This is a genomic window from Tardiphaga sp. GW821-FHT12E02 (genome assembly GCF_058807155.1).
Genome location: NZ_JBXAQK010000001.1, coordinates 342629 through 385272 on the forward strand (window position 1 = coordinate 342629; position 42644 = coordinate 385272).

A 42644-nucleotide genomic window follows, 5' to 3' on the forward strand; every position below is an offset into this window, starting at 1 on the left:
ACGCCCTCGCCGTCGCTGAGGCCGTCGATCGCCGTGATCGTGATCCATTGCGACCCCGTTACGCCGATCCTCCTCCCCAAGAGGTCAGCGATGCGCATCATGTAGACGCCGATCGCGGACAGATCCCAGACGAGACGTCGCCCGACGTCGTCCTCGTTGCGCAGCGCATGCTGGAGAGTGTTGGGCATCCCCTCGAATGTCGGTCGGTTGCCCCTCATCGCTTGCCTCCCGCGCCGACGGGGGAATGCGATGCGGCGCCCACGCACGCGCCGCCTGCACGCCTCCGAGCGAGCTTCATTGAAAGGCGAAAGCTTCGGTCCGGACAGGGGATGCGCTCGGCCGTGGACGAACGACGTCCGGCACGCCTCTGGGGCGCCCCTATGATCATCATGGACATTGTTACTACCTGAATGACGAAAGAAGACGCGGCAGCGTCTGGCGAGTCGTTCAGACAGAAAGTTTTGGAGGTGGCGTATCCGGACACCCATGCCGCGAACGCGGAACGGCGACATCGGGAAGCTCGATCTTGGAAGGAGGCTGGATTCGCATCACGCGGCCATTCTCGGAAGCCAGGGCCGAAATGCACGACGCACCATGATCGCAGAGCGATAGGACGAACTTCACGTCCTTTCCGTCGGCAGAACTCGAATCCAGAACGACCGCAGCGCCTGACGTCGGGACGGAGTGAGCGCAAGCCGTATTGTGCGCGAAACCCGCGAAGAGATAAGCGAGCGCGACAAGCGGAAGCAACATACGGCGTAAACCGTATAATTTACTCATGTATCGCGCTTTTCGACGCTCACCGTGCATGCGACCCAGATAACAAATCGCTGGCCGAGCGCAAAGCCAAAAACGAATCCTTCGTCTATGGCGACCAAACACCGCATGTCGGAACGAAAATACCTTCGCAAACTTGGGATGGGTGATCACGACCTGTCCAGATGCCTCATGGACGCTCTCGTTCGCAGCGATTGCAACGTTCCGATGATACGGGAATGCGTGAGACCGTCAGAGCGGCGTATTCGACGTGCATACTTTCAATGTCCGAAATGCGTAGAGCGGCGGCGCGATAGCCGCTATTGCACAGGACCGATTACTTTACTTCGCGCTGATTGGGGGACACGCCGTGGTCGATTTCGTGGTAGCGGCGGTTGAACGCTTCGGTGTGTTTGGCATCTTCATGATGATGCTGCTCGAGAATCTGTTTCCGCCAATTCCGTCTGAAGTCGTTATGCCGCTCGCGGGTTTCGTCGCCTCGCGCGGTCAGCTCTCTCTGACGGCAGCAATCGTGGCCGGGGCGGCAGGATCATTGCTAGGCTCGTTCTTCTGGTACTTAGTCGGACGCGGGCTCGGCGACGAGCGACTGAAGCGCTTCGCCAGCAAGCACGGAAGATGGCTCACGCTAAGTCCGGCTGACGTCGATAGCGCAAGCCGGTGGTTCGCACGTCACGGCGCTGCGGCTCTCGTCCTCGGTCGCCTGGTGCCGGGAGTGCGGACCCTCATCTCGGTCCCCGCAGGAACCTTCCGGGTGTCGCCGCTCCGGTTTCTGCTGCTCTCCACGATCGGTTCGGCGGTCTGGACGGGTGCCCTCGCCTATGCCGGCTTCGTCTTCGGAGCCAACTACGGAAGGATCACCGGCATCGTAGAGCCGATCGGCACCGGCATCTTCATAATGGCGATCGCGATCTACCTATTTCGCGTCGCCACCTTCAAGGCGCAGGCCGACTGAGGTATCCCGCCGACCCCAGCCGATGTTGCAAATACACCATGACTAAATCGTATGATTTCATCCGAAAGCCCATGATCGCGATGTGCGTCGGCGACAGGTGTCCTGCCCCCCCCCCGCTTTTCGGCCAGCGAGCTGCACTCGAAACTCATTCGATCCAAAGCGCGACATGGATTCCCCCTCTGCAAAACTTGCGACACTTGCATTGAGAAGGAAGGTGTCCGCCCATCGCGGGTCGGACTCGACGCTCACGTCTTCCGATGTCGGGGCTGCGACCACCGACGCGAGGTACCTCGCGACACGCGGTTCTCGAGCGACGAGGACCGGTAGCGCCTCGTCCGACTCCGACGTGCCCCATCTCGGACTTCACCTAGCCTTTCTGTCGCTGGCTGTGGTGCGCGCAGCCTGAGCCTTGCAGTCCGCGCATTCGGAGCGCTGCACCTCGTAGCCGGTGCGCCACGGATGCGGCCCCGTCCGATAGACGAGCATCTCGCCTCCGCACTTCTTGCAGACGCCCGTCATCGCGTGCCCACCCGTCGCCAGTATCATGCTCGGTCCCGCCGCAGCGCGGCCGCGCACGGACGCCCTGCCCACATTGCCCCGGCCATCACCACGGCTCTCAAATCTCGATCTCCGCCCGCAAGACTTCGGCGAGCCGCGGCCGCTTGCGGCACAGATAGGTCGCGCGGCGCTGATTGTGACCGATGTTCCGCGCCATCCGTTCGCAGGTAAACCCGGCGCGATCGAGCACCAGGCGGATCTCGGCCTCTTCGTAGTTCGTCAGACCGAGCTCCTGCCTCAGTTTGCGATAGGGCGAGATGGCGGTCTTTGCCAGGCCAATCACCGCGGCTCCGAAGAATTGCTCCTTTCTTGCGAGGGTCAGGAGCGCGTAGGCATCGGACACGGCACCGCCTTCGGCGGAGACGATGTCGCCCAGCAACAGCTTGCCGGCCTCCTTCAGCAGGCGATCGAAGCTTGCCAAGGTCTTCCGCATGTCATCTGGAGTCAGGTACTGTGCGACGGAATGCATGACGACGACGTCGAACGAGCCATCCGGAAAGAGGTCGAGCTCGTTCGGGGCCACGACCATGATCTTCGGATGGTTCGGAAACCGGAGCTGAAGCTCCTCCCGCACCAAGGGTGCGGCATCGCAGAGGATGAGCTGGCCGGCTTTGTTCACCATTTCATCTACGGCGAAATTCCTGCCGCAGCCGAAATCGAGGACCGCACTGTCCTTCGGCAGGTACGCGATGATGTCGCCGGTGACGAGCTGATCGTGGACGATTTTGTGCCGTTTGTTCACGTAGATGTGGTGGTCGGTGTTCCAGAAGCCGACCCAGTCGAGCTTTTGCATGAGATTTCCTTTTGAGCGATCGCGTTGCCCGCCGCGGCGAGGTCGATATGATCCGAATGTCGAGATGGGCTCTGCTGTCGCCGCGGCGCGCATGTGCACGCGCTTTTCGGCGGCTCCCGAGAAGATCGGGACCGACAGCGTTCATGAATGGTGGGAACGCAGGGGCGACGGCCCCGGCACCACCCTCACGCGCGGAGAGGAGGTCTCGGAGGGCGCTCGAAGGAAACCATGTCGCCCTCTGACGCCGTCCTTCCGACCGACAACGTCGTAGAGAGCGACGGCACCGACGGCAGAACAAGGGGCGTCGGGGGCAGATCAGAAGCGACATGCGAATGATCGGCGGGATCGTGACGATCCGCCTGGCCGGCATCGTTCTGACCGTCGGTCATGACAACCTCGCGACCGCCGTCCGGACCGGGAGATAAATGGGACCGGGTCTCGCCCTGAACCGTCGTCATGCCATGGTGCGAGTGGCTCTCGCTCCCGATGGGAGGCCGCTGCAGACCAACGATCATCGCGAAGATGAGCGCGATGCGGAGAAATATCTGCAGAGATGGAAATGACATCGAGTGACGCATCGCCCCGTTGGCCGTCAGCGACAGATGCAGCAAAGGCGCGGCCAAATAGTGGCGCCATGTCGCATCGAAAGGCTTCCGGTCGCAAGGTGACGCCGCTGTCGCCGGGAGTGTCGACCGGCGCTGCCGTATCTCCTTTCGGAGGATCTGCGTCGCTTGGCGCGCAGCACTATTCGCGTTGCCGCCGCAGCCTCACGCCCGCGACGAATTCATCGTCGCCGAACAGAAAGTCGATGCCCTTTCCCTCTAGAAATTCTCGGATCGCCGTCTGGACGTCGCGGCGGCGCTGATCGGGCCGGCCCGGTGCGTCGGTCTCGATCTTGCTGATCGTACGGCGGGACACCTTCGGCGTCAGCGACTCGCCGAGCTCCGTCTGCGACAGGTCTAGCAAGCCCCGTGCGGCACGGATCATGGCCGCGGTTATGGGCGGTGGGGAGGATATCGGGGCATGAGGCATTCAAGCGTTCTAAGGGGGAAAATTAACGTTAGCAAGCCTTATCATTCCCATTATGAGAAGAATAATTGACTTCGGCGATGGCCGGTGGCATCTTGTTCCCGATGAAAGGGAAGCGAGATGACCTACAGCGAGTACATCCAGTCGAGCGCCTGGCGGACAAATGCGGCGCGGTTGCGCGAATTCGAGGCAGCCCGCTTCGAATGCCGTCTCTGCCCCGCGAAGGCCGCGGACGGCGCCGCCCTCGAATCCCATCACCGCACGTACGACCGCCTGGGGTGCGAGACCGACGGCGACCTCACCTCTCTGTGCTCGGAGTGCCATCGCGCGGTGACGTCGTTCCTTCGTGCCCGCCGCTACGCGCTGCTGCAGCCGCTGCGTGCCGACGTGAAGATCGTCCGCGTCGACGCGCCGCTGATCGACCCGACCCGCATGGAGATCGCGTGATGCATGCCGACAAGATCCGCCTGCGTCTGACCGGCACCCGCCCGCTCCTGATGCACTCCTCGCGATTGGCCGATCCGCTCGACCCGATCCGGGCGCGTCTGACGAAGATCACGTCCAAGCGCATCAAGACCGTCGCCGATCATCTGGAGATTTCGAAGATCGAATGGCACGGCGGTCTCTGGCTGTCCGAAGGTCGACCCTGCATTCCCGCCGAGGCACTGCTCAGCACGTTCAAGACGGCGGCCAGAGCTCGCAACAAGGGCCAGGAGGCATCCGCCGGCATCCAGATCGGTCGTCCCGCCATCTTGGAGTTCGACGGCCCGCGCGACCTCGACGAACTCGGCGCCGACGAACGCTTCGTGTTCAGGACGACCGTCAGGGTCGGACGCGCGCGGACCGTCCGGACGCGTGCCCGCTTCGACAACTGGGCTGTCGAATTCGACGTGATGTACCTGCCTACTCTGCTGAACCGCAGCGAGGTCGTCGACACTTTCATGACGGCGGGCTTCACGAAGGGCTTGGGCGATTGGAGGCCGACGTTCGGCACCTACCTCGCCGAGGAGCGCAAGGAATGAATTTCGCGGCTCGGCGGGGCGTGGCCCGGCGAGGCAGGGCACGGCCCGGCTTGGCGAGGCACGGGGAGCGCTTCTGAGGAGGCGCTCCCTTCCACCAACACTCTGAACCGAATCCGGTCCCGATGGACCACAACGCGCCCTTCGGCGCGAACGGAGAACTGTGTCATGCGTACAGACGACAAGAAGAAGCCGCGCCGCGATGACGGTCGCGCCCTCGAATTCGCGAAGCCGAAATCGATCGCCGCCTACTTGTTCGGCGAGACGTCGGCGGACTGGGAACACGCGCATCTGCTGTGGCGCTCCGTGCCGGCGCACCGCTTCCACCGGGACCACCGTGCCGCCGTCGCCGAGTGCATGCGCCGCACCTCGTCGACCATGGACGCCTGGCGGCTGGCGATCGCCGGCGACGCCGCCAGCGCCATCGGCCTGGCGCTGAGCATGGGCATCCCGCAGCAGATCACGATCCGCACCGACCTGACGATGACCGTCCTGCTGCACAACGCCCTCCGTGGCAGTGCCGGCGCCACGCTGGTGCTATCCAACCTGATCCGCCGTATGCCGCTCGACCGCGTGGACCGCCGCCGCTTCGCGACTTCGTGGCTCGCGCACAATTTCCGCGAGGCGTGGCCGGAGCTCGACGAGCGCATTCGCCTGATCAAGGTCGACACGACGCACCGTCACGCGGATGACGCGGAGGACAGGTCGTGAGGGTCCAGGTCATGTCCGATCTGCACGTCGAGTTCTACGGCACCGCGGCGATGCCCCGCACGGTCGATAGCGCCGACTTCGTGATCGTCGCCGGCGACACGTGCAAGGGCCTGGTCAAGGCCGTCGAGACGCTGCGCGACGCCTTCCCACGCGCCGAGGTGGTGACCGTCGCCGGCAACCACGAATACTACGGCTCCGAACTGTCCGCCGAACTCGAGGCAGGCCGCGTCCGCGCCGGTCAGTTGGGGGTGCACCTGTTGTCGGACGACGCCGTGACGATCGGCAGGACGCGCGTCGTGGGCGCCACGCTCTGGACCGACTACTGCCTGTTCGGCGCCGGACTGCGCGAGCCCGCGATGCACACCGCGCGGGACGGCATGAGGGATCACAAGTCGATCACCTGGCGCAAGGAGCCGTGGGCCCGGTTCAGACCCGAGGAGGCGGCTGCGCTGCATGCGAAGTCGCGGATCTTCTTGGAGACCGAGCTCGCGAAGAGCCACCCGGGCCCCGTCATCGTGGTGTCCCACCACGGCATGACGCTGGAGTCGGTTTCGCCGACGAACCAGCGCTCGCTGCTGAGCGCCGCCTATGCCTCGGAATTGCTGCCGCTTGTCGACCGTCACCGTCCCGCAGCCTGGGTTTCGGGGCACACCCATCACCCAATGCGGCTGCGGCGCAACGCGACCATGTTGCTCAGCAATCCGCGCGGATACCCGGGCGAGTGCAGTTCGTTCGACCCCGCCTTCGTCATGGAGATCGCAGATGACTAAGACGACGGACCGCCTCGCCATACTCCTCACGTTCCAGGTGCATCCGCCGTAGCGGGCCGGCGCCGACGACACCACCACGGCCACTGCCATCATGGAGAGACCGATGCCCCGACCCACGAAGCCCTCCGCCATAGCCCGGAATCCGCAGTTTCATCCGCCCTAGCGACCACGATCTTCGAGACAGGACGATACGCGTGACTAAGTACATCAATACGAAGAAGCGCCGCGGAAGCGGTGCACACGACGCCGATGCGACCCCTTCGGTATCGGCGGCAGGAGCCGTTCCGGCGTCCTACGACATGCCGGCTGCAATGGGGCCGCTCGAGGCCGAAACGCACCGCCTGGCCGTCGAGGCGGCGCGGACGTACCGTAAGGCCATGGCCGCGGCGCAGGCCCGCCGGATCGAGCAGCTCGATGCCACCGAGATCCCGACGGCGGTCAAAGGATTCGTCGGGCTGGCCGCGCTCCGGAAGCGACCGCGCGACGGTGACGACGACGATGACGTTCCGGTCGCCAACAAGAACGCTAAAGTGGAGGCGGTGACTGCCGTCGACATCGCGGCCCGCCTGATGCTCGCCCGGCAGATCGATCGCCACGAAGGACTCGCGAATGCGATCCGCTGCGCGACGCCCGTCGTCATCGTCGACGTGCCCGATCCGGCCATGCTGGAACGGCTCGCCCGGCTGTGGCAGGACGTCGTCCTTCCGGCCGCCGCGGTCTGCGCGAAGATCGGTGGAAGCGGCACGCTCCGCCACGGTCAGTACGATGCGGTCTCCGTCGTCACCAAGACCCCGACGAAGGTCAAGGACGTCGAAGAGACGCGGCGCGCGACGCTCGACGCGCTCGGCCTCGCCGTGCCGGTCATCGCCTTCTCGCCACGCGCTGAAAGTTATCTACCCGCCGAGCTGCTCCTCGCATGCACCGACCGGCTTGCGATTCCGCCGCTGGACGCACGCACCATCGTCAGGACGATCGAGATCGTGACGGGACGCACGTGCCGCGCAAGGCTCGACGACGTCACCGTGGCGCGGATGGGGCTCGACGAGATCGCCATCGCCGTGCGCTTCGACCGCGCGCCGGCCAACTGCATCGCCGGCCTGCGCCGCCTTGCGGACGCCAAGACCGTCAAGCGCGGCCCGCGCGACCTCACGCTGGACGAATTGCACGGAATGAACGACGCCGTGGCGTGGGCCCGTGCGGCGATCGTCGATCTGAATTTGTGGAGGCGTGGGGCCGTCGGGAGCTGGTCCGCAGTCTCGTCCAAAGTCCTGCTGAACGGCCCGCCCGGCACCGGAAAGACCACGTTCGCCGCGGTTTTCGCACGCGCCGCAGGGCTTCCGATCGTGACCGCCTCGCTCGCCGGCTGGCAGGCGCAAGGGCATCTGGGCGATCTTTTGAAGGCGATGCATGCCGATTTCCGGAAGGCGAGAGAGCTCGCAAACTCGTCTTCCGGCTGCGTGCTGTTCATCGACGAAATCGATGCCTTCGCCGACAGAAGCTCGATCCGACACGACCACGCGGACTACGTTATCCAGGTGGTCTCTGGCCTCCTCGAACTCACAGACGGTCTCGCCGGAAACGAGAATCTCTTTCTGGTCGCGGCCTGCAACGATGTCCGTCGCTGCGATCCCGCGCTGGTCCGCCCGGGACGGTTCAATCCGGTGATCGAGGTCAGTCTGCCGAACCTCGCGGATCTGGAGAAGATGTTCCGCGTGCGCCTCGGCGAGGATCTCGTCGGCGCCGACCTCCGCGAAGTCTGCGAACGGACGCTCGGCGGCTCGGGAGCCGAAGTGGAGCGCATCGTCAACGACGCCCGCCGTCTCGCCAGGCAGGATGGCGCCCGGTCGGTCGTCATGCAGGATCTTCTGAGGATCTTGAAAAGCGAGGACGCCCGGCCGCAGGCGCTCCGGCATCGCACGGCGATCCACGAAGCCGGACACATCGTCGTCGATGTTCTGTTCAACGGCGCCGCCGGGATCCACGCCACCATCTCGCCGTCGCGCGGGATCGGCGGGCGGGTCGTCCGCACGGAGATCAAGGAGTCGGCCGGCACCTACGAAGACTATTCGCGCCGCATCCAGATCCTGCTGGCCGGCAGGACGGCGGAGATCCTTCTCTGCGGAGATTGCGGCCACGGATCCGGTGGCGTCGCCGGCTCGGACTTGGAAACTGCCGCTGCGATGGCAGCAGCGATGGCCGGTTCGGTCGGGCTTTCCGGATCGCGGCCGCTGCTCTTTCTCGCGCCGCGGGAGCGCACCTGGGATCTGCTATCCTATCCCGAGGTCCGCCTCGCGGCGAACGACGAGCTCGTCAAGGCTTCGGATGCGTGCCTTGCGATCCTTCAGCGACATCGCTGCGCCCTCGAAGCTGTCGCGGAGGTGCTGCTGACGGAGGGGCGGATCGACGGCACCGCCGTCGCCCGCCTCATGGCGTCCGCCAACCCTCCGAAAGAGGACATCGACCGGCTCGGGAAGCGGATGCCGTGAAACATCGATCACATGCGCGTTTTGGCACCCGGACCACCCGCACGGGGCCTGGAAACGACAGGAGCGAAAACCATGGGCACTAAACCCAATCTGCGCCGCGTGGCGGAGCGGCCCGACCCGCAAGCCTGGGGAGAGGATGAAATTCTTACACTGCCTGAGGCCGCTTTGCTGTTTTGGCCTCGGGGGCCGCTTCGGGTCGCTTCACTCCGCACCGCCGCCCGGGACGGGAAGTTGGCGATCACCGTCATCGCCGGTAAAATGATGACAACGAAACGGGCCCTGAGAGGTTTGGCGGTCTGCACTCCAGCAGTTCGACGGTCGGCCCAATCCGGATCACTTTCGTCCTGCAACATCGTTGAACATCTCGTCAAGGCGACGGAAGAGCGGCATCGGTCGAACCCGGGCACCTAATCCGCCGCCCCTCCGCCTAGCCCACGACCGTGCCACGTGGTGTATGATGACGTTCCCGAATGTGGAGCGATCGCCATGGCGGCGCCGAGACCCCTGACATTTCTCAAGGCACTGATCGCGGAGGCCGAACTCCGTTTCGGCGGCCGCATCGAACCGTCGGCCCGCATTTTGGTCGGTCTGATCGACCAGGGGCCGCCCTTTGCCTGGATGACGTCGGGACCGACCAGCATCGTCTTCGTCGGTCAGGATCTCCTCGACGACGTAGATACTCTCACCTACCAGCTCGCGCACGAAGCGCTGCACTGCCTCGGAACCTGCCGCGCCACGTCCGCGCTGGAGGAGGGACTTGGCACCCTGTTCGGGCTCGACAACAGCATGCTGCCGAAGGTCCGATCCGAGACCGAACGCCATTGCCTCGACCCCGAACGCGCCGGATATCTGAAGGACGTCGAAGAGCTCCTCGCGATCGACCCCGACATCGTCCGGAATCTCCGGCGACCGCCACGCCCGTTCGAAGCGATCGAGGCCGCGGACCTGACCGCTTGCGGAGTGCCCGCGGATCTCGTCGGGAGACTCTGCCGCTCCACCGGAACATGATCACGCCCGAAGACCAGCGCCGGTCCCCGCGTCTCTCGGATGAAGGGCATTGGTTGCCCGGACGACGAACCCCGCGAGTACCGAGCACGACCGGCGACCCTAATCCCGGCAAGGGGCCCGGAGGCGAAAAAGGTCGGAACCGCCACCTCACGATAACAAGCGACCACGTACACCTAGATACCGGCAAAAATCGCCGGAGCCGCCACATTCATCGGATCGTAGCAGACCGGATCGGAAGCATCCGAAGTATTCGCGATAGCATCAATACTTGGCGTTGAAGCATTATTGGAGACTAATTCAACAATTCGCGTGGGCCCATAAAAAGCAGGGACTAAACCGGCAACCGGTTTTAAGCACCTGACGAATTTGGGCTTTCTTCGCACCGCGCCGCTCTGCCGCCGCAATCGCCAAATCCACGCTATCCCAATCAAATCGAGGCAAAACCGGTCGGACTACAATATCCTCGAAGCATTCGAGGGATGGCATTTACGTTTTCGACTTTCAGTTCTAATGTTCTGGGGTCGGAGAACTAATTATGGCAAAGTCCCCTCAGCTCGTCGGTGCGATCGCGAAAGTCGTCAGGAAGCCCGACGAGACGGTACGCGTCGCACTGCGCCGACTTCACGAAGCGGGTCTTATCGAAGTCACCGGGCGCGGTAGAGGCGGCAAGGACATGACCGCCCGCGACGCCGCCATGCTGCTGCTGGCGATGTCCACGGGGACCTTGCTAAAGGACACCCCCGCAACGATCCAAGAATACTGGAACCTGCCGCTGCGGCAGGTGGACAGCGCGGTACCGGAGGCACCCGGATCGACACCAGGCGGGCGCATCCCCGCCCTAGCCGCAAGGTACTTCGCCAAGCTTTTCACTAAGAAGCTCGCCCCCGTAGATACGCTGGGCACGGTGCTGACCACGATCATCGACCTGGCTGCCCAAGGAACGCTGTTTCCGATCGCCGAGCGATCGGACTTCGCCGTTCCACGCGATCCCGGCCGCTCGGGGCCCAGCCGGCCACCGCTCAGCCAGCTCCGGATCAGGATCTATGCTCCGCAGCGCGCCGCCTCGATAAACCTAGATATCAACATGCAATGGAGGTCCGAACACCATTTCGGTGTCTCAAGCGATGAAACGGGAGCACGCAATTACCGTCTTGCTGAAGCTGACTACCTTGAAATCAGGCAATTCTCCCATGCCGCGATTGCCATCATAGGCGAAAGTCTCCGTTAACCAACGATATTCAATGTCTTAAAGACACTTGAAAGCGCCCCGGGACTTCTTATTCAATGACTCCTAGTCACTGAATAGGTGCTCCTATGAACATTCCTCTCGGACCGATCACAACCGACACGCTCGATATCGTTGAAATTGTCATCAACAGATCCGGACTGCGGACCCTCGACAAGGCGGGAAAGCGTGCGCTCGCGGCGGCGCGCTCCGAGATCGCCGCCAACGAGCTGGTTGCTTCGGATGGCCTCCCGCCGAACCAGACTCGGCTGGCAAAAGACTGGAAATGGTTTCTCGAAGACGCGGCGGACCGCCTGAGCTCGGACGTGCTGGAGGATTATCGCCGGCGACTTCACACGATCCCGGCCAAGGAAGTGCTGGTCGGGGCTGCCCTGCTCGACGACCTCGGCCCGCGCCCTCCGGTGATCGCCTCTCAGAAAGCCCGCAACAATTGGAAGGCCAAGGCGCGCATGTATCTGCGCATCGGCCTCTTCTTTGGCCGTTTGTCGTTCGGTCAAATCTCGAAACGCGCCACGGCCGGCTACTTCAAGGCCTGCATCGCGATCTCAACGGCGGCCGCCGAGAACGGTCGCCGCGGTCTGAGCTACATGACCATCAGAAAGGATCTTGAACATCTCCAGCGCGCGCTCCGCGACTACGACCTTCACAACCACCTCGGTTTTCATCCTCATGTCGACGTTCCATCCGACAAGGTACGCCGCACCGCCTACCTGACGCGCCCGGAAGCCGCGCGGCTGCTCTGGTCGACCAGAGGCCGGATCTGGAACCGAGAGACGGGAGCCTGGGTCAAGACCGTCGCGACCGAAGGACGCGTCTGGGACAAGGAAAAAGGCGACTGGGCTCCCGCCGACGGCCGCGTCGTCAACCTCATCGACAAGAAGACCAAAAATCTCTCGAACGGCATGGGCCGCGCATTCCGGGTGGAAATCTACACGGGCTGGCGTAGCGAGAACATGTTCCGCTCGACCTGGAAGCGCCACCCCAAGCACGGCAGCATCGACGTCGCAGAGGGGATGGTGCACCGGACGGGTCACGCCCAGCCGCAAAATCTCAAGAACATGCATCCAAGCTCCAAACTGCTGAAGCGGCTGCTGCAGCACGCGCGGCGTTGGAAGAAGATGGACGACAGGGACGGCCACAGGTTCATCATCCGGAAACGGGACAACGAGCCCTACAAGAGCATCCATGAGCAGTTCGTGAAGCTCGTCGAAGCGGCCGGCCTGGACCACGAAATCCTGATCCACACCTTCCGCCATACGCTGGCGACGTGGTCGGCGATCATCGGCGTGGATATCCATTCCACAGCCAAGCTCATGGGCATGACCGTCGAGACGCTCGAGTGGGTCTATCAGCATTTCGCACCAGCCTCGGAGGACAATGCGATCGAGGTGTGGGACGACCCCGACCGGCGGGCGCGCCTGCGCAACCTCACGAAGGAGAAGGATCCGGAGGACTACCCCCTCTACAACGACCACATCCCGATGAAGCCGCAGCCGCGCAAGGTGAAGATCCTTCAGCGCGTGCAGCGCGCACGCGACAATGACATCGGCATGCCGCGATGACCGGTACAGCTACCGTGCTTTCGATCGCCCATCAGCGCATCATGCTCGATCCGTCGACCTACGACACCTGCCATACCAGAGAGTATTGGGTGCAGTGCGGGCGCGCCGCCATGGCCGCAGTGCGCCTATGCTGCAATCTCACGCCCGTAGAGATCGTGTATCTTCGGCGGGACCGATGGCTGCCCGAAGGTGACCCGATCGTCAGGATGCTCGACACCTTCGACGCTCGAGACCGCGAGATCCCGGTCATCGACGCTGCGCGGGTCGTGGTCGCGCGCTACATCGATGCCACGCCGGAGGAATTCAAAGCGTCACGCTACCTCTTCGTGACCCCCAAAAGCCTCCGTCTCGATCGGACCACCGTAATCTCAAGCCTCAACCGGGCCGCGCAGCGGGCGGGCATCTGCGACAACTTCATGGAGGCTTCCGCCTCCACCTTCGCCACCGCTGTCTACGCGGATCCAGTCGATGACGGAGCGGCTCTAGTCCTCACCGGCCGCAGCCTCGTTGACGCCGGAATCCTCGTTCGTCCTCCGATCGAGCGACTGCGAAGCTGCCTCGAAGAACATCATCCCTTGCGCGACATGAGGCGAATCTCATTCTTCGAGACGGAGCCGCAACTGCCGAAGTTGGCGATCAAGATCCGTTCCTGCACCAGTCCCCGAGAACTCGACGAAACCACTCGCCAATCCCTTCGTCGTCAGCATTTTCGCGAAGCAGCCAAGCTTTTCGACGACGGCCTAGTTACTCAGGTAGCCGTCGGAAATTTCTTCGGTCTGGGCCGGGTCCCCATCCACATGTGGTTCAGGCGATACCGTGAAAAGGGTTCGCACAGCCTCAACGGCCAACGGAAAGGCCGCTTGTGCCGCATCACGCCCGAGTGGCAAAGCAAGACGATGCGGCTCTATGCGAAGTTGTCGCCGATCAAGAGCCGGGCGAGCTTCTATCGGAGCCTCAAGAGCGAGTATGCCGACTTCCCTTACCGCATCTCGTCGGTGACGAAGTTCCTGAACGAGGCGGGCGAAAGATGCTCCGGAAAGGAAAGGCTGACCGAGAAATGGCGCAATACGATCGAGACCGAGTTCGCCAAGTTCGATCCACCACCAATGAAGTCAGCGTTCCTCACCCATCTGCAGGACCATTTCGACTTCCCCTATAACAGGAAGGCGCTGGAATCGTACCTCGATGCCGCAGGCTTGGCTCCGATCCACCGCCACCGCTGCGCAGGCGCCCGCCCCAACTGAGCCTTCTTGCGCCGCCAGTCCGCGGCCCCAGCGCTGAGGGCCGGACGCCATAAAGACTTCAGAGCAGCAGATCCGCCTGGCGCTTGACTAATACGGACGAAGGTTGGAGGAGGTCACCGCCAAACAGTGGGCGAAGACACTTCACCCATCATCGATCAAGGAGTCCCTCAAAACGCGCGCGTCGGAGGGCTGTCTTGCCATTCGCTTCGGGTCATGCGCGTTCTCGCCTCGAAATCGCTTGTCATCGCACGCGTTCGATCGAAGCTCAGCTTGATGATCGGCAGTCCGCTTGCACGGCGAATTACCGGATTCGGCCGGATGGCGAAGCCGAGCTGACGTTCGCAACCCGTCCCCGACCTCATCGCAAACCGCGATCTTCGAGCCGACAAGCGCCGCGCACAGCCGGGAGTAGCGGACGGTTACGTCCATCGCTCAATTCTCCGCATCGCGGCCCTCTGGACAACCCTATGCGGGCGACACCAAGGCTTTCAGATTGGAGAGTAGGTGCGCCTCGACCTCCGGCTCGGACTCCTGCCAGACGGCGGACAGCAGCGCGATCGCTTCCGTCGCATCCCAAGGTCGGGCGGCTTTGCCTTCAAGTTGCGCAAAGGGACCATCCGTCTCGGTAAGCACCCTGTCCTGCGGCATCTCCGAGACAAGCGCGCGCCCCTTTTCTCCCGCCAGCATGGCCGGGCCGACGCTGAACCAGCATCCCATAGCGACTGCCCTCTGGAGTTCGCGCCGGGTCCCGGAAAACCAATGGAGCACCGGTGTGCCGGCGTCCGGATGCCGCTCTAGTGCGTCAAGAACGTGTCCGGCGGCCCGTCTGCTATGAATGGAAAGGATTCGCCCCCCCGCGTTGGAGCAGGCGCTTAGTATCCGGTCGAACACCACTTGCTGATCGGGCCAGTGGGGCTTGAGTTCGGGGCCGCCATCCAGCCCTATCTCGCCCACGTAGCGTGTCCTGGAAAGCAGCTCGTCGAAGAGCGTCAGTTCACCCTTCCTTTCGTGGGCAAGCTGAGGATGGAGGCCGAGAGCGGTTCTGATGCGTGGGGCATTAGAGGCGAGTGCAGATGTCCCTTCGAATGCGGTAGGCGTCGTCGTCACCGAGAGCACGAACATCTCCCGCGACCGCACCTCCCGCACCGTCTCAACGGGATCGGGATACAGATCGAGATGGCAATGGAAGTCGATCATTTGACGCCCAGCGCCGCATGCAACGCTTGCAGTTCGACCAATCCGCGGGAGATCATGGCTTCGAGTCCTGCCCTGTCGGCAATGAAAGGAGAGCTGAGAGACGGCCCCAGCCAATCACTCAGGCCGTCACCGGCGGAGCGCCGGATGGCCATGGCGACGGACCGCACATCGTCGAAGCCGGCGTGCTCGGCGTCGTCACGACCGAGGTCCGTATACACGTAGTCAGTCGCATCGGGTACGCCCCAAGCGCGGAATGCGGCGCGACGGACATGGCACGGTACGCAACGGCCGCAATGCCGGTAATTGAAGCGCTGGAACCTCCCGCAACTCGTTGACCGCGCTGCCTGGGCGCGCAGCAGCGTTTGATCCGCGCATGACCGCAGCATCTCGCCCTTCGTCGAAGCCGCATACGGATTTCGTATCTTCACCCGAAGGCCGGCCGCGTCCAGCATTCGCTGCACGCTGCCGAGATAGTGGGGATGGGCGGTACGCGTGCTGAGGCTGCCTATCCGAGCTCCGGTGAGCGGCGGGTTGATCGCGATGAAGCCGTTCTCGCATAGGAAAAGATCGACCGTCCCGCCATCATGATAGGCGCCGAGCGACGTCGCGGCCATCACCCCGAAAGCTATGAAGATCAGTGATCTGGCTCGCTGGGACGCTTCCTCGACGCCGGGAGCGTGGGCGTTGTGGTTCAGTTGCAGATGGCCGAGGCCGCCGGCGATATGGGCCGCGAAATCGACCTGCTTCGCGGCGTCGCCGCGAACGGTCTGGCTCACGGCAAGGGGACGTCGCCCTGCGGCGGCCAGATCAATCGCGCCGACCAGACTGTCGAGACCACCCGAAAGCAGCATGACGCAATCCGCATCCGGACGCACGAACGGCTTCGGAGGGGCCGGCTGCATGCCCCCTCCGTGAAAGCCGAAACGCCATATGTCGGTGGTGAGGAAACTGACCGCCTTCGCGAGATCGTCGGCCTGGGCTTTCCAGAACGCCGGATCAGAGACCGCGATCTCAAGATCGAATTCCCGGGTCCACCCGTCCGGACTGCGTTCGCGCAGCCCTGCGTAGTCCGCCGTCACAACCGAAAGCGCGATCGATAGTAGATCCCAAGCTCGGGGTGCCGCCTCTAGCCGGCGACGTAGGAATTCGTGTTTTGCGGCGTCGCCGGCGCTGCCACGGTCGTTGCTCCCGGCCTGGCCAAACAGCACGACCCGTAGATCGTCGCCCGTCGTCGGCAGATCGACGTCCTCGGGAGCACAGACCAGCCTCATTCCGCGTAGCCCTCGAACACGATGCAGGTCTCTCTGACGGCTTCGCCGACGACGCGGTTGATCCTGTCCACCGTCAACCGCTTGCCTGCGTCCCGCAGCTTCCGGAATTCGGCTCCGACGATCTCCTTCACGTAGTCCCTGGCGTCCTTCAGCCGAGCGAGCGCGACGGTGGCGGTCGGCGATTTTTCGCTGATCGCCAGGCCGACGTCCAGTTCGAACCGCCGAAATACGTCCATTGCGGCGTACCGCTCGATGACGAAGTCCCTCTGATCGGGATCGAGATTCAAGAGGTCGGCTTCGGGATAGTGCGTGAGCAGTTCGGAAAGGGCGTCGCGGATGGCCGCGCGAGCCGCCTCCGCATCCTGCGTGCCGTCGGTGGGACGAACCGCCTCGACTACGGCATCCATGACCTCCCTTGCGGAGCGGCCGGCCAACAAGGCTGGATCGAGCGGACTTCCCGCCGCGGCAGGCTGGCCGGCGGCGACGTTCGACAGCGCATTGCCTAGCGACTGCGCCGTTGTCGCAGTCCCCCCGAGCCTGGCCGCAGCGGTCGCTGCGCCGGAATAGCCGCTGCGGACATAATGTCCGAGCGCTCTTTTCAGATCGTCCCTATTGCCGCTTCGGGCGAAGTCCCCGAGACTGCGCCGCGTGCCCCTGAAACGAGCTGCGGGTGCCACCGGCGGAGCCGCTGCGAGCGGGATAGGTGGAAGCGCTGGGGCCGACGGCGACGGCTGCTCCTCGCCGGGCGCCGGTGGCGGCGATGGGTCGGGAGCCCCCGGCTCGGCCGCCGGCGGCTCGGGTGGTGGCGCTGGCGGCGTCCAGGGTGGGACCATCGGCACGCCTGGCCCCGGCCCTCCGCTAGATTGCGACGTTCCCATTCTCAAACGTTCTCTTGATTGCGTTCTTGACGGGTCTCGACACTTCCAGACCGTCCCACTTTTCTAACACGCCGCGAGCCCAGGGCTGATCGGCGATTTTCGGCACGATGTTGGGTTTGACCTGCACGGCCGGCCGCTCGGCCAGGAAGGCCGCGAGACGACTGCCTTGAGGCGGATCCACTTCCGACAAGGCGAGGCAGGCCTCCAGTATGGGCGGCACGCCCCATTCCTGTTCCTGCCGCGCTTTCTCCAGCAGACGATCCATGATCACGGCCGTCTCGAGCCGCTGCACCTTCTGCAGCCGCGGCTTGAGGCGCGCCGCCATGTCTGGATTCTGCAGCAAAGCGGTCAACAATTCGGCAGCCTCGGACGACAGCCGATCCTCCGAAGTGACCAGTGCGACATGCTCGCGGCTCACGTACAACGCGCCCCTCAGATCGACGTCCGCAAGGGTCGGCGGCAACGTCAGCCATTCCAGGACGAACGGCGCGTTCCATGGAGCCGGCAGATCGAGATCCTTGCCCGCGTTCGCCGCTTCCTCCCACTCGCCGAGGAACGCCGGTTTCCCGGACTCGCTGGCACCAACGGCAGAGATCAACGAAGCGTAGGCTTTCGTGTCTCCGAGCCGTTCGAACAGCATGAGCTTGGCAAGGACTGCTTCGTCGACGCCGACGCCTTGGGCTGTCGAGATCGACATCCGGATGGACAGCGCATTCAGGAATCGTTTGATCAGCCGTGGGTTGCCGGCGATGCCGGATGCCGTCGTCATCAACGGGGCAAGGCGGTCGGCGGTGTCGAACTTGCCGATCAGTTCGCGCGGCATCGCGTCGTGAAGGGTCTGGACGAACGCCCTGTCGACGCGCCTGCCTTCCCACGTCCGGCGAAGCTGGTTGCAGATGCCGAGGCGGATCTTCTCCTGGACGGCGCCGTCGAGGCCGCTATTCTCCACGAACAGCAGCATCATGTACGCGCGCACTTCCTGCGTCCCGAGCGGCGGGACACGGATAGGCACCTGGATCAGCTTGTCGAAGTAGTTGGTGACCAGCAGGTCATCGTGGATGCCGTCGAAATGCTTGCGGACGGCATGCTTGATCATGTCGTTGTCGGCGGCGATGACGAAGGCCGTGTTCTTCAGGAACAGGAAAAGACGGATGGCTTCGAGGGTCGAGATCGTGGTCTCAGGAAGACAGCGGTCGAGATCGTCGATCAGGACCACCAACGTGATGCCCAATTCCTCGAGGATGTCCTCGAAGGAATCCCGGAGTGCCTGGATCTGCTTCGGCGGCGAGGCGTCGGGCTTCGGATCCAGAAGCCCGCCCGCAGCCCCCGCGACCCTGCCCGCCGCAGCTTCCGTGTCCTTGGCCAGTTCGCCGCTGAGGCCATCGTTCAGGGCCCGACGACCGAGACCGATCACATCGCCGAGCAGGCCCGCCGGCGGCAGGCCGAGCGCGAGGGAAATCGCCGGCACGGCGACCAGTTTGGCGGCGCGCAGCCAGTTGACGCGCTTGAGCAAGGCCTTCGTCTTGTCGACGGCAGTCGCGCGAGCGGCCGCCTCCTCCTCGAGTTTCGAAGCGATGACGTCCATCAACGCCGCCCGCGCGTCGTCGTAGCCCTGATACAGCCAGGCATTGAACTCAACGAAAACGAACTCGCGTTCTCCAGCGGCAAGCGGCCGCCCGGCCACGGACGCCCGGATGAGCTTGATCATCGACGACTTCCCGATACCCCACGACCCCGACACTCCGATCGATACCGGCCGCCCCCGCGCCTGTACGACGATCTCCGCCACGGTGTCCGCAACGCCTGAAAAATTCAGGAAGTCGCGCTCCGTCTCGTTGTCATGCCACATGGATAGCTCGACTTCCCCAACCCGCCGCCACAACCGATAGTGAACAGTTCCCATGTTTGCAATGGTCGAGCGAGGGGGTCCCGGCCGTCGCGCCCGATCCAGGCGCGGCAAGATCGCGCATGGTCGCATTGAAGACGCGGCCGACTGCTGCGCGCTATGATTTTCGTCAGATGCGAGGCCGCGAAAAAGCGGAATTCTCGTCGTCCTCGCCAGGCTCCGGATCAACCGCAGCCTTGAACGCAGCGATGGCATGCCGAAGCTTGAGCACGACCCGTCGTGCGGCCTCGACCGAAGGCCCGGCCTTCGACGCGTCGAAGTCGTCGTAGATGACTTTTCGAGCCCTATGGCACATCCTCAGAAGTTCGAGGACGTCCTTTTTGAGATCGGGGTCGAGGATCGCGGGCCTCGCGTTGGCACCGGACATCTGTCTGGAGACCCGTTCGACGAGGTCCCTGTGCGAGTGCTGCCCCTCGACCGGGCTCTTTTCCTTCAATAAGGAAAGTATCTTCTTCAAGGCGGACTCGAGCAGCGAATGCCCAGTCTCCATCCCATGGAGAAACGCATTGGACCTCTCCCATGCCGCGTCGAGGTCCGGGGAGTCGAAGCCTCCGCGGTCGAATGCGCGGACGGCGTTTCCGATCTGCTGAATGGCGTGGTCGATATCGGCATCGACATCCGTCCACCGCGGGTCGCTCATGACAGCGTCACCGCCTCATTCGAGATCCGGGCGAGAAACCGCTCGCTTGCCAGCGATCTCAAGTAATAGTCGACGGGCAGGTCGTGAGCCCGCGACAGGTCTTCGACGAGTTCGACGGCTTCGCCTTCGCGATCTGAGGGGAAATCGATGACGACGTCCAGATCGCTTTCGGACGACATGGCATCCACCGCGGCCGATCCGAACACAAGGAACCGGCCGCCGCTCGAAATCGCAAATGCCTTCAGTTGCGCGATGATCGCATCCGCAGCCGATCGTCGCCGCGCTGCTTCGCGGGCATCCCTCTCTGCTATGGTGACGACCTTATCCATGCGTTTCCGCCCGCAATATCGGGGCTTTGAGTGCATAAGACAACATCACGCGATCGCGCGCGGACTACCTGGGCGACGGTTGGCGTCTGGGGCGATCGGAACGCGAGGCTACGTGGCCGCGATCAGCGGGCGGTCCCGGATGTTGCGCCAACACTTCGCAGCCAGAACCCGCTGCGATCGGGCATACGCTTTTCCCATGGCGCGCGCAGCTTCGCGGTCGAAGACGCCACCGAGCCGATGCCGCTCACGCTGCCCTAAGTCGCGCCGGGGGAAGCGGACAAGAGATGTTCCGTGCGACCGTTTCAGGCGGGGATGCGCATGTACTTCGAGATCTTGTTCTCGGCATTATCGCGGATTGCGCGAACCCGTTCGGGTGTCATTCCACTCCATCCCTTCAGATGATATCTGGTCACCGCCGCGCGCCAAGAGGCAAACAGCGAGGGGTCCGTCGCAACGAGATCCCTGGGCGCGTCCTCCGTCGCGAGGCGCGCCACCTCTTCGAGAAGCTCCCAGTCGCGGTCCACCGCGACCTCCGCCATCCCGCCTTTCAGGAGGACGTCGAGAGCTTCCACATGCAAGGAACGGGCGCTGCGCGTCATGTCGGACTCCAAGTCGAATCAATCAGTCCTACCAGAACGATGTTTTCGCTCGCCGCTTCGCGTTGACTCGGATCCGGCAGATGCCCGATCGCTTCCCTGATGTCTTCGGTCTTCAATGCGCGTTCCTGCATCCACCAGACCGCATCTTCGACATCGCGAGGAGAACCTCTTACCAGCTTGGCCGCCACCAGCAGGTTGGGAGCGGGCATCACGACGCGGAGATTCCCGAATTCCCCCACGACCTCGACGTCGAATTCCTTCGGCAGGTTCACGACGCCCCTTCGGATCACCTGCACGTATATGGCGTCCGGGTCGACCTCCCCACGGGGGTCGAACAACATCCCGGCGTCCTCGCATGCTTTCCGGAAGGCGGTATCGTCGTATTTCGATTGGTCCCGCCAGACATCCATGTCCGGGGTCTGGCGCTCCGGCTGGCCCGAGGCGATACCGGGCGAGCTCCCGATGAGACAGATCGTCGTCGGTGTCGTCAACGACTTCCCGAGCACATCGAAGATCTCCAGCAGCTTTCTTCTGTCGAATGCCATCACTCTTTCCGATCGGACGCAGCTCCACGCCCTTGATATATAAGACGATATGGCAATCCGCCAAGAGAACGTCCTGGCTTCGGGTCTTCGCATCCGCAAACGGGCCATTCGGATATCCGCCCCAACTGGGACCAATCCTGACGGCGCGACCAAGGCACGCGTTCACACCGGCTTCTTCCGCCTGCGGATACGGCGCTTGTTCGCTTCGCCACGTCCGTCGCGGCGTTCGCCGGGCGCGACGTCGTATCTCGGATGCTTCAGGATCTCCGGAAGCATGACGTCGGGCGGGACTTCGCCGTACTCCTCGCCTTCCGTGCGGGGCGCGTGGCCCTGGATGGCGTCCAGGATCAGCCAGTCCATCTTCGCCTTACGGCCCGCCGTCTTGAAGCGGTGACGCCAGCCGTGATTCGGCGCGACCCGCGGATCCTTGATACCGAGGTTGCGGACCCACTCGGCCAGCTTGTTGCCGACCGACGTGTAGGTCGGGTTCTTCCGATCCGGATTGCGTTGGCGCGCGACCGAATAGAAGAGCGGCGTCTTGCCCTTCTTCTTCCGCGCGAAGGCGAGGAAGCCCTGATCGACCAGATGCGGATGGATCGGAACGACACGCTCGCGCAGCGTCTTGACCGTCCCGGCCTCGGGGGTGATGCGGATGCAGTCGATGCCGTCGACGTGCAGGACGTCGCTGGCCCGGAGCTGTGTGATCTCGTTGACGCGCGCACCCGTATAGGCGCAGATCCAGGGTACCCACCGGCGGGCCGCGGCATTTTCCTGCGTCATCAGCTTGCTCATCGGGGCCAGGGCGGCGGAAAGGATGACGGCCGCCTCCTTGTCCGTGAAGCCGCGCATGTTCGTTTCGTGCTTTTCGCTGACCGCGACCACGACTTCCGCCGCCGGATTGGTCTTCAACTTCTTCATGAGCTTGGCCCATCCGAAGAAGGCCTTTGCGGCCGCGATGTAGCCGTCCCTGACGGTGATCGGCGACAATTTGGTCGCCAGCAACGCGTCCCGCCAATCCAGCAGGTGCTGCTCGGTCACATGATTCATGTCCGTCGAACCGGCCCTTAGCATCAGAGCTGAGAAGTACGGACGCCACTTCTTCTTGGTCGATGCGGCGACCTTCTTGGCGTCGCAGAATTCCTGCCAGAGCGGTTCGAACGGTCGCTTGGGCTCTGTCAATTGCAACTCGGGATACTTGACCTGATCGGGGTCCGGCGTGTAGTCGCCCTCCGCGTGACGGAGCAGCACCCTGCTCGCATGCTCCTTGGCCTTGACGTACGCCTTGACGAAGGAATCGAACCTATCCCCGACGAGCTTCAGGCGCCGACGGGCCAGGAACTCGCGCGCCTCGTCGCCGAACGCGAAGCGCAGGTGCACGGCGGCCGGTTGGACGCTGATCAGCCGAGTCTTCTTCTTTTCCAGCGCCCGCAGCGTGTCTTCCCAAAGGACGGGACGGCCGGGTTCGTCGCGATGGTTGGCGACCATCTCGGCGTAGAACTCGCCGGCGAGCGCGTTGATCTGAAGGTGCGACAACTCCGACACCGGCTCACCCTCCAGGTTGGCGCGCCAAGTCCGCTCGAGTTTGAGGTTCTCCTCCTGGCACCTCAGCACCGCCTCGTCCCAGTCGGCGGTTCCGAGCGAGAATTTGATCTCCGACGGCATGCCGAACTTGCGGTATTTGGCCGGCACGCGCCGACGAAACCAGTAGTTCTTCGTGTGGTCTTTTTTGATGGGCTGAAGCATGTTGAGGCTCACGGTGTGACCACTCCTGTGTACCACCGGCCTTTTAGGAAATGCCTTATTCTATAGATAAAATTGGATTTTCAGGGGGCTGAACGGCTGTTTGGCGGAGAGGGGGGGATTCGAACCCCCGATGGGCTTGCACCCATGCCGCATTTCGAGTGCGGTACAATCAACCACTCTGCCACCTCTCCTTGGTGCCGAATTCCGGAGGTCGCCCGCCGGGTGGTTGGCGGTGTTCTAGGCGAGGATGCCGAAACAGACAAGCGCCGGATGAGGAAATTCCGCCTCCAGCCCACCCCCATGTGGCGAAATCAGCTCCGCGCAGGCCCGAGCCATCCAGCCCGGCAGCCGGCAGAGCGGGGATCACAGCGCAAAATCTGGTGTGCCGACCCAAAGCACGCCGCGTGCATCTGCCGATTCGCGCAAGAATCGCTGATGCCGGTCGCTTGCCGCCGACATCGCCCCACACACCGTCAGTCCCCTCGGTAAGTCCCCTCGCCCCCAAGCGAAGCAACGCTTCGGGCGGGGGGAGAGGGTTAGGGAGAGGGGGCGCCCACGTGACATCGGAGCGTGGGGCTGCCCCTCTCCCGCCGCGAGCACGCGGCGACCTCTCAGTCCTTGCCCTTTTTCGCCTTCTTGTCGTCCTTCTCGTCCTTGTCCTTCTTTCCCGTCTCTTTCTTGCGATTGGTGAAACGGGCATTGCCGAGGCCGGTGCCGATGGTCAGCACGCCCCAGCGCGCAAATTCCTGCATGAAGGGCACCTCGCTCAGCCCCTGCGCCACACCGTCATTGTGCATCAGGACAGCCGTGTCGTGATCGCCGATGGTGGGGATGCCTTCGGCGATCAGCGCCGGCAGGTTGAACTTGCTGCTTTCCCAATTGCCCGGCAGGTTCTGCGCACCCTTTTCGATGGTGCCGTCTTCGTTGATCACGCCGGGACACGAAATGCCGATGAAGGGGGCAAGCTTGAAGCCGTCCTTCTCGGCCGCCTTGATCAGATCCTTGAGCATCTTGATCAGCCGCTCCACCGCGCCTTCGCGGGTCGGCTCGTCCTCGGCGTGTTTCCACAGATCGGATTTCCAGACCTGAGCCTTGGAGAGATCCTTCGACTTCTTCCAGCCGGTCTCCACCACGCCGCAGCGGATATTGGAGCCGCCGATATCCACCGCAAGGATGCTGTCATAGCCCTCGAAAATCCAGGACGGCGCCAGATGCAGGCAGCCGATCAGGCCGGCTTCATCGGGGTGATACTGGATCGGGATCAGATCGACCTTGAGCCCTTCGGACTTCAGGATGATGTCGGTGCGCGCGATGGCGAGTTCGCCGACGCGGCTCTGGCGAAAGCCGCCGCCGACCACGATACATTCGGTGTCTTCCCACACCTTGTTCTTGAAGAAGCGCTGGATCACATAGGCGAATTCCTTCGCGAATTCCTCGATGGCGCCATGCACGAGAGCCGCCGCCTTGATGTCCTCGCCGACCAGGATCTCGTCGAGCTCGCTCTTGCCGATCTCCTTGACCGACTTCTTGCCGAGCGGATCCTCGCCGTTCTTCTTCAACGGCTTGCGCAGATCCTCGACGATCTTCTGAAACGCGCCCTTGCTGGCGCGATCGCCCAGAAAGCCGTCGCCGTCCTTGATCTCGATATTGAAAGTATCCACCTCGACCGAGGGCAGACGTTTTGCGCCGTGCACGCCGATGCCGATCGGCGTCGTTACTACTTCTTCAGCCATGTTGCCCCTGAAACGCGTGAACCGATCGACAACGCCGATGGAACCGAATGGTTGCATCGAGGGAACAGCGGCCCGCGAGTCAGGATTTGGCCTTGCCTGCGGCCTTGAGTTCGGCACGCATGCGCTGCAACTGCTGATCGGTGCGATGCCGCTCGATCGCCAGAGCGACGGTCAGCGTGATGGCGGCGATGGCTTCGAGATCGTGCGGCCGGGGCGAACGCGGCGCATCGTAATAGACCGCGAATGTGCCGCGGGTGACCTCGTCCATCCCCTTGATCGGCGTCGACCAGCAGGCGCACAGCCCGTGCGCCGCCGCGAGATCACGATAGTCCTTCCACAATGGATCGGTGGCGATATCCGCCACATAGACAGGCGTGCCACGATAAGCGGCGGTACCGCAGGAGCCGATGCCCTCCGCGACTCGTTCGCCGTCGATCGCCTTGTTATAGGCGCATGGCAGGCTGGGCGCCGCCAGATGCCGGAGATATCGGCCGTCCTCGCTGACTTCGAGAACGGAGGCCATCATGTGATGCCCCGACGACGCCTCGACGCTCAACAGCAGCTCCTGCATCACATCGGCGAGCGGACGGCCAGCCGCAAGCTGCATCAGGACATGGCGCTCACGCGCGATATGCTCGCGCAGCGACGGCCCGCCGCTGCGTCTCAGGATTTCGGTGCCGGGTAGATCGAGCTTCACAGTCATGTCGATGCCATCCAACCATCGCCAGCCGACCGGCGATCGACATCTTTGCTGCGTGCGCGATGTCGTCAAAACACAACGTGAGTTGAAAGTTCTTGTTCAGATTGAAGTGCGTGATGAATGTGCGCTAGACGACTCTTATTGACAAGCTCACAACCGGCACAAGTTTGGTAAGCGAACACCAAGTCTGCTGGTTATCGATCACACCCTCGCGATGTGGCCACAGCAATTGTGGCACATTGCGCCGTCGGCGACATCGCTCGCCACCGATCGCAACTATCAGATCTGCTGCAATAAGCTCCGAAAACGCGCCGAAGCTTGGCGATCAGAGCGTCGGCAGTGTCGATGCTCCGACTGCAGCCACCACCGCGCCCGACCGCACCAAGGCCAGTGCCTTCTCGATGTCCGCATGAAAATAGCGGTCATCGTCGAGATGCGCGATACCGTCGCGGATGCGTTTTCGCACGGCTTCGAGGGCGTGGCTGGAGGTCAGCGGCGCGTGGAAATCGCAGCCTTGCGCCGCAGCAAGCAGTTCGATGGCAATGACTGCCATCGCATTTTCCACCATCGGAGACAGACGTCTTGCGCCATGCGCGGCCATGGAGACGTGGTCTTCCTGGTTGGCCGATGTCGGAATCGAATCGACGCTGGCGGGATAAGCGCGCTGCTTGTTCTCGGACACCAATGCTGCCGCCGTGACCTGCGCGATCATGAAGCCGGAGTTAAGTCCCGGCCGCGGTGTGAGAAACGCCGGCACGCCGGACAGCACGGGATCGACCAGCATCGCGATGCGCCGCTCGGCGATGGAGCCGATTTCGCACACCGCGAGCGCGATCATGTCGGCCGCGAAGGCCACCGGTGCCGCATGAAAATTGCCGCCGGACATGGCGAGGTCCTCGTCGGCGAAGATCAGCGGATTGTCGGAGACGCCGTTGGCTTCGGTGAGCAGCGTGGCCGCTGCTTGCCTGAGTATATCGAGGGCAGCGCCCATCACCTGCGGCTGGCAGCGCAGGCAGTAGGGATCCTGCACCCGCACATCACCGAGGCGATGCGACTCGCGGATAGCACTTCCGACCATCAGGCCTTGTAGCGCCGACGCCACCGCAATCTGCCCATCATGCTTGCGCAGCTGATGGATGCGCGCATCGAACGGCGTATCGGAGCCGCGCGCGGCATCCGTGGACAGCGCGCCGCTGACAACTGCAGTCCTAAACAGCAATTCCGCCTCGAACAGACCGGCCAGCGCGCAAGCCGTCGAAAATTGCGTTCCATTGAGCAGCGCAAGGCCTTCCTTGGGGCCGAGTTCGATCGGCTTGAGGCCAACAGTCGCGAGCGCTTCCACGGCTGGCAAACGCTTGTTGCCGGCAAAGGCTTCGCCGACGCCGATCATCACCGATGTCATATGCGCAAGCGGCGCGAGATCGCCGGACGCACCGACCGAGCCCTGCGCCGGCACGACGGGGATGATGTCGTTTGCCAGCATCGCCTCAAGTAATTGAATCGTCCCCAGCCGCACGCCGGAAAACCCTTGCGCCAGCGACGCAATCTTCAACGCCATCATCAGGCGCGCGATGACCGGCGACATCGGCTCACCCACACCCGCACAATGCGACAGCACGATATTCTTCTGCAGAGCGACCAGATCCTCGGCGGCGATGCCGACGCTGGCGAGCTTTCCGAAGCCGGTATTGATGCCATAGACCGGCTCGCCCTTGGCCACGATCCGCGCCACCGCATCGGCGCTGGCCTGGATGCGCGGGTGATGCCTGGCATCCAGCTTCGGCACGGCGCCGCGATAGATCGCGCGCCAGTCGGCCAGGGACATCGCACCGGGTTCGAAATGGGTGGTCATGGCGGGCTCCTCATTTGTCTAGGCATATTAGACGCAACGCAGGCTGCCGTCACCCACCCCCGCTTGTCGTCACCCGGCTTGACCGGGTGACCCAGTACACACCGCACTGGCTGAGTTTACTGGATCGCCCGGTCGAGCCGGGCGATGACAGTGGGGTTACTTCGCACTGCTCTGCAGACTTTCCAGCAACAATTGTGCCGGCAGGCTAAGCCCCTTGTTGCGCACGGCGATGACGAATTGCCGCTGCGCCCAATCATTATTGAGTGGAACCACCTTGAGCCCCAGCGTCTGCTGGATCGCGGATGCCTCTTCCTGCGGCACGATGGCGACCGCAAGCTGCGCCGCGACGACGCGATAGGCGGCATCCACGGTGGAGACCTGAATGCGATACCGCATCTGCTTGCCGGCCGCGGCCGCCGCACTCCGCTGCGTCGCCTGCATGATGCTGCGGGCGACGATATCGACATGCTCGTAGTCGATGGTCTCTTCAAAAGAGACGGTGTCGCGCGATGCCAGCGGATGATCGGGATGCACGACGACAGCGAGACGATCGCGGTGATAGGGATGCACCGTCAACCCGCGCAAATCGACGGCATCCCAGCACACGCCGATATCGGCGCGGCCTTCTTCCACACCGCGCACCACTTCCCAGATCTCGCGCTCTTCCAGGCTGACGCGCACATCGCGATATTTTTTCGCGAAGGCACTCACATCCTCCGGCAACACCTGCGCCACCGCGGACTTCGAGGCGAACACCCGCACATGCCCCTGCACGCCATCGGCAAACGCGCCGAGTTCGGCCTGCATGCGGTCGAGCAGTTGCAAGCTCTCCCGCGCATAGCGCCACAGCACCTCGCCCGCCGCCGTCACCGTGACGCCGCGACGACCGCGTTCGAGCAATTGCACCCCGGCCTCGTCTTCCATCTGGCTGATGCGTTTCGAGACGGCGGAGGGAACGATGGCCTCGCGCTTGGCAGCCGCCGCAATGTTGCGCTCCTCGCAGACGGCGATGAACAAGCGAAGGGAAACGGGATCGAAGCTGCGCATAAAGACCTCTCAGCCGTCATTGCGAGGAGCCTCTTGGCGACGAAGCAATCCAGTCTTCGCTTTTGGCTTTCTGGATTGCTTCGCTGCGCTCGCAATGACGGCGAACAGCCATCTTATATGGGAACGCCTGCGATGAAAAATCACCATTTCAGAGATGGCTGCGTTTTAGCTAATGCCTAAAGCCATCCGCAAGTCTGCCGCCGTGTTGCCGCAAGAGAGCACGCGAAAACGAGGGAAAACCATGCGCATTGTCGAAGTCCGGGAGCGCACCGCTCCAATCGCCTCCCCCATCGCTAACGCCTTCATCGACTTCAGCAAAATGACGCTGAGCCTGGTCGCCGTGGTCACCGACGTGATCCGCGACGGCAAGCCCGTGATCGGCTACGGCTTCAATTCCAACGGCCGCTACGGCCAGGGCGGCCTGATCCGCGAACGTTTCGCGCCCCGTATCCTCGAAGCGAAGCCGGACGATCTCATTGATTCAACTGGCGAAAACATCGATCCCCACAAAGTGTGGGCGACCATGTTCACCAATGAGAAGCCCGGCGGCCACGGCGAACGTTCTGTCGCCATCGGCACCATCGACATGGCGGTCTGGGACGCCGTCGCCAAGATCGCGGGCAAGCCGCTTTTCCGTTTGCTGTCAGAGCGTTACGGCACCGTGGCGAACCCCAGAGTGTTCGTCTATGCGGCCGGTGGCTACTATTATCCGGGCAAAGGCCTTGATGGTTTAGCTAATGAAATGAAGGGTTATTTGGACCGCGGCTACAATGTCGTGAAAATGAAGATCGGCGGCGCGCCCCTGGCCGACGACCTCAAGCGCATCGAACATGTGCTGAAACTGCTGCCCTCGGGCTGCCAGCTCGCCGTCGACGCCAATGGTCGGTTCGATCTCACGACCGCCGTCGATTATGCCAAGGCGTTGAGGGAATACGATCTTTTCTGGTACGAGGAAGCCGGCGACCCGCTCGACTACGAGCTGCAGGAGAAGCTCGCCGAGCATTATCCGAAGCCCATGGCCACCGGCGAAAACCTGTTCTCCATGCAGGACGCCCGCAACCTGATCCGCTATGGCGGCATGCGCAAGGACCGCGACTGGCTGCAATTCGATTGCGCACTTAGCTATGGTCTTGTCGAATATCTTAGAACGTTGGAAATGCTGAAGAATTACGGCTGGTCCTGGACCCGCTGCATCCCCCATGGCGGCCACCAGATGTCGCTGAACATCGCAGCCGGCCTCGGATTGGGCGGCAATGAATCATATCCCGACCTGTTCCAGCCCTATGGCGGCTTCCCGGATGGCGTGAAAGTCGAGAACGGCCACATCGTGATGCCGGAACTGCCGGGCATCGGTTTCGAGGGCAAATCGGACCTGATCAAGGAAATGCGCAGCCTCGCTTCCTAAACCACGACTGCGAGCCAGACGCAGGCCAAATGCCTGTTTTTGGCTCGCTTTTCCTTGACTCCCCGTCTTCCCCCTCTATAAAGCACCCTTCGGCGCAAGCTTTGTCTCGCGCCGATTGTTTTTGCGTGGGGCCGCAACGTCGGCCAGAAAATGCAAAAGCTTCAAACCCTTATCGACTGAACAAGAAGCCGTCCCGGAGCGATCGGTTGTCGCTTGATCCGAGGACGGGATCGAACACGAAGGATTAGAACGATGTTCGCAGTCATCAAAACCGGCGGCCGGCAATACCGCGTCGTTCCGGATGATGTACTTGAGATTGGCAAGATCGCTGGCGATGCCGGCACGATCGTGCAGCTTGGTGAAGTGTTGATGCTCGGCGGTGATACGCCTGTGCTCGGCCTCCCGACCGTTTCCGGCGCAAGCGTTGCGGTTGAAATTCTCGACCACAAGCGCGGCCCGAAGGTCATCGCGTTCAAGAAGCGCCGCCGCAAGCACTCGAAGCGCAAGCGTGGCTACCGTGACGAGCTGACCCTGGTGCGCATCAGCGAGATCCTCGCCGATGGCAAGGCGCCGACGCTGGGCCCGCGCCCGAAGCGTGAAAAGGCAGCCCCGAAGGCCGCTCCGGCCGAAGCGGCCGAGTAAATAGAATCGCTGCAGCAGCGGAATTATCCGCTGCGCAAATTTGAATTTCCGTGAGACAATTCCCGCAAGGAATTGATCTTTGAATAGATCGAGATCGGAGACGAGCTATGGCTCATAAAAAAGCAGGCGGTTCATCGCGCAACGGCCGCGATTCAGCTGGCAAGCGTCTTGGCGTCAAGGCGTTCGGCGGCGAGCGCGTGATTCCCGGCAACATCATTGCGCGTCAGCGCGGCACCACCTGGCACCCCGGCCTTAATGTCGGCATGGGCACGGATCATACCCTGTTCGCCAAGGTCGAAGGCCGCGTGGAGTTTAAAGCCAAAGCCAACGGTCGCACCTTCGTGTCGGTACTCCCGATCACTCAGGCCGCGGCCGAATAAACGGTGGACACTCAAATGGAGTCCGCCGGGTCCTGTTGAACCGGCGGAGTGCCAGAATTGGGCTCCAGAGGGGAGGCGGGAAACCGGCCTCCCCTTTTCGTTTGGTGCGTCGCTTCGGGGCGCATTGCAGGAGCCCGAGATGTTGCAGGATATCCCGACACCCCAGCTGAGCGAGAGCAGAGCCGCTGTTCTGCAGACGCAACGCCTGACCTTGCGCAAGCCCGTGATGGCCGATGCCATCGCAGTGACCGAACTCGCCAACGACCGCCGCATCGCCGAGAATACCCGCCGGCTGCCGCATCCCTATTCGCAGGATGATGCCGAACAGTTTGTCGGCTCGCTGCAGGATGAAGCGGCCACCGACGCGGTGTTCCTGATCGAGCTCGATTATCGCCCGATCGGCATGGTCGGTGTCGACTGGCGCGAGCCGGATGCACCGGAACTCGGCTACTGGCTGGGCGTCGCACATTGGGGTCGCGGTTACGCGACCGAAGCGGTGCGTGCGGCGATCGACTACACATTCGAGGAGTTTGCCATCGATCAGCTGATCGCCGGCGCGCGCGTCGCCAACCCGGCCTCGCGTAACATCCTTGAGAAGTGCGGCTTCCAGTGGACCGGCGTGCAACTGCATCGCTTCGAGGCGATCGGATCGTCAACGCCGGTGGATTGCTTCAAGCTGACACGTGGCGTGTGGAGCTCGCTGAAGAACTGGGCGAGTTCGACGCGGAGATGACGGATCGTAGGATGGGTTGAGCGCAGCGAAAACCCATCACAACAGGCGCCGGAGCACGCGGTGATGGGTTATCGCTCCGGCGCTACCGCGCCTGCGCTCAACCCATCCTACGGCCCCGGCGTTTTAAACCACCGGCGGCACTTCGTCGGCGATCTTCCCCAAACTCTGCTCACGCAGGAAGATATAGAGCCCCGCGGCAATGATGATCGTGGCGCCAATCAGCGTCGCCGGCGCCGGCAGTTCATCGAAAATCAGATAGCCGAAGATCACCGCCCAGATGATCATCGTATATTGATACGGCACCACCACACTCGCCGGCGCCAGTTTCAATGAGCGGTTCACGCACATCAGCGCCGCGATCGACACCACGCCTGCCAGGAAAAACAGGCCGAGATCGCCGAAGCCCGGCGTCACCCAGCCGAATGTCGTCAACACCGCACCGAAAGTGAACGTCCCGATGAACTGCGTCGTTGCCAGCACCACATCCGGCGCCGAGCGCAGCGACCGCGTGATCAGCATCAGCGCCGCGAAGGACAAGCTGCCACCGAGCGCGATCAGCGCCGGCCAGGTCACCATCTGCGCCGACGGTTTTAGCGCGATGATCACGCCCACAAAGCCGACAAACACCGCGCTCCAGCGCCGCCAGCCGACGGATTCGCGCAAAAAGATCGCAGACCCCGCGGTGACGAAGATCGGACAGGCCAGATAATAGGTAATGACGTCAGCCAGCGGCAGATAGCCCGCCGCCCAGAAGAAAGCCGCGACCTCCAGCGTGGACAGCACCACGCGCAGCACCTGCAGGCCCGGCCGGTCCAGAGTGAGAAAATCGCCGCGATGCCGCCAGATCATCGGCGCCAGCAGCGTCAGCGCCGCGATGGCGCGGAGGAACATCAATTGCCCGACCGAATAGGTCGAAACCAGATATTTGCCGATGGCGTCGCCGCAGGAGAACATGGCGATGCCCGCCAGCATCAGGCCGATACCGGCTATCCGGGCGGCGCGATTGTCGGCGGCGGTCGAAATGGTCGCAAACATGCCCATATGCGCCTTTAAGAGCCCTCTCAGTCCCTCATCCTGAGGAGCCGTGCGAAGCGCGGCGTCTCGAAGGATGGCCGCAAACTCGGAGCCAAACAGCTCATGGTTCGAGACGGCGCGGAAGACGCGCCTCCTCACCATGAGGTTCGGAGTTTCGCGGGCGGCAGAGACAATAGTTAACGTTTCCCATTGTCCTTTAGGACGCGATTGAAACCGCAGCAAGGCAGCCATTCGTCGCCTTGCGGGCGCGATGAGTTGTTGCCGCAAACACCCCCCTGCGATACGGATACGCCATGAAATTCCTCGATGAAGCCAAGGTTTACATACGTTCCGGCGACGGCGGCAACGGCTGCGTGGCGTTCCGCCGCGAGAAGTATATTGAGTTCGGTGGCCCGTCCGGCGGCAATGGCGGCCGCGGCGGCGATGTCATCATCGAAGTCGTCGATGGCCTCAACACGCTGATCGATTATCGCTACCAGCAGCACTTCAAGGCGCCGCGCGGCGTCAATGGCATGGGCAAGGATCGCCACGGTGCCAATGGCAAGCCGATCACCCTGAAAGTGCCGGTCGGCACCCAGATCATCGACGAAGACAAAGAAACGCTGATCCACGACTTCACCAAGCTCGGCGAGACCTATGTGCTGGCCGAAGGCGGCAATGGCGGTTTCGGCAATGCGCATTTCAAGTCGTCCACCAATCGCGCCCCGCGCAACGCCAATCCCGGCCAGCCCGGCCAGGAGCGCTGGATCTGGCTGCGGCTGAAGCTGATTGCCGATGCCGGCCTGGTCGGCCTGCCCAATGCCGGCAAGTCGACGTTCCTCTCAAAAGTCTCGGCGGCACGGCCGAAGATCGCCGACTATCCCTTCACCACGCTGCATCCGCAGCTTGGTGTCGTCGGCGTCGATGCGCGCGAATTCGTGCTGGCCGATATTCCCGGCCTGATCGAGGGCGCCCATGAAGGCGCCGGCCTCGGCGATCGCTTTCTCGGCCATGTCGAGCGCTGCCGGGTGCTGCTGCATCTGATCGACGCCACCTGCGAACATGCGGGCAAAGCTTACAAGACCGTGCGCGGCGAGCTGGACGCCTATGAAGGCGACCTCGCCAACAAGGTCGAGATCGTGGCGCTCAACAAGATCGATGCGGTCGAACCGGACGAGCTGAAGAAGCAGAAGGAGCGCCTGAAGCGCGCGTCCAAGCAGACGCCTCTGCTGATCTCGGGTGCAACAGGCGATGGCGTGCCGGAAGCCCTGCGCGCGCTGGTCGAGGTGATTGGCGAAGCACCGGTGTCCGACAAGGCGAAGTCGGCCGCACAGTCCGCACCATGGGCGCCTGCAAGCAACTAACGTTTCGATGATGCACGACACCCGCAACGCGCGTGGACCTAACCTCTCCCCGTAAGAACGGGGCGAGGGAATACGAAGCGCCTCCGAGACACCACAGACACCATCGCCCAAGAAGCATCGCCATGTCGTCGCCTGATCTCAAAAACTTCCGCCGCATCGTCGTCAAGGTCGGCTCCTCGCTGCTGATCGACCATGCAGCGGGTGAAGTGCGGGCAGAGTGGCTGGCAGCACTGGCTGCCGATATCGCCAAGCTGCACGCCGATGGCCGCGACGTGCTCGTCGTGTCGTCGGGCTCGATCGCACTTGGCCGTCATCGCCTGAAGCTGCCGCGCGGTCCGCTGAAACTGGAAGAGAGCCAGGCTGCGGCAGCCGTCGGGCAGATCGCGCTTGCCCGCATCTGGTCCGAAGTACTCGGCCATCACGGCATCGGCGCCGGACAGATTCTCGTCACGCTGCAGGACACCGAGGAACGCCGTCGCTATCTCAATGCGCGCTCCACCATCGGCAAACTGCTGGAATGGCGTGCGGTGCCCGTGATCAACGAGAACGACACCGTCGCCACCAACGAGATCCGCTACGGCGATAATGACCGCCTTGCCGCCCGCGTTGCGACCATGACGTCAGCCGATCTGCTCGTGCTGCTGTCCGATATCGATGGGCTCTACACCGCACCACCCGGCGCCAATCCAGATGCGAAGCTGATCCCGGTGGTCGAGCACATCACTGCCGATATCGAGAGCATGGCGGGTGCCGCCGAATCCGAACTGTCGCGCGGCGGCATGTACACCAAGATCGAGGCCGGCAAGATCGCGACCACCGCCGGCACGCATATGATCATCGCCTCCGGCAAGATCGATCATCCGCTGCAGGCGATCGCCGATGGCGGCCGCTGCACGTGGTTTTTGACGCCCGCCAATCCCGTCACGGCGCGCAAGCGCTGGATTGCGGGATCGCTGGAGCCGAAGGGCACGCTGACCATCGACGCCGGCGCGGCCGCTGCATTGCGTGCGGGCAAGAGCCTGTTGCCGGCCGGCGTGATCCGCGTCGATGGACAGTTTTCACGCGGCGATGCGGTGATCGTGCGCGATCCCGATGCGCATGAAATCGGTCGCGGTCTCGTGGCCTATGACGCCGAGCATGCCGAGAAGATCAAGGGCCGCTCATCGCCGGATGCGATGAACATTCTCGGCATCACCGGCCGCATCGAGATGATCCATCGCGACGATCTCGTCATCGGCGGTAGCCGGAACTAACTCAGCCCCTCATGGTGAGGAGCGCGCCCTTGCGCGCGTCCCGAACCATGAGCTGGCTTGGCTCTCGCGCCCGTCGCCATCCTTCGAGACGCCGCTTCGCGGCTCCTCAGGATGAGGGATGGAGTGACGGAACTAGCTTTCGTTCCATTACTTCCCAACGCCGACGCATCGCGCAGCGCGAGTTCCCGCCATCATTGCGCCATGCCCACGGTCTTGTCTGCGCCCGCATTGATAATGACCATTTAACGAGGGAGATATTGCAATGAAACGCCTTTTGATCGTTCCGTTCCTGCTGCTCACCACGCCGGTTCTCGCGCAGCAGGGCAACACGGCAGCCAACCAGAATGCCTGTTCGCGCGACGCATCGCGTTTCTGCCGCGCCAAGATGAATGATGGCGACATGGTCGTGCTGAGCTGCCTGAAGGAAAATCGCAGCAAGCTTGGCAAGGCCTGCGCGAAAGTGCTGGCGGACAACGGACAGTGACGTTCTAACCTCTCCCCGCCTGCGGGGAGAGGTCGACTGTAGCGCGCGCAGCGCGTGGAAGTCGGGTGAGGGGGCTATCCACACGCTCCGAGTAAATGGAGAGCCCCCTCACCCGACCGCGCTTCGCGCGGCCACCCTCTCCCCGCAAGCGGGGCGAGGGAACTAACTGCTGCCCGCTGGCGTCGAGGCCGGCAGCACTTCCGTCGCGGCGCGATCCGGCGTCTCGTCCTTCCAGCGGACCGAGCCGAAAGGCCGCTCCAGCATGCGGCGGACGCGGACGGGATCGGGGCCGAGATGGAAGCCCGCCGCACGCAGATACAAAGCACGCTCCGACTGCGTCGTGCGATTGCGCTGGCGCAAGAAGTCCATCCATGTCGGGCAATGATAGCGCTCGGTCCACAATTCCGGATCGGCAATGTCGCGCGCGATCGACCAGCCATAGGCGCCATTGCGCTGCCTTGTGAGCTGCACCTCCTGCATGACGCCATGGAAGGCACGCGCCTGTTCCTGATCGACGCGGTATTCGATCTCCACCACCAGCGGCCCACTGCGCGCCGTGAGCTGCAACTGCACTTCGGGATCCTCAAGCCGCTCCGCATCCTCATCGCGGGCGCCGGTGGGCGGCATGCGCCACACCAGGCCGAACAGCGGCGAGGCGAACATCGCGATGCCCGAGACGATCAGCGCCCATTCGATCCCGACCACGTCGGTAAGGCGGCCCCAGCCCCAGCTGCCGATGGCGATGCCGCCGGCGATGGCCGCCTGGAACGCGGCGAGCGAACGCCCCGCGACCCAGCGCGGCGCCGACAGCTGCACGCCGATATTGAACAACGCGATCGCGGCCATCCAGACGGCGCCAGCGACGACCAATGATGCGGCGGTCAGCACCGGCTCGGTCGACATCGCCACGCCGATGATGGCCATGCCCATGATCAGCGTGCAGCCGCGGATCGCGGTTTCGCTGGCAAAATGCTTGCGGATATGGCCGATATTCAGCGCGCCGATAACGGCGCCCATGCCGAAGGCGCCAAGCATGATGCCGTATGTCTGCGCGCCGCCATGCAGCAGGTCGCGCGCCACCAGCGGCATCAGCGCCGAGATCGAGCCACCGCAGATGCCGGTGATCAGCGTGCGCATGAGCACGATCTTGATGGAGGGCGAATTGGCGATGTAGCGGATGCCGGAGACGATGGCCCGGTTCAACCGCTCGCGCGGCAGCCGCGAGACCTCGATCTGCCGCCGCCACAGCAGCAGCACGACGAACAGCGGCACATAGAGCAGCGCATTGGCGCCGAACGCCGCGACAGCCCCCGCGGCCGCCACGACGACGCCGCCGATGGCCGGGCCAAAACTGCGGGCGATGTTGTAGCTGATCCCGTTCAGGGCCACGGCGGCGGGCAGCACGTCTTCCGGAACCTGCTCGCCCACCGAGGACTGCCAGGCCGGGCCGAACAGCGCCATGCCGCTGCCGATGATGAAGCAGAAGGCGAGCAGGATGTTCGGCGTGATATGGCCGGTCCAGTCCATCGCCGTGAGCGTGCTGGCGCCGACGAGCGACAGCGCCAAGGATGCCAGCGACACCATGCGGCGGTCATACATGTCGGCCACGGCGCCGGCCGGCATCGCCAGGATCATGATCGGCAGCATCAAGGCCGTCTGCACCAGTGCCACCTTGTCGGCGGAGGCGGTCATCTGCGTCATCGCCCAGGCAGCGCCGACGCTCTGGATCATCAGGCCCAGATTTGACAGCAGGCTGGCCAGCCAGATGCGGCGGAACACCGGAAACCGCAGCGGCGCGGCAATTCCGTCAGAGGGCAAGGGAGCAGGTTTGGGGGATTCCGTCATCACCAATGGTGATGCCTGCGAAGGACATGCCCTGTCCAGTCGCTCCCGCATAAATCGATGCTGCACCTGCAAACAATGACGCCTTCAAGACGCCGGCTTTGTCCGATGATATGATCCGCTGTCGCTCTCATCGTTGCGAGGCCTGTCGTGAGCATTGCCGAGGTCTACGACTTTCCGATCCCGAAACGGCATGTGGTGCCGCCGGCCCCGCCGCGTGCGCCCGAGGACATGACGGCACGCGACCGCATGAAGGCGATGCGCCGCAGTGCCATCGAGACCTGGGGCCAGAAGGCCTATGAGGACGACATCATCAAGGGCCGCTTTTTCGGCCATGCCAGCTTCATCCTCAACGACCCCGATGCGATCCGCCACGTGCTGGTGGACAATTACGAGAACTACACCCGCACCCCCGCCGCCTTCCGGGTGTTGCGGCCACTGCTCGGTGACGGCCTGCTGACCGCCGAAGGGCGCGTCTGGAAACATCAGCGCCGCACGTTGGCGCCAGCCTTCACGCCGCGCGCGGTGGGCACGCTGGTGCCGCACATGCTCTCGGCCATCGACGACACGGTGGCCGACCTGCAGGGCAAGACCGATGGTCCCGTGGATCTGCGCGAGATCATGCAGCGCATGACGCTGGAGATCGCCGGCCGCACCATGTTTTCCTATGGCATGACGAAGCACGGCAAGGTGCTGCGTGACTTCGTCATGGAATACGGGCAGACCCTGGCCCGGCCGCATTTCTTCGACCTGCTGCTGCCGGCGGGCTGGCCTACGCCGCAGGATTTTCCCCGCTGGCGCTTCCGCCGCCGCTGGACGCGCTTCGTCGCCATGCTGGTGGCCGAGCGCCGCGCTGCCGGCAAGGCGGACGATGCCCCGCCGCGTGATCTGTTCGAACTGATGCTGGCGGCCCGCGACCCCGAAACCGGCGCCGAATTCACCGATGACCAGCTCGGCGATCAGGTCGCGACCATGATCCTCGCCGGCCATGAGACCACGGCAACGGCTCTGTTCTGGGCGCTGTATCTGCTGACGCTCGATCCCGCCACGCAGGAGCTTGTGGCCAGCGAGGCGCGGGCAGCCATGGCCACCGGCGCGCTGGCATTCGACCGCCTGAAATTGACCCGCGCGGTCATCGACGAGACCATGCGGCTCTATCCGCCGGCCTTCCTGATCGCACGCGCCGCCCGTGCCCCCGACACGATCAGCGGCATGGCGGTCGCGAAGAACGACATCGTCCTGATCGCGCCATGGCTGCTGCACCGGAACGAGACGCGCTGGTCCGAGCCCAACGCCTTCATGCCGCAGCGTTTCACGTCCGGCCATCCGCAGCCCGACCGTTTTGCCTATCTCCCCTTCGGCGTCGGCGCCCGCGTCTGCATCGGCGCCCATTTCGCCATCGTCGAGGCCACGCTGGCGCTGGCGAAGATCATCGGGAATTTCCGGGTGACGCTGCCGGACGCGGAGCCGGTGATGCCGATCGGCGTCGTGACGACACAGCCGGACCGGTCACCGGAGTTCAGGATCGCCGCAAGGTAACCCCCCTCATGGTGAGGACGCGCGAAGCGCCGTCTCGAACCATGAGCTGGCCTGGCTCGGAGCATGCCACCATCCTTCGAGACGCGCGCAAGAGCGCGCTCCTCAGGATGAGGGTGGAGTTTGATCCGCGATGAGGGACAGAGCTCGTGACGCGTCTTGGACTCCCGCCCCCCACCCCCTATCTATCGAGCTATGAGCGACATCCTCTCCCACTTCGCGCGCCTGAAGAAAGTCACCGATCCCGCGGTTGCCGACGCCATCGCGCTGCTGGCGCAGGAGGGCGCGGATCATGAGCTCAATCGCGTCAACCCGCTGGATTTCGCAGCGCGCACTGGCCTTAATGAAGAGAAAGCCATCGCCGGCTTCCTGCATGCGTCCAAGCTCGGCCTGTTCGATCTGACCTGGAATGTGATGTGCCCCGGCTGCGGCGGGGTGCTCGATGCCCATGGCACGCTGAAATCGCTGCGCAGCGACGACTATCAATGCGGCCTGTGCGGCCGCGGCTATGCCGTGTCGGTCGATGAGCAGGTCGAGGTCGCCTTCACCATCTCGCCGCGCATCCGACGGATCGCCGCCCATGACCCGAATTCACTGCCGATCTGGGAATATTTCCGTCAGGTGTTCTGGAGCTCGGGCATCGAATTCAACGCGGACGCACTGTCGACCTTGTCGGAGGACGTGGTGCTCGATGCCCGCGAACTGCCCGCGCATCAACGCGCCGAGCTGACGCTGCAGCTACCACCGCAATTCATCATCCTGTTCGAGCCGGTGACTCACACCGCGCATTTCATCGATGTGCAGGGCGAGCCGACTGATGAGATGCGACATCTCTCCCTCACCTATCGCAGCGAACATGCGCCAACGCTGACGACCACCATGCAGCCGGGCCCGCTGACGATCGCCTACGACAATCAGACCGGCACCCGCGTGCTGCCGTCGATCCTGGTCGCCGCCGATGCGCTTCATCACCTGATCGGCAAGCGCAAACCCTTCGTCACAGCCAAGCGCATCCTCAGCAACCAGACCTTTCGCGATCTCTACAAGGCCGACAATCTCAATATCGACCAGCGCCTGAAGATCACCTCGCTGACCTTCCTGTTCACCGACCTCAAGGGCTCCACCGCGCTTTATGAGCGCGTCGGAGATCTCGCCGCTTTCGATCTCGTCCGCGCGCATTTCCATGCGCTGCTCGACATCATCGCAGCCGAAGGCGGCGCCGTGGTGAAGACCATCGGCGACAGTGTAATGGCGACCTTCACCCGTCCCGAGCAGGCGCTGCTGGCCGCGATTGAAATGCGCAAGGCGATGGAGCGGCTCAATGACGAACGCGAGACCCGCGATCTCGTCGTCAAGATCGGCATCCATGAAGGGCCATGCCTCGCCGTGATGCTCAATGAGCGGCAGGACTATTTCGGCCAGACCGTGAATATCGCCGCGCGCGTCCAGGGCCTCGCCACGTCACAATCCATTCATGTGACGACACCGATCGTTTCCGCAAAAGCTGTCGAAGCGATTCTGCAACAGGCGGGTACCGCACCCATCGAGAAGACTGCCGCTTTACGCGGCATTGCTGATAAAGTTTTGGTCTACGAAATTCCGTAAACGAACCAAGGCTTACTTAACTGTAATTACGCGGTCAGGAACCGGCGTGTATTGTGTGCGTTCATGTTCCGCGCCACAACGCGATGGCTCATTCGCCGCATGGTGCGCGGCCCGCCGATCTGGTTCAAAAATCTCATGCTCGAAAAATTACGCCAATTCATTTCAGACGTTGTGGCCCCCGATGCCACGGCCGACCAGAAATTCGACGATACCGGTTTCCGCCTCGCGGCCACCGCACTGCTGATTCATGTGATTTCGATCGATGGTGCGCCATCCAAGATCGAACAGGAAAAACTCCACAGCCTGATCGAGACGCGCTTCGAGCTCGACCCCGGCACCGCCGATCGCCTGATCGAGGCGGCGACGCTGGTCGAAGGCGAGGCTGTCGATCTCTATCACTTCACCAGCGTCATCATGCGCGTGGTGGATGAGCCCGGCCGCATCCGTCTGGTCGAGATGATGTGGGAGCTGGTTTTTGCCGACGGCAAGGTCAGCGAATTCGAGGAAAACGTGGTCTGGCGTGCCGCCGATCTGCTCGGCGTGTCCGCACGTGACCGCGTCGAGCTCAAGCGCCGGGTAGCCGGCGATACGGCCGAGACGGCCTGATTCAATCCGTCACATATCGCCGATAGCACGATGCGTGATCGGCGATATCGCATGCGGCTCTTTGGCGAGACACGCGCTGAATTGGCTGCCCCGGTATCCGGGTGGCCATTGGCGCTTGCGCATCAATCATATCCCTATTACGCCTTAGTTAGAGCCATTCGTCTTCAAGCCATACTTGCAAGAGAATTCCCTGTGACTGAGCGCGTAACGTTGATCACCGGAGCTTCGGCGGGAATTGGCGCCGAGATGGTCCGCGTCTTCGCCGCCCACAGGCATCGGCTGGCACTGGTGGCACGGCGTGCCGATCGCCTCACCGCTTTGTCAGACGAGATCGTCGCCGCCGGCGGCTCCGCTCCGATCGTCATTCCCTGCGATCTCGAACAACCGGACGCCTGTGCGAAGATCGAAGAAGCGTTGCAGAGCAACGGCGTCGAGGTCGAGTATCTCATCAACAATGCCGGCTTCGGCATGTTCGGTTTCGCCGTCGACATGGACCGCGATGCGCAGCTGCGCATGATCGACCTGAATATCCGCACGCTCACCGATCTGTCGCTGCGCCTCGCACCGCAAGTGATCCGGCATAAAGGCGGCATCCTCAATATGAGTTCGATCGCCGGCCTCATCCCGGGCCCCGGCATGGCGGTCTATTACGCCAGCAAGGCCTATGTGCTGTCCTTCACCGAAGCACTGCGCCAGGAGCTCGGCCCCAAGGGCGTGCGCGTCACGGCCATCTGCCCCGGCCCGGTGCCCTCGGAATTCCAGGCGCGGGCGGGTTTCAAGCCGGGGCTGGATTCGATGATTCTCGGCGTGTCTCCGAAGGATGTCGCGACGCTGGCTTACAAGAGCCTGATGGCGAACAAGGGCACGGTGTTTCCGGGACTCGGTATCAAGATCGTGCCGATTTTGCTCAGGCTGTTCCCCCGGAGCTTTATTGCAGGGGCCGTGGCGAGGCTGCAGCTGACACGGGTGGGGCAGGTTTAGGGCCGCAGGATGGGTTAAGCCCAGCGAAAACCCATCAGCGGAGCCAACCACAACGACGGAACGATGGGTTATCGCTCCGGCGCTTTGCACCTACGCTCAACCCATCCTACGGCTTCGGAGCTTTCCAGAGTTTCATCTCCGTCCGTCTTCGCCCTAACGGGCTTCGCCGGACACCACGCTTCGCCAAAAGGCTTCGCATGGCTG

40 protein-coding genes and 1 tRNA gene (1 of these 41 cut by a window edge) are annotated in these 42644 nt (G+C 63.2%); 21 read left to right on the forward strand and 20 right to left on the reverse strand.

What is annotated here, in order from left to right; genetic code table 11:
• A protein-coding gene (locus AC1RQ5_RS01640) for a MarR family winged helix-turn-helix transcriptional regulator (RefSeq protein WP_493196863.1) crosses the window boundary here: on the reverse strand, window positions 1–188 show its 5' end (the start). Its footprint begins 310 nt before the window's first position; only the first 188 of its 498 coding nucleotides appear in the window; it begins with the start codon at window positions 186–188; its stop codon lies off the left edge, out of view.
• A 938-nt stretch (window positions 189–1126) separates the two neighbouring features.
• Between AC1RQ5_RS01640 and AC1RQ5_RS01645 the strand changes: the two genes are divergently transcribed.
• A complete protein-coding gene (locus AC1RQ5_RS01645; protein WP_493196864.1) occupies window positions 1127–1729 on the forward strand; it encodes a DedA family protein in 603 nt (200 codons plus the stop codon).
• A 616-nt stretch (window positions 1730–2345) separates the two neighbouring features.
• Here AC1RQ5_RS01645 and AC1RQ5_RS01650 read toward each other — a convergent pair.
• From AC1RQ5_RS01650 to AC1RQ5_RS01660, 3 genes are all read right to left on the reverse strand, one after another.
• Window positions 2346–3080, reverse strand: a complete 735-nt coding sequence (locus tag AC1RQ5_RS01650) for a class I SAM-dependent methyltransferase (protein WP_493196865.1) — start codon at window positions 3078–3080, stop codon at window positions 2346–2348.
• A 185-nt stretch (window positions 3081–3265) separates the two neighbouring features.
• Window positions 3266–3703 carry a hypothetical protein gene (locus tag AC1RQ5_RS01655; protein WP_493196866.1) on the reverse strand — a complete coding sequence of 146 codons (438 nt, stop codon included), beginning with the start codon at window positions 3701–3703 and terminating at the stop codon, window positions 3266–3268.
• A gap of 121 nt (window positions 3704–3824) precedes the next feature.
• Window positions 3825–4067 carry a helix-turn-helix domain-containing protein gene (locus tag AC1RQ5_RS01660; RefSeq protein WP_493196867.1) on the reverse strand — a complete coding sequence of 81 codons (243 nt, stop codon included), beginning with the start codon at window positions 4065–4067 and terminating at the stop codon, window positions 3825–3827.
• A gap of 162 nt (window positions 4068–4229) precedes the next feature.
• On the opposite strand from AC1RQ5_RS01660, the gene AC1RQ5_RS01665 reads away from it, so the two are divergent.
• The 9 genes from AC1RQ5_RS01665 (at window position 4230) to AC1RQ5_RS01705 (ending at window position 14155) form a co-directional block, all read left to right on the forward strand.
• On the forward strand, window positions 4230–4556 hold the full coding sequence (locus tag AC1RQ5_RS01665) for an HNH endonuclease family protein (RefSeq protein ID WP_493196868.1): 327 nt from the start codon (window positions 4230–4232) through the stop codon (window positions 4554–4556).
• On the forward strand, window positions 4556–5131 hold the full coding sequence (locus AC1RQ5_RS01670) for a hypothetical protein (RefSeq protein WP_493196869.1): 576 nt from the start codon (window positions 4556–4558) through the stop codon (window positions 5129–5131). The genes AC1RQ5_RS01665 and AC1RQ5_RS01670 overlap by 1 nt, the downstream gene beginning before the upstream one ends.
• Window positions 5132–5296: 165 nt before the next feature.
• Window positions 5297–5839, forward strand: coding sequence for a hypothetical protein (locus AC1RQ5_RS01675; protein WP_493196870.1), 543 nt, complete (start codon window positions 5297–5299; stop codon window positions 5837–5839).
• A gap of 11 nt (window positions 5840–5850) precedes the next feature.
• Window positions 5851–6609, forward strand: a complete 759-nt coding sequence (locus tag AC1RQ5_RS01680) for a metallophosphoesterase (RefSeq protein ID WP_493196871.1) — start codon at window positions 5851–5853, stop codon at window positions 6607–6609.
• A gap of 194 nt (window positions 6610–6803) precedes the next feature.
• Window positions 6804–9095, forward strand: coding sequence for an AAA family ATPase (locus AC1RQ5_RS01685; protein WP_493196872.1), 2292 nt, complete (start codon window positions 6804–6806; stop codon window positions 9093–9095).
• 486 nt (window positions 9096–9581) lie between these two features.
• Window positions 9582–10103 (forward strand): hypothetical protein, encoded by a 522-nt coding sequence (locus tag AC1RQ5_RS01690; RefSeq protein WP_493196873.1) that lies wholly within the window; start codon window positions 9582–9584, stop codon window positions 10101–10103.
• Between the two features lie 535 nt (window positions 10104–10638).
• The gene (locus AC1RQ5_RS01695; protein ID WP_493196874.1) at window positions 10639–11331 is read left to right on the forward strand and encodes a hypothetical protein; all 693 of its coding nucleotides are present in this window, start codon (window positions 10639–10641) and stop codon (window positions 11329–11331) included.
• An 86-nt stretch (window positions 11332–11417) separates the two neighbouring features.
• Window positions 11418–12911: a tyrosine-type recombinase/integrase gene (locus AC1RQ5_RS01700; RefSeq protein WP_493196875.1), complete on the forward strand. Its 1494-nt coding sequence runs from the start codon at window positions 11418–11420 to the stop codon at window positions 12909–12911.
• A complete protein-coding gene (locus AC1RQ5_RS01705) occupies window positions 12908–14155 on the forward strand; it encodes a hypothetical protein (RefSeq protein WP_493196876.1) in 1248 nt (415 codons plus the stop codon). The genes AC1RQ5_RS01700 and AC1RQ5_RS01705 overlap by 4 nt, the downstream gene beginning before the upstream one ends.
• 465 nt (window positions 14156–14620) lie before the next feature.
• Here AC1RQ5_RS01705 and qatD read toward each other — a convergent pair whose 3' ends face one another.
• The 14 genes from qatD to AC1RQ5_RS01775 form a co-directional block, all read right to left on the reverse strand.
• Window positions 14621–15352, reverse strand: a complete 732-nt coding sequence (gene qatD, locus AC1RQ5_RS01710) for a Qat anti-phage system TatD family nuclease QatD (protein WP_493196877.1) — start codon at window positions 15350–15352, stop codon at window positions 14621–14623.
• Entirely contained in the window at window positions 15349–16623 is a 1275-nt protein-coding gene (qatC, locus tag AC1RQ5_RS01715) for a Qat anti-phage system QueC-like protein QatC (RefSeq protein WP_493196878.1), read from the reverse strand. The genes qatD and qatC overlap by 4 nt, the downstream gene beginning before the upstream one ends.
• The gene (qatB, locus tag AC1RQ5_RS01720; protein ID WP_493196879.1) at window positions 16620–17501 is read right to left on the reverse strand and encodes a Qat anti-phage system associated protein QatB; all 882 of its coding nucleotides are present in this window, start codon (window positions 17499–17501) and stop codon (window positions 16620–16622) included. Before qatB ends, qatC begins: the two co-directional genes overlap by 4 nt.
• On the reverse strand, window positions 17482–19350 hold the full coding sequence (locus tag AC1RQ5_RS01725) for a KAP family P-loop NTPase fold protein (protein ID WP_493196880.1): 1869 nt from the start codon (window positions 19348–19350) through the stop codon (window positions 17482–17484). The genes qatB and AC1RQ5_RS01725 overlap by 20 nt, the downstream gene beginning before the upstream one ends.
• Window positions 19351–19516: 166 nt before the next feature.
• The gene (locus AC1RQ5_RS01730; protein ID WP_493196881.1) at window positions 19517–20047 is read right to left on the reverse strand and encodes a ribonuclease toxin HepT-like protein; all 531 of its coding nucleotides are present in this window, start codon (window positions 20045–20047) and stop codon (window positions 19517–19519) included.
• Window positions 20044–20376 (reverse strand): nucleotidyltransferase domain-containing protein, encoded by a 333-nt coding sequence (locus tag AC1RQ5_RS01735; protein WP_493196882.1) that lies wholly within the window; start codon window positions 20374–20376, stop codon window positions 20044–20046. The genes AC1RQ5_RS01730 and AC1RQ5_RS01735 overlap by 4 nt, the downstream gene beginning before the upstream one ends.
• Window positions 20377–20678: 302 nt before the next feature.
• On the reverse strand, window positions 20679–20975 hold the full coding sequence (locus tag AC1RQ5_RS01740) for a hypothetical protein (RefSeq protein ID WP_493196883.1): 297 nt from the start codon (window positions 20973–20975) through the stop codon (window positions 20679–20681).
• Window positions 20972–21520, reverse strand: coding sequence for a hypothetical protein (locus AC1RQ5_RS01745; RefSeq protein WP_493196884.1), 549 nt, complete (start codon window positions 21518–21520; stop codon window positions 20972–20974). The genes AC1RQ5_RS01740 and AC1RQ5_RS01745 overlap by 4 nt, the downstream gene beginning before the upstream one ends.
• A 162-nt stretch (window positions 21521–21682) precedes the next feature.
• Complete coding sequence (locus tag AC1RQ5_RS01750; protein ID WP_493196885.1) at window positions 21683–23275, reverse strand: DUF6538 domain-containing protein; 1593 nt, start codon at window positions 23273–23275, stop codon at window positions 21683–21685.
• A gap of 89 nt (window positions 23276–23364) precedes the next feature.
• Window positions 23365–23454: transfer RNA gene (locus AC1RQ5_RS01755), tRNA-Ser, on the reverse strand.
• 420 nt (window positions 23455–23874) lie between these two features.
• Window positions 23875–24996 (reverse strand): ROK family protein, encoded by a 1122-nt coding sequence (locus tag AC1RQ5_RS01760; protein ID WP_493196886.1) that lies wholly within the window; start codon window positions 24994–24996, stop codon window positions 23875–23877.
• A gap of 79 nt (window positions 24997–25075) precedes the next feature.
• Window positions 25076–25699, reverse strand: a complete 624-nt coding sequence (locus AC1RQ5_RS01765; protein WP_493196887.1) for a GAF domain-containing protein — start codon at window positions 25697–25699, stop codon at window positions 25076–25078.
• Between the two features lie 322 nt (window positions 25700–26021).
• Window positions 26022–27548: a histidine ammonia-lyase gene (hutH, locus tag AC1RQ5_RS01770; RefSeq protein WP_493196888.1), complete on the reverse strand. Its 1527-nt coding sequence runs from the start codon at window positions 27546–27548 to the stop codon at window positions 26022–26024.
• A 156-nt stretch (window positions 27549–27704) separates the two neighbouring features.
• Window positions 27705–28595, reverse strand: coding sequence for a LysR substrate-binding domain-containing protein (locus tag AC1RQ5_RS01775; protein ID WP_493196889.1), 891 nt, complete (start codon window positions 28593–28595; stop codon window positions 27705–27707).
• Window positions 28596–28836: 241 nt separating this feature from the next.
• On the opposite strand from AC1RQ5_RS01775, the gene AC1RQ5_RS01780 reads away from it, so the two are divergent.
• The 4 genes from AC1RQ5_RS01780 (at window position 28837) to AC1RQ5_RS01795 (ending at window position 31755) form a co-directional block, all read left to right on the forward strand.
• Window positions 28837–30000: a mandelate racemase/muconate lactonizing enzyme family protein gene (locus AC1RQ5_RS01780; protein WP_493196890.1), complete on the forward strand. Its 1164-nt coding sequence runs from the start codon at window positions 28837–28839 to the stop codon at window positions 29998–30000.
• Between the two features lie 252 nt (window positions 30001–30252).
• Window positions 30253–30642, forward strand: coding sequence for a 50S ribosomal protein L21 (gene rplU / locus AC1RQ5_RS01785; protein WP_398483724.1), 390 nt, complete (start codon window positions 30253–30255; stop codon window positions 30640–30642).
• A gap of 107 nt (window positions 30643–30749) precedes the next feature.
• Complete coding sequence (gene rpmA, locus AC1RQ5_RS01790) at window positions 30750–31022, forward strand: 50S ribosomal protein L27 (RefSeq protein ID WP_211911333.1); 273 nt, start codon at window positions 30750–30752, stop codon at window positions 31020–31022.
• A 139-nt stretch (window positions 31023–31161) separates the two neighbouring features.
• A complete protein-coding gene (locus AC1RQ5_RS01795; protein WP_493196891.1) occupies window positions 31162–31755 on the forward strand; it encodes a GNAT family N-acetyltransferase in 594 nt (197 codons plus the stop codon).
• A gap of 123 nt (window positions 31756–31878) precedes the next feature.
• On the opposite strand, the gene AC1RQ5_RS01800 is transcribed toward AC1RQ5_RS01795, so the two are convergent.
• Window positions 31879–32796 carry a DMT family transporter gene (locus AC1RQ5_RS01800; RefSeq protein ID WP_493196892.1) on the reverse strand — a complete coding sequence of 306 codons (918 nt, stop codon included), beginning with the start codon at window positions 32794–32796 and terminating at the stop codon, window positions 31879–31881.
• 287 nt (window positions 32797–33083) lie between these two features.
• On the opposite strand from AC1RQ5_RS01800, the gene obgE reads away from it, so the two are divergent.
• The 3 genes from obgE (at window position 33084) to AC1RQ5_RS01815 (ending at window position 35870) form a co-directional block, all read left to right on the forward strand.
• Complete coding sequence (gene obgE, locus AC1RQ5_RS01805) at window positions 33084–34133, forward strand: GTPase ObgE (RefSeq protein WP_493196893.1); 1050 nt, start codon at window positions 33084–33086, stop codon at window positions 34131–34133.
• A gap of 122 nt (window positions 34134–34255) precedes the next feature.
• Window positions 34256–35386 carry a glutamate 5-kinase gene (gene proB / locus AC1RQ5_RS01810; protein ID WP_493196894.1) on the forward strand — a complete coding sequence of 377 codons (1131 nt, stop codon included), beginning with the start codon at window positions 34256–34258 and terminating at the stop codon, window positions 35384–35386.
• A gap of 262 nt (window positions 35387–35648) precedes the next feature.
• Entirely contained in the window at window positions 35649–35870 is a 222-nt protein-coding gene (locus AC1RQ5_RS01815; RefSeq protein WP_493196895.1) for a hypothetical protein, read from the forward strand.
• 162 nt (window positions 35871–36032) lie between these two features.
• Here the strand turns inward: AC1RQ5_RS01815 and AC1RQ5_RS01820 are convergent, their stop codons facing one another.
• On the reverse strand, window positions 36033–37715 hold the full coding sequence (locus AC1RQ5_RS01820) for an MFS transporter (RefSeq protein ID WP_493196896.1): 1683 nt from the start codon (window positions 37713–37715) through the stop codon (window positions 36033–36035).
• Window positions 37716–37862: 147 nt separating this feature from the next.
• Here AC1RQ5_RS01820 and AC1RQ5_RS01825 point away from each other — a divergent pair, with 147 nt between their 5' ends.
• The 4 genes from AC1RQ5_RS01825 (at window position 37863) to AC1RQ5_RS01840 (ending at window position 42440) form a co-directional block, all read left to right on the forward strand.
• A complete protein-coding gene (locus tag AC1RQ5_RS01825) occupies window positions 37863–39251 on the forward strand; it encodes a cytochrome P450 (RefSeq protein ID WP_493196897.1) in 1389 nt (462 codons plus the stop codon).
• 192 nt (window positions 39252–39443) lie between these two features.
• A complete protein-coding gene (locus AC1RQ5_RS01830; protein ID WP_493196898.1) occupies window positions 39444–40853 on the forward strand; it encodes an adenylate/guanylate cyclase domain-containing protein in 1410 nt (469 codons plus the stop codon).
• A 135-nt stretch (window positions 40854–40988) separates the two neighbouring features.
• Complete coding sequence (locus tag AC1RQ5_RS01835) at window positions 40989–41459, forward strand: tellurite resistance TerB family protein (RefSeq protein ID WP_398484663.1); 471 nt, start codon at window positions 40989–40991, stop codon at window positions 41457–41459.
• A gap of 192 nt (window positions 41460–41651) precedes the next feature.
• Window positions 41652–42440, forward strand: a complete 789-nt coding sequence (locus tag AC1RQ5_RS01840) for an SDR family NAD(P)-dependent oxidoreductase (RefSeq protein WP_398484661.1) — start codon at window positions 41652–41654, stop codon at window positions 42438–42440.
• The last annotated feature ends 204 nt before the right edge of the window (window positions 42441–42644 follow it).

What these genes read in the sequence shown, in the direction of transcription:
- AC1RQ5_RS01650 (WP_493196865.1), bottom strand. Translation starts at nt 3,080, where the DNA reads ATGCAAAAGCTCGACTGGGTCGGCTTCTGGAACACCGACCACCACATC.
- AC1RQ5_RS01660 (WP_493196867.1), bottom strand. Translation starts at nt 4,067, where the DNA reads ATGATCCGTGCCGCACGGGGCTTGCTAGACCTGTCGCAGACGGAGCTC.
- AC1RQ5_RS01665 (WP_493196868.1), top strand. Translation starts at nt 4,230, where the DNA reads ATGACCTACAGCGAGTACATCCAGTCGAGCGCCTGGCGGACAAATGCG.
- AC1RQ5_RS01670 (WP_493196869.1), top strand. Translation starts at nt 4,556, where the DNA reads ATGCATGCCGACAAGATCCGCCTGCGTCTGACCGGCACCCGCCCGCTC.
- AC1RQ5_RS01675 (WP_493196870.1), top strand. Translation starts at nt 5,297, where the DNA reads ATGCGTACAGACGACAAGAAGAAGCCGCGCCGCGATGACGGTCGCGCC.
- AC1RQ5_RS01680 (WP_493196871.1), top strand. Translation starts at nt 5,851, where the DNA reads ATGTCCGATCTGCACGTCGAGTTCTACGGCACCGCGGCGATGCCCCGC.
- AC1RQ5_RS01690 (WP_493196873.1), top strand. Translation starts at nt 9,582, where the DNA reads ATGGCGGCGCCGAGACCCCTGACATTTCTCAAGGCACTGATCGCGGAG.
- AC1RQ5_RS01695 (WP_493196874.1), top strand. Translation starts at nt 10,639, where the DNA reads ATGGCAAAGTCCCCTCAGCTCGTCGGTGCGATCGCGAAAGTCGTCAGG.
- AC1RQ5_RS01700 (WP_493196875.1), top strand. Translation starts at nt 11,418, where the DNA reads ATGAACATTCCTCTCGGACCGATCACAACCGACACGCTCGATATCGTT.
- AC1RQ5_RS01705 (WP_493196876.1), top strand. Translation starts at nt 12,908, where the DNA reads ATGACCGGTACAGCTACCGTGCTTTCGATCGCCCATCAGCGCATCATG.
- qatD (WP_493196877.1), bottom strand. Translation starts at nt 15,352, where the DNA reads ATGATCGACTTCCATTGCCATCTCGATCTGTATCCCGATCCCGTTGAG.
- qatC (WP_493196878.1), bottom strand. Translation starts at nt 16,623, where the DNA reads ATGAGGCTGGTCTGTGCTCCCGAGGACGTCGATCTGCCGACGACGGGC.
- qatB (WP_493196879.1), bottom strand. Translation starts at nt 17,501, where the DNA reads ATGGGAACGTCGCAATCTAGCGGAGGGCCGGGGCCAGGCGTGCCGATG.
- AC1RQ5_RS01725 (WP_493196880.1), bottom strand. Translation starts at nt 19,350, where the DNA reads ATGTGGCATGACAACGAGACGGAGCGCGACTTCCTGAATTTTTCAGGC.
- AC1RQ5_RS01730 (WP_493196881.1), bottom strand. Translation starts at nt 20,047, where the DNA reads ATGAGCGACCCGCGGTGGACGGATGTCGATGCCGATATCGACCACGCC.
- AC1RQ5_RS01735 (WP_493196882.1), bottom strand. Translation starts at nt 20,376, where the DNA reads ATGGATAAGGTCGTCACCATAGCAGAGAGGGATGCCCGCGAAGCAGCG.
- AC1RQ5_RS01740 (WP_493196883.1), bottom strand. Translation starts at nt 20,975, where the DNA reads ATGACGCGCAGCGCCCGTTCCTTGCATGTGGAAGCTCTCGACGTCCTC.
- AC1RQ5_RS01745 (WP_493196884.1), bottom strand. Translation starts at nt 21,520, where the DNA reads ATGGCATTCGACAGAAGAAAGCTGCTGGAGATCTTCGATGTGCTCGGG.
- AC1RQ5_RS01760 (WP_493196886.1), bottom strand. Translation starts at nt 24,996, where the DNA reads ATGGCTGAAGAAGTAGTAACGACGCCGATCGGCATCGGCGTGCACGGC.
- AC1RQ5_RS01765 (WP_493196887.1), bottom strand. Translation starts at nt 25,699, where the DNA reads ATGACTGTGAAGCTCGATCTACCCGGCACCGAAATCCTGAGACGCAGC.
- hutH (WP_493196888.1), bottom strand. Translation starts at nt 27,548, where the DNA reads ATGACCACCCATTTCGAACCCGGTGCGATGTCCCTGGCCGACTGGCGC.
- AC1RQ5_RS01775 (WP_493196889.1), bottom strand. Translation starts at nt 28,595, where the DNA reads ATGCGCAGCTTCGATCCCGTTTCCCTTCGCTTGTTCATCGCCGTCTGC.
- AC1RQ5_RS01780 (WP_493196890.1), top strand. Translation starts at nt 28,837, where the DNA reads ATGCGCATTGTCGAAGTCCGGGAGCGCACCGCTCCAATCGCCTCCCCC.
- rplU (WP_398483724.1), top strand. Translation starts at nt 30,253, where the DNA reads ATGTTCGCAGTCATCAAAACCGGCGGCCGGCAATACCGCGTCGTTCCG.
- rpmA (WP_211911333.1), top strand. Translation starts at nt 30,750, where the DNA reads ATGGCTCATAAAAAAGCAGGCGGTTCATCGCGCAACGGCCGCGATTCA.
- AC1RQ5_RS01795 (WP_493196891.1), top strand. Translation starts at nt 31,162, where the DNA reads ATGTTGCAGGATATCCCGACACCCCAGCTGAGCGAGAGCAGAGCCGCT.
- AC1RQ5_RS01800 (WP_493196892.1), bottom strand. Translation starts at nt 32,796, where the DNA reads ATGGGCATGTTTGCGACCATTTCGACCGCCGCCGACAATCGCGCCGCC.
- obgE (WP_493196893.1), top strand. Translation starts at nt 33,084, where the DNA reads ATGAAATTCCTCGATGAAGCCAAGGTTTACATACGTTCCGGCGACGGC.
- proB (WP_493196894.1), top strand. Translation starts at nt 34,256, where the DNA reads ATGTCGTCGCCTGATCTCAAAAACTTCCGCCGCATCGTCGTCAAGGTC.
- AC1RQ5_RS01815 (WP_493196895.1), top strand. Translation starts at nt 35,649, where the DNA reads ATGAAACGCCTTTTGATCGTTCCGTTCCTGCTGCTCACCACGCCGGTT.
- AC1RQ5_RS01820 (WP_493196896.1), bottom strand. Translation starts at nt 37,715, where the DNA reads ATGACGGAATCCCCCAAACCTGCTCCCTTGCCCTCTGACGGAATTGCC.
- AC1RQ5_RS01830 (WP_493196898.1), top strand. Translation starts at nt 39,444, where the DNA reads ATGAGCGACATCCTCTCCCACTTCGCGCGCCTGAAGAAAGTCACCGAT.
- AC1RQ5_RS01835 (WP_398484663.1), top strand. Translation starts at nt 40,989, where the DNA reads ATGCTCGAAAAATTACGCCAATTCATTTCAGACGTTGTGGCCCCCGAT.